This window comes from Streptomyces sp. B15 (assembly GCF_018070605.1).
In the GTDB taxonomy this organism is placed as follows: domain Bacteria; phylum Actinomycetota; class Actinomycetes; order Streptomycetales; family Streptomycetaceae; genus Streptomyces; species Streptomyces smyrnaeus.
Map to the genome: position 1 here is coordinate 1 of NZ_JAGPXJ010000038.1, position 57671 is coordinate 57671.

Annotated in this window: 52 protein-coding genes and 2 pseudogenes (1 of these 54 running past the window's edge); 23 read left to right on the top strand and 31 right to left on the bottom strand. The window is 71.1% G+C overall.

Annotated features, from left to right (window positions below; genetic code table 11):
• The 3 genes from KBY19_RS18405 to KBY19_RS18415 form a co-directional block, all read left to right on the top strand.
• Window positions 1-1404: tetratricopeptide repeat protein (locus tag KBY19_RS18405; RefSeq protein WP_247691127.1), on the top strand; the 1404-nt coding region annotated here is incomplete at its 5' end.
• A 130-nt stretch (window positions 1405-1534) separates the two neighbouring features.
• Window positions 1535-3061 carry an MFS transporter gene (locus KBY19_RS18410; RefSeq protein ID WP_210966199.1) on the top strand — a complete coding sequence of 509 codons (1527 nt, stop codon included), beginning with the start codon at window positions 1535-1537 and terminating at the stop codon, window positions 3059-3061.
• Window positions 3062-3213: 152 nt separating this feature from the next.
• Complete coding sequence (locus KBY19_RS18415) at window positions 3214-3834, top strand: PepSY domain-containing protein (RefSeq protein ID WP_210955526.1); 621 nt, start codon at window positions 3214-3216, stop codon at window positions 3832-3834.
• Between the two features lie 27 nt (window positions 3835-3861).
• Here KBY19_RS18415 and KBY19_RS18420 read toward each other — a convergent pair whose 3' ends face one another.
• Window positions 3862-5067 carry a low temperature requirement protein A gene (locus KBY19_RS18420; protein ID WP_247691128.1) on the bottom strand — a complete coding sequence of 402 codons (1206 nt, stop codon included), beginning with the start codon at window positions 5065-5067 and terminating at the stop codon, window positions 3862-3864.
• 463 nt (window positions 5068-5530) lie between these two features.
• Between KBY19_RS18420 and KBY19_RS18425 the strand changes: the two genes are divergently transcribed.
• Window positions 5531-7066: a sodium:alanine symporter family protein gene (locus KBY19_RS18425; protein WP_099885805.1), complete on the top strand. Its 1536-nt coding sequence runs from the start codon at window positions 5531-5533 to the stop codon at window positions 7064-7066.
• A 214-nt stretch (window positions 7067-7280) separates the two neighbouring features.
• Window positions 7281-7727 (top strand): STAS domain-containing protein, encoded by a 447-nt coding sequence (locus KBY19_RS18430; RefSeq protein ID WP_185019015.1) that lies wholly within the window; start codon window positions 7281-7283, stop codon window positions 7725-7727.
• 73 nt (window positions 7728-7800) lie between these two features.
• On the opposite strand, the gene bla is transcribed toward KBY19_RS18430, so the two are convergent.
• Genes bla through KBY19_RS18445 form a run of 3 tightly spaced genes read right to left on the bottom strand, consistent with a single transcriptional unit; the run spans window position 7801 to window position 11961 of the window.
• Complete coding sequence (bla, locus tag KBY19_RS18435) at window positions 7801-8775, bottom strand: class A beta-lactamase (protein WP_210966200.1); 975 nt, start codon at window positions 8773-8775, stop codon at window positions 7801-7803.
• 4 nt (window positions 8776-8779) lie between these two features.
• The gene (locus tag KBY19_RS18440; protein ID WP_307843549.1) at window positions 8780-10480 is read right to left on the bottom strand and encodes a serine hydrolase; all 1701 of its coding nucleotides are present in this window, start codon (window positions 10478-10480) and stop codon (window positions 8780-8782) included.
• A complete protein-coding gene (locus tag KBY19_RS18445; RefSeq protein ID WP_210966201.1) occupies window positions 10477-11961 on the bottom strand; it encodes a penicillin-binding protein 2 in 1485 nt (494 codons plus the stop codon). The genes KBY19_RS18440 and KBY19_RS18445 overlap by 4 nt, the downstream gene beginning before the upstream one ends.
• Window positions 11962-12081: 120 nt before the next feature.
• Between KBY19_RS18445 and KBY19_RS18450 the strand changes: the two genes are divergently transcribed.
• On the top strand, window positions 12082-13038 hold the full coding sequence (locus tag KBY19_RS18450) for a LysR family transcriptional regulator (protein WP_099885803.1): 957 nt from the start codon (window positions 12082-12084) through the stop codon (window positions 13036-13038).
• Window positions 13035-13934, top strand: a complete 900-nt coding sequence (locus tag KBY19_RS18455) for a serine hydrolase (RefSeq protein WP_099885802.1) — start codon at window positions 13035-13037, stop codon at window positions 13932-13934. Before KBY19_RS18450 ends, KBY19_RS18455 begins: the two co-directional genes overlap by 4 nt.
• Window positions 13935-14083: 149 nt before the next feature.
• Here the strand turns inward: KBY19_RS18455 and KBY19_RS18460 are convergent, their stop codons facing one another.
• Window positions 14084-14506, bottom strand: a complete 423-nt coding sequence (locus KBY19_RS18460) for a hypothetical protein (RefSeq protein ID WP_099885801.1) — start codon at window positions 14504-14506, stop codon at window positions 14084-14086.
• 58 nt (window positions 14507-14564) lie between these two features.
• On the bottom strand, window positions 14565-15050 hold the full coding sequence (locus tag KBY19_RS18465; protein ID WP_099885800.1) for a hypothetical protein: 486 nt from the start codon (window positions 15048-15050) through the stop codon (window positions 14565-14567).
• 678 nt (window positions 15051-15728) lie between these two features.
• On the opposite strand from KBY19_RS18465, the gene KBY19_RS18470 reads away from it, so the two are divergent.
• Window positions 15729-16670 (top strand): phosphatase PAP2 family protein, encoded by a 942-nt coding sequence (locus KBY19_RS18470; protein WP_307843552.1) that lies wholly within the window; start codon window positions 15729-15731, stop codon window positions 16668-16670.
• Between the two features lie 346 nt (window positions 16671-17016).
• On the opposite strand, the gene KBY19_RS18475 is transcribed toward KBY19_RS18470, so the two are convergent.
• The 3 genes from KBY19_RS18475 to KBY19_RS18485 all read right to left on the bottom strand — a co-directional run bounded on the left by KBY19_RS18475 (window position 17017) and on the right by KBY19_RS18485 (window position 21017).
• The gene (locus KBY19_RS18475) at window positions 17017-17706 is read right to left on the bottom strand and encodes a TrkA family potassium uptake protein (protein WP_247691129.1); all 690 of its coding nucleotides are present in this window, start codon (window positions 17704-17706) and stop codon (window positions 17017-17019) included.
• Window positions 17699-19042 (bottom strand): TrkH family potassium uptake protein, encoded by a 1344-nt coding sequence (locus KBY19_RS18480; RefSeq protein ID WP_099885797.1) that lies wholly within the window; start codon window positions 19040-19042, stop codon window positions 17699-17701. The genes KBY19_RS18475 and KBY19_RS18480 overlap by 8 nt, the downstream gene beginning before the upstream one ends.
• A gap of 250 nt (window positions 19043-19292) precedes the next feature.
• Window positions 19293-21017, bottom strand: a complete 1725-nt coding sequence (locus tag KBY19_RS18485) for a BCCT family transporter (RefSeq protein WP_307842340.1) — start codon at window positions 21015-21017, stop codon at window positions 19293-19295.
• A 526-nt stretch (window positions 21018-21543) separates the two neighbouring features.
• Between KBY19_RS18485 and KBY19_RS18490 the strand changes: the two genes are divergently transcribed.
• Window positions 21544-24129, top strand: a complete 2586-nt coding sequence (locus KBY19_RS18490; RefSeq protein WP_247691131.1) for an ATP-dependent Clp protease ATP-binding subunit — start codon at window positions 21544-21546, stop codon at window positions 24127-24129.
• Here the strand turns inward: KBY19_RS18490 and KBY19_RS18495 are convergent.
• Complete coding sequence (locus KBY19_RS18495) at window positions 24119-25330, bottom strand: carboxylesterase family protein (RefSeq protein WP_210966203.1); 1212 nt, start codon at window positions 25328-25330, stop codon at window positions 24119-24121. The two genes, KBY19_RS18490 and KBY19_RS18495, sit on opposite strands and share 11 nt — an antisense overlap.
• Complete coding sequence (locus tag KBY19_RS18500) at window positions 25312-26670, bottom strand: MFS transporter (protein ID WP_210955520.1); 1359 nt, start codon at window positions 26668-26670, stop codon at window positions 25312-25314. The genes KBY19_RS18495 and KBY19_RS18500 overlap by 19 nt, the downstream gene beginning before the upstream one ends.
• A gap of 177 nt (window positions 26671-26847) precedes the next feature.
• On the opposite strand from KBY19_RS18500, the gene KBY19_RS18505 reads away from it, so the two are divergent.
• From KBY19_RS18505 to KBY19_RS18540, 8 genes are read left to right on the top strand one after another with little or no spacing between them, the layout of a single operon-like run.
• On the top strand, window positions 26848-28320 hold the full coding sequence (locus tag KBY19_RS18505; protein WP_185019007.1) for a 2-hydroxymuconic semialdehyde dehydrogenase: 1473 nt from the start codon (window positions 26848-26850) through the stop codon (window positions 28318-28320).
• Window positions 28317-29207 carry a 2-keto-4-pentenoate hydratase gene (locus KBY19_RS18510; RefSeq protein ID WP_180289840.1) on the top strand — a complete coding sequence of 297 codons (891 nt, stop codon included), beginning with the start codon at window positions 28317-28319 and terminating at the stop codon, window positions 29205-29207. The genes KBY19_RS18505 and KBY19_RS18510 overlap by 4 nt, the downstream gene beginning before the upstream one ends.
• A complete protein-coding gene (locus tag KBY19_RS18515) occupies window positions 29204-30163 on the top strand; it encodes an acetaldehyde dehydrogenase (acetylating) (protein ID WP_185019005.1) in 960 nt (319 codons plus the stop codon). Before KBY19_RS18510 ends, KBY19_RS18515 begins: the two co-directional genes overlap by 4 nt.
• Entirely contained in the window at window positions 30160-31200 is a 1041-nt protein-coding gene (gene dmpG, locus KBY19_RS18520; RefSeq protein ID WP_210966219.1) for a 4-hydroxy-2-oxovalerate aldolase, read from the top strand. Before KBY19_RS18515 ends, dmpG begins: the two co-directional genes overlap by 4 nt.
• Window positions 31197-31967, top strand: coding sequence for a 2-keto-4-pentenoate hydratase (locus tag KBY19_RS18525; RefSeq protein WP_210966204.1), 771 nt, complete (start codon window positions 31197-31199; stop codon window positions 31965-31967). Before dmpG ends, KBY19_RS18525 begins: the two co-directional genes overlap by 4 nt.
• Window positions 31964-32422 carry a RidA family protein gene (locus KBY19_RS18530; protein ID WP_210966205.1) on the top strand — a complete coding sequence of 153 codons (459 nt, stop codon included), beginning with the start codon at window positions 31964-31966 and terminating at the stop codon, window positions 32420-32422. The genes KBY19_RS18525 and KBY19_RS18530 overlap by 4 nt, the downstream gene beginning before the upstream one ends.
• Window positions 32419-32940 carry a 3-hydroxyanthranilate 3,4-dioxygenase gene (locus KBY19_RS18535; RefSeq protein WP_185019001.1) on the top strand — a complete coding sequence of 174 codons (522 nt, stop codon included), beginning with the start codon at window positions 32419-32421 and terminating at the stop codon, window positions 32938-32940. The genes KBY19_RS18530 and KBY19_RS18535 overlap by 4 nt, the downstream gene beginning before the upstream one ends.
• A 2-nt stretch (window positions 32941-32942) precedes the next feature.
• On the top strand, window positions 32943-33935 hold the full coding sequence (locus KBY19_RS18540) for an amidohydrolase family protein (protein WP_210966206.1): 993 nt from the start codon (window positions 32943-32945) through the stop codon (window positions 33933-33935).
• A 215-nt stretch (window positions 33936-34150) separates the two neighbouring features.
• On the opposite strand, the gene KBY19_RS18545 is transcribed toward KBY19_RS18540, so the two are convergent.
• On the bottom strand, window positions 34151-35032 hold the full coding sequence (locus KBY19_RS18545) for an alpha/beta fold hydrolase (RefSeq protein ID WP_210966207.1): 882 nt from the start codon (window positions 35030-35032) through the stop codon (window positions 34151-34153).
• 174 nt (window positions 35033-35206) lie between these two features.
• Entirely contained in the window at window positions 35207-35815 is a 609-nt protein-coding gene (locus tag KBY19_RS18550) for a TetR/AcrR family transcriptional regulator (RefSeq protein WP_210955517.1), read from the bottom strand.
• Between the two features lie 177 nt (window positions 35816-35992).
• Here KBY19_RS18550 and KBY19_RS37790 point away from each other — a divergent pair.
• Window positions 35993-36178, top strand: a pseudogene (locus tag KBY19_RS37790) (chitinase); the annotation flags it as partial.
• Window positions 36179-36204: 26 nt separating this feature from the next.
• Here KBY19_RS37790 and KBY19_RS18555 read toward each other — a convergent pair.
• From KBY19_RS18555 to KBY19_RS18565, 3 genes are all read right to left on the bottom strand, one after another.
• On the bottom strand, window positions 36205-36342 hold the full coding sequence (locus KBY19_RS18555; RefSeq protein WP_210966221.1) for a hypothetical protein: 138 nt from the start codon (window positions 36340-36342) through the stop codon (window positions 36205-36207).
• Window positions 36343-36488: 146 nt separating this feature from the next.
• Window positions 36489-37418 (bottom strand): LysR substrate-binding domain-containing protein, encoded by a 930-nt coding sequence (locus KBY19_RS18560; RefSeq protein WP_099885787.1) that lies wholly within the window; start codon window positions 37416-37418, stop codon window positions 36489-36491.
• A gap of 27 nt (window positions 37419-37445) precedes the next feature.
• Complete coding sequence (locus tag KBY19_RS18565) at window positions 37446-39149, bottom strand: CocE/NonD family hydrolase (protein WP_210966208.1); 1704 nt, start codon at window positions 39147-39149, stop codon at window positions 37446-37448.
• Window positions 39150-39247: 98 nt separating this feature from the next.
• Between KBY19_RS18565 and KBY19_RS18570 the strand changes: the two genes are divergently transcribed.
• Window positions 39248-39967 carry a TetR/AcrR family transcriptional regulator C-terminal domain-containing protein gene (locus tag KBY19_RS18570; protein ID WP_307843550.1) on the top strand — a complete coding sequence of 240 codons (720 nt, stop codon included), beginning with the start codon at window positions 39248-39250 and terminating at the stop codon, window positions 39965-39967.
• 24 nt (window positions 39968-39991) lie between these two features.
• Here the strand turns inward: KBY19_RS18570 and KBY19_RS18575 are convergent.
• The 3 genes and pseudogenes from KBY19_RS18575 to KBY19_RS18585 all read right to left on the bottom strand — a co-directional run.
• Window positions 39992-40237 (bottom strand): annotated as a pseudogene (locus KBY19_RS18575) (helix-turn-helix domain-containing protein); the annotation flags it as partial.
• A gap of 118 nt (window positions 40238-40355) precedes the next feature.
• The gene (locus KBY19_RS18580; protein ID WP_210966209.1) at window positions 40356-41237 is read right to left on the bottom strand and encodes an SGNH/GDSL hydrolase family protein; all 882 of its coding nucleotides are present in this window, start codon (window positions 41235-41237) and stop codon (window positions 40356-40358) included.
• Between the two features lie 164 nt (window positions 41238-41401).
• A complete protein-coding gene (locus KBY19_RS18585) occupies window positions 41402-42226 on the bottom strand; it encodes a class I SAM-dependent methyltransferase (RefSeq protein WP_210966210.1) in 825 nt (274 codons plus the stop codon).
• Between the two features lie 142 nt (window positions 42227-42368).
• Here KBY19_RS18585 and KBY19_RS18590 point away from each other — a divergent pair, with 142 nt between their 5' ends.
• The gene (locus KBY19_RS18590; protein WP_210966211.1) at window positions 42369-42968 is read left to right on the top strand and encodes a TetR/AcrR family transcriptional regulator; all 600 of its coding nucleotides are present in this window, start codon (window positions 42369-42371) and stop codon (window positions 42966-42968) included.
• A 113-nt stretch (window positions 42969-43081) separates the two neighbouring features.
• On the top strand, window positions 43082-44089 hold the full coding sequence (locus KBY19_RS36585; RefSeq protein ID WP_247691132.1) for a methyltransferase: 1008 nt from the start codon (window positions 43082-43084) through the stop codon (window positions 44087-44089).
• Here KBY19_RS36585 and KBY19_RS18605 read toward each other — a convergent pair whose 3' ends face one another.
• Window positions 44090-46111: a heavy metal translocating P-type ATPase gene (locus KBY19_RS18605; protein WP_210966220.1), complete on the bottom strand. Its 2022-nt coding sequence runs from the start codon at window positions 46109-46111 to the stop codon at window positions 44090-44092. It lies immediately after the preceding gene.
• 99 nt (window positions 46112-46210) lie between these two features.
• On the opposite strand from KBY19_RS18605, the gene KBY19_RS18610 reads away from it, so the two are divergent.
• On the top strand, window positions 46211-46621 hold the full coding sequence (locus KBY19_RS18610; protein WP_185018986.1) for a helix-turn-helix transcriptional regulator: 411 nt from the start codon (window positions 46211-46213) through the stop codon (window positions 46619-46621).
• Between the two features lie 32 nt (window positions 46622-46653).
• Here the strand turns inward: KBY19_RS18610 and KBY19_RS18615 are convergent, their stop codons facing one another.
• The 9 genes from KBY19_RS18615 to KBY19_RS37540 form a co-directional block, all read right to left on the bottom strand.
• A complete protein-coding gene (locus tag KBY19_RS18615) occupies window positions 46654-47799 on the bottom strand; it encodes a PP2C family protein-serine/threonine phosphatase (protein WP_307842337.1) in 1146 nt (381 codons plus the stop codon).
• Between the two features lie 220 nt (window positions 47800-48019).
• The gene (locus KBY19_RS18620) at window positions 48020-48475 is read right to left on the bottom strand and encodes a DUF6098 family protein (protein WP_099885778.1); all 456 of its coding nucleotides are present in this window, start codon (window positions 48473-48475) and stop codon (window positions 48020-48022) included.
• A gap of 89 nt (window positions 48476-48564) precedes the next feature.
• A complete protein-coding gene (locus KBY19_RS18625; protein WP_099885777.1) occupies window positions 48565-48768 on the bottom strand; it encodes a hypothetical protein in 204 nt (67 codons plus the stop codon).
• 143 nt (window positions 48769-48911) lie between these two features.
• Window positions 48912-49901 (bottom strand): alpha/beta fold hydrolase, encoded by a 990-nt coding sequence (locus KBY19_RS18630; protein ID WP_099886978.1) that lies wholly within the window; start codon window positions 49899-49901, stop codon window positions 48912-48914.
• A 151-nt stretch (window positions 49902-50052) separates the two neighbouring features.
• Window positions 50053-50394 carry a hypothetical protein gene (locus KBY19_RS18635; RefSeq protein WP_210966212.1) on the bottom strand — a complete coding sequence of 114 codons (342 nt, stop codon included), beginning with the start codon at window positions 50392-50394 and terminating at the stop codon, window positions 50053-50055.
• A complete protein-coding gene (locus tag KBY19_RS37245; protein WP_282102884.1) occupies window positions 50340-50777 on the bottom strand; it encodes a GTP-binding protein in 438 nt (145 codons plus the stop codon). Before KBY19_RS37245 ends, KBY19_RS18635 begins: the two co-directional genes overlap by 55 nt.
• Before the next feature lie 220 nt (window positions 50778-50997).
• Window positions 50998-51906: an NAD-dependent epimerase/dehydratase family protein gene (locus KBY19_RS18645; protein WP_099885775.1), complete on the bottom strand. Its 909-nt coding sequence runs from the start codon at window positions 51904-51906 to the stop codon at window positions 50998-51000.
• Window positions 51907-52009: 103 nt separating this feature from the next.
• Window positions 52010-53203, bottom strand: a complete 1194-nt coding sequence (locus KBY19_RS18650; RefSeq protein ID WP_210966213.1) for an NAD(P)/FAD-dependent oxidoreductase — start codon at window positions 53201-53203, stop codon at window positions 52010-52012.
• 149 nt (window positions 53204-53352) lie between these two features.
• Window positions 53353-54390, bottom strand: a complete 1038-nt coding sequence (locus tag KBY19_RS37540) for a cyclopropane-fatty-acyl-phospholipid synthase family protein (RefSeq protein WP_185018977.1) — start codon at window positions 54388-54390, stop codon at window positions 53353-53355.
• Between the two features lie 172 nt (window positions 54391-54562).
• Between KBY19_RS37540 and KBY19_RS18660 the strand changes: the two genes are divergently transcribed.
• Window positions 54563-56374: an FAD-dependent oxidoreductase gene (locus KBY19_RS18660; RefSeq protein WP_307843551.1), complete on the top strand. Its 1812-nt coding sequence runs from the start codon at window positions 54563-54565 to the stop codon at window positions 56372-56374.
• Window positions 56375-56441: 67 nt separating this feature from the next.
• Here KBY19_RS18660 and leuE read toward each other — a convergent pair whose 3' ends face one another.
• Complete coding sequence (leuE, locus tag KBY19_RS18665) at window positions 56442-57089, bottom strand: leucine efflux protein LeuE (RefSeq protein WP_099886977.1); 648 nt, start codon at window positions 57087-57089, stop codon at window positions 56442-56444.
• Window positions 57090-57227: 138 nt separating this feature from the next.
• Window positions 57228-57671, bottom strand: partial view of a cytochrome P450 gene (locus KBY19_RS18670; RefSeq protein WP_185018975.1) — the 3' portion only. Its footprint extends 942 nt past the window's final position; 444 of the gene's 1386 nt are visible here — the last part of the coding sequence; its start codon lies off the right edge, out of view; the stop codon is at window positions 57228-57230.

The window sequence follows — 57671 nt, forward strand, 5'->3', positions numbered from 1 at the left end:
CCCATGGCCCGTCGCAGACCCAATCAGCAACTCGCCGCACTGCTCGCGGAGTCGGGGTGGAGCGCGGGCGAACTGGCCCGCGCGGTCAACGCCCTGGGGACCAGGTACGGTCTCCGGCTGCGCTACGACCGGACTGCTGTCGCCCACTGGCTGGAGGGGTCCCGGCCGCGCTCACCGGTCCCCGGGCTGGTGGCCCAGGTGTTCGGGCGCCGCCTGGGCCGCGCCGTGCACACCGACGAGACCGGGCTGGACAGCGCGGCACCCACCAGGACCCCCACCGACGTGGTGTCGCCAACCGTCGACCCGGTGGCACGTCTGACGACGCTGTGCAGGGCCGACGCGGACCCGGCCCGCAGGCTCGCCCTCAACCGGGAGATGTTCACCTCCGGCGACGTCAGGCTGCCTGCCTGGCCGCCGCCGACCGGACCGCGCTCCGAGCGGCCGGACCGTACGGCGCGGACCACAGCGCCGCACACCGACGCGCGCCTCGCGGACATGGTCACCGTCTTCGCCGAGCTGTCGGAGAAGTACGGCGGCGCGCACGCCCGTTCCGCGCTCGGTGCCTACGTGGCCGACGACGTCGCCCCGCGGCTGACGGCGTCTCCCGACGGCGGGAGGCTCGACCCCACGGTGCTGACCGGCAGCGCCCGGCTGATGCATCTGCTGGGCACGATGGCCGCCGACGCCGGACTGCCGAACCTCGGATACCACTGCTACCGGTCGGCTCTCGAGCTGGCATACCGGGCCGACGACCGGAACGTCTACGCGATCACCCTGCGCACCATGGGCGTACTGGCCCTGCGCCTGGACGACCCGACAGGCGCCCGGCAGTGGTCGCGGACAGCCCTGGAAGTGGCGGCCGCCACCGCGACCTCCCACGTGCTGACCTATCTCTACGCGGGGCGCGCACTGGTGCGGGCCACCGACGGTGAGCGAAAGGCGGCGCTGGCGGATCTGCTGGCCGCCGAGCGCTCCCACGCCGCCCGGCCCGGCGCCGAGGCGGACACCGGCCTCCTCGAACCCTTCACGCGGTACCCACCCGCGGCGTTCCACTACCAGCGCGGCGAGGTCCTGCTGGCCCTGGGTGACCGCAAGCAGGCCGTCGCCGCCTTCCACAACTCGCTGGCCGAGCGCCCAGCGGGCCACCACATCCCGCTCGTCCTCACCCACGCGCGGCTGGCCGAGACCTTGCTGCAGCTGGGCGACCTCGAGGCCGCGCTCGACCAGTGCCGGCACAGCTGCCTGCACCACCCGCACACCGCCTCCCGCCGTACGACCGCCGCCCTGACCGCCCTTCGCCGTTCGCTGGCCCCCTACCGCCGGCATCCGCAGGCACGGGAGGTCCGCGACCGCATCGTCCAGCTGACGCGGTCGGCCGCCCCCGGTTCCGGAGGTATGGCGTAGACCGAGCACATGGGCGCTCGCCCGCCGGCACTCCTCGTCGACGGAGTCCGTGCCCGGCGAGCCCTAGGGCGAAGGTGTGGAGGCGGCTGGGACCTTCTCCCGATGCCTGTGCGGGCTGCGGGCGCGCAGGATGGCGGCCATGTCATCCAGAACGTCACCGTTCCCCAGCACCTCTTCGAAGGAGGCCCCGGCGACCGGACACGCCGCCCGAGCGTGGGCTGTCGTACTGGCCTCCAGCATCGGCCAGTTCCTCGTCGTCCTGGACGTGTCCGTCGTCAACGTGGCGCTGCCCAGCATCCGCGACGGGCTGTCGCTGAGCAGCGGCACCCTGCAATGGGTGGTGAACGCCTACGCGTTGACCTTCGCGGGCTTTCTGCTGCTGGGCGGGCGCGCCGCCGACCTCTTCGGCCGGAAGCCGGTCTACCTGGTGGGGCTGGGCCTGTTCACCGCCGCGAGCCTCGCGGGCGGACTCGCGCGCGACCCGGAGATGCTCATCGTCGCGCGCGCCGTCCAGGGGGTCGGCGCGGCGGTCCTCGCGCCCGTCACCCTCTCGCTGCTGACCTCCACCTTCCCCGAGGGGCCCGCCCGGACCCGGGCGATAGCGACCTGGGCCGCTGTGGGCACGGCCGGCGGTGCGGCCGGCGGGCTGGTCGGCGGGCTGCTGACGGACCTGCTGTCCTGGCGGTGGGTGCTGCTGATCAATGTGCCCGTGGGGGTGCTCGTCGTCGCCGTGGTCGTGCTCGGGCTCGCGGAGCGGCACGAGAGGACCGCCCGGCGGGGCCTGGATCTGCCGGGAGCGGCTCTGGTGACCCTGGGCGTCGCGGCCCTCGCGTACGGCATCGGCCGCACCGAGTCGCAGTCCTGGGGCACTGCCGAGGTGCTGGTCCCGCTGGTGGGCGGGTTGCTGGCGCTGGCGGCCTTCGTCGCGGTGGAGGCACGTACGGCCGAACCGCTCGTGCCGCTCCGGTTGTTCAGGTTGCGTGCTGTCGCCGCCGGGAATGTCGTGACGTTCGTCGCCATGACCGGTGCCTTCGCGATGTGGTACTTCCTGTCGCTCTACATGCAGAACGTGCTCGACTACTCCGCCGTCCGCGCGGGCCTCTCCTTCCTGCCGCACACGGCGGGCGTCATCGTGGGGTCCAAGGTGGCGCCCCGGCTGATGTGGCGGTTCGGCACCCGCACGATGGTGGCGGCGGGCGGTGTGGTGACCACCGCCGGGTTCGGCTGGCAGGGGGTCGTGCTGGCGGCCGACGGCACCTTCCTCGGCACGATCCTGGGCCCCGGCGTCCTGATGGCCACCGGGATCGGGCTGTTGATGACCCCGCTGACCGACGCGGCGACCACGGGTGCCGCCGCCCGGGAGGCGGGAGTGGTGGCCGGACTGGTCAACACCTCGCGACAGATCGGCGGCGCGCTCGGCCTCGCCGTTCTGGGCGCCGTCGCCGTCGCGGCGACCGCCGCGGACGGCGCCGAGCCCGGTCCGGGGCAGCTCGCCGACGGCTACGCCGCCGCTTACCTGGCCGCGGCCGCGCTCACAGCCGCGTCGGTGGTGCTCGTCGGTCTGCTGCCGCGCACCGAGGATCCGCCGAAGCAGCGGCCCACATCGTCCTCCCGGCCCGCCGATGCCACCGGAAGCACCGAGGAGGCCATCGCCTAGACCGGCGCTCCCGGCGGAGCGTACCCGCCGGGGGCGCGGACGGGCCGGAACGGAGGGCCACCACGCGCCGCGCGGTTCGCGCGCTGCGACACGTTCCGAAGCGGCCGCACGGTGGTACAGAGGGCGGCATGCCGAACTTCCGATCCCGAGCCGTGTCCCGTTCAGGTGCCGCCGCCCCCGCCCTTCTCGGCGCGGCGGCCGTGCTGCTGGGCATCGGCGGCCTGACCGCCTGCAGCACCTCCGACTCCAGCCTGTACGCCGGTGCGGGCGAGGCGTCGTCGACGGCCTCCCCCACCTTCTCCCCGGAGGAGAGCGCCTCCCCCGCAAAGGTGTCGCTGTCCGTACGTCACGGGCTGACGGCCCTGGGCACGGCGGAGAACGCCGTGTCGCGGGGCACCGCCTACCACCTCCTGCGCGACGACGAGGGCACGCCGGAATGGGAGATCAAGGTCGCGGCGGAGAGCGGTGCCGAATGGGCGGTGACCGTCTCGGACGACGGCACGGAGGTCACGGACAAGCACGAGGACAAGACACCGGACGACGGTGCCGGCAAGTTCGACACCTTCCGGGTACCGATCGCGAAGGCCGTGCAGCGCGCGGCCGACCGGCACCCCGACCAGGAGCTGCACGCGGTCGCGAGCAGCAAGAACGCGAAGGGCGAGGACATGTGGGAGGTGACCCTCACCGGCGGCACCCTCGCCGAGGCGCCCCGGACCCACGCCCTGGTCGACGCCAGGACCGGGAAGGTCAGCAGGGTGAAGGAGAGGAAGTGAGCCCCGCTCGGCGGCTCCAAGCCCGCCTCAGCTCTCCTTGGGGGCGTCGTGCCGGAGGGCGACGATGGTGGCCGCCAGTGTCGCGGCGACGGCCAGCCCCATGCCGAGGACGGCGCCGCCCAGGCCGAACAGCGGAGGGCTGAACCCCAGGCCGAGCACCGCGAGCGCCCCGGCCACCACCAGCAGCCCGTGCCCCACCGTTCCGGTGCCGGTGATCCGGTGGAGCGCGCCCAGGACCAGCAGCACGACCACCACGGGGACGGCCACGGAAAGGCCGGCGGACTGCTCGGTCAGATGTGCGTGGTGCTCGACGGCGTCCAGGGCCACCTCCAGCCCGGCACCGAGGGCGGCCAGCGCGGCGAAGACGACGTAGTGGCTGTAGCCCCACACCAGCGCGGTACGCAAGGAGGTCAGCTCGGCCTCGTTGCCGGCGAAGTAGATCCACCACAGGGCGAAGACGAGCAGCAGCCCGCCGAGGACGATCAGCACCACGGTGGCGGACAGCCCGTGGTCCGTCAGCGCGGACTGGACGGCGGCGAGGCTGGCGAGAATGACCTCGCCCAGCACGATGATGGTGAACAGCCCGTACCGCTCGGCGATATGGCCGGGGTGCCAGGTGGTGCGACGCCCCAGGGACTCCGCCCATGCGGGTACGGCCAGCTCCGCCACCACCAGCACCACGAAGGTGACCGGCGCCCACACACCGGGCGCCCACAGCCGGGCGATCCACCCGACCTGCACCACGGCGATCCCCGCGGCGTACCGCAGCGCCGCGGCACGGCCCCCGGGGTGTTCGGCCGCCGCCCGCAGCCACTGGGCGATCATCGCGAGGCGCATCAGGACATAGCCGACCACGACCACCGAGAAGTCGCCGTCCTGGAAGGCGTCCGGCACCCCCGCGGCCAGGACCAGAACCCCGGCCATCTGCAGCAGGGTCAGCAGCCGGTAGGGCACGTCGTCGGTGTCGTAGGCCGAGGCGAACCAGGTGAAGTTCATCCAGGCCCACCAGATCGCGAAGAAGACGGCGACATAGCCGACGAGCCCGTCCCCGACGTGTCCTTCGGCCAGCGCGTGGTGGAGCTGGGCGGCAGCCTGCGAGACCGCCACCACGAACGTCAGGTCGAACAGCAGCTCCAGGGGCGTGGCCGCCCGGTGCTCCTCCCCCGGGTCCCGGCCGCGCATGGCCCGGCGCAGGGGCCCGGTCCGCTTTGTGAGGTTGTCGGCTGCGCTCATCCCGCGTCTCCCACCGTGCGTGCTCCTTGCCGTGGTTCCACCACCCTGGATAGCCCCTGACAGCAGCCGGCCGGCCGAACGACACCACAGGAGACAACCAGAACGGCAGCACAGGCCACGGGTGCGCGGCCACACAGCCGCCTCACCCCGATAACGGGATGAGGCTGTCCGCATAACGGTCACGTCACGCTCGCTGGCAATTTCGACAGCTACTCGCCGTTATGTGATTTACATCACCCATGAAATCGCAATGACATGCTAAAACAACGCAACTCCGCAACCGGCACCACCCCTCGCCGGCCCTGCGGAGGACCGGTACCGACATCACTACCAGGGCGATCGTGGTTCGAGTCCGCGGACCGATTCCCTCACCTCGCCGATCGGACGACGGCGTTCTGCTCCATGTCCGCTCACCGCGGCGCAGTCTCCCATGCGCCGGCCCGCCCCACAGGTGGTAACCACATTGTCACTCGACTCCATAACAAACTCCGTTGACAAGGCCGTCAGCGACTTCGTCGAACCCATCGCCACCAAGATGGGAGAAGTCGTCTTCTACGCCGTTCCGATCGGCGGGACGGAAATGCCCCTCATCGTCACCTGGCTCGTCGTGGCCGGCCTCGTGTTCTCCGCCTGGTTCGGGCTGATACAGATACGCAAGTTCCGCCTGGCGGTGGATGTCGTAAGGGGCAAATACGACGAGAAGGGGTCAGCCGGTGAGGTCAACCACTTCCAGGCCCTGACCGCCGCGGTCTCCGGCACCGTCGGTCTGGGCAACATCGCGGGCGTCGCCGTCGCCGTCTCCATCGGTGGCGCGGGTGCGACCTTCTGGATGGTCCTCTGCGGCTTGCTGGGCATGGCCACCAAGTTCGTCGAGGTCACCCTCGGCGTGAAGTACCGCGAGGTGCACCCGGACGGCACCGTCTCCGGCGGCCCGATGCACTATCTCCCCAAGGGGCTCACCGAGCGTTTCGGGCGGAACGGCAAGATCCTCGGCCGGGTTCTCGCGATCCTCGCCTCGGCCATGGTGCTCTTCTTCGGCCTCTTCGGCGGCAACCTCTTCCAGGTCAACCAGAGCTACGCCCAGCTGGTCTCCGTCGCGGGCGGCGAGGACGGCGCCCTGGGCTCCTCGTCGGGCGCCCTGTTCTTCGGCATCCTGATCGCCGCTGTCGTCGGCATCGTGCTGCTCGGCGGCATCCGCTCCATCGCCACCGTCACCAGCCGGCTGGTCCCCGCGATGGCCGCCATCTACATCGCCGCCTGTCTGGTCGTCATCGTGGCGAACATCGGGGCCGTCCCGGACGCGATCGTCGAGATCTTCGAGGGCGCCTTCAACCCGCGGGGCGTGGCCGGCGGTGTCCTCGGCGCGCTGATCATCGGCTTCAAGCGGGCGGCCTTCTCCAACGAGGCCGGACTGGGCTCGGCCCCGATCGCCCACTCCGCGGTCAAGACGAAGCACCCCGCCAGCGAGGGCCTGGTCGCCCTGCTGGAGCCGTTCATCGACACCGTGGTCGTCTGCACCATGACGGCTCTCACCATCGTGATCGCCCGGCCCGATAGCTGGACCAAGGCACGCACGGACGAGTCCATCGGCGGTGTCACCATCACCTCCGACGCGTTCGAGACCGTACTGCCCTGGTTCCCGTACGTCCTCACCGTCGCGGTGATGCTGTTCGCCGTCTCGACCGTGCTGACGTGGGGCTACTACTCGCAGAAGGCGTGGCACTACCTCCTCGGCCGCAGCAAGGTCAGTGACCTCACCTTCAAGGCCGTCTACACGCTGTTCGCCGTCGCGGGTGCCCTGCTGACCCTGCAGACGCTGATCGACCTGGCCGACGCGGTGCTCTTCTCACTGGCCGTCATCAACATCATCGGCCTCTACCTGCTCGCCCCGGTGGTCAAGCGGGAGCTGAACTCCTTCCTGGAGTTCGTCCGCGCCCGCAAGGCCGGTGAGCCGGACGGCTCCGACGAGGACGCGAAGTCGGTGGAGACCACCGTCTGACCGACCGGCGGCCCACTCCCGAGGGGTTCGCGTACGCCAGTGCCTGGGCGGACGCGAACCCCTCTTCCGTGCGCAGCACAACTGCACGCGGCGCAGCGGAACCGAACCGTCCTGCGCGCCCCGCAGCGACCCGCCGACCACCGGCCGAAACGAACATACGCACGGGGCCGACCGGCCCTACCGTGCGACCGGCCGAACCGGCTTTTCTCGGTCCATGTCCGAGAACACCCGCGCATTCGTGCCCTTCCATGCAGAACGCCTCGACAGCGGCGTGACTGTCGTGGAGCTGGGCGGCGAGATCGACCTGAGAACAGCGCCTCCGCTGGCGGCCCTGCTCGATACGCTGACCACCGGTCGGCGCCCCGATCTGGTGGTGGACCTGCGGCCCGTGTCCTTCCTGGACTGCAGCGGCCTGCGTCTCCTGTGCCGGGCCCGGAACCGCACACTGGCGCGGCACGGCAGACTGCGGCTCGTCTCCGACAGCGGCCACTTCCTGCGCATCCTCACGCACGCCCGCCTCAGCGGGGTCTTCGAGGTGCACACCCACCTGCCCCCGCTCCCCGCCCACACCGTCGGTCCCGCCCACACCCCAGGCGTCACCCCCACCGGCCCGACCGGCCGGTGCAGCGGCCGGGGTTTCACCGCACTCCCCACCCGATGACCCGTACTCGCGTCGGCCGCCGCGCGGGTCGGCCGACGCCTCCGTAGGGCCCGCGGGGCACGCACCGGAGCCCTCAGGTGAGGACGGAGACGATCTGCTCGGTCGCTTTTGCGATCAGGGAGTTCTTGGGCCTGGCGCGGTAGCCGGGCCGGTCGGACAGGACGGCCATCACGAGCGGGGCCTTGTGCGGCGGCCATACGACGGCGATGTCGTTGGCCCGGCCCCAGTTGCCGGTTCCCGTCTTGTCGGCCACCTTCCAGCCGCGGGGGACCCCGGCCCGGATACGCTTCTTGCCGACACCGGTGGTGTTGCGCAGGAGCCAGCCCTTGAGCAGGGCGCGTTCGTCGCCGCTCAGCGCGTCCCCCAGAACGAGCTTGCGGTAGTCGGCGGCAACCGCCTCGGGGGTGGTGGTGTCACGCGGGTCACCCGGCCGGACCTGGTTCAGCTCGGGCTCGTAGTTGTCCATCCGACTGACCTTGTCGCCGAGACCGCGCAGGTATGCCGTCAACTGCTCAGGGCCGCCGATGTCGCGCATCAGCAGATTCCCGGCGGTGCCGTCGCTGTAACGCACGGCCGCGTCGCACAGCTGTCTGATGGTCATGCCGGTCGCGACGTGGTCCTCGGTGACCGGTGAGATGGAGTCCACGTCGGCCTCGGTGTAGGTGACCCGCTTGTCCAGATGGCTGCGCGGGTTGCGGTGCACAACAGCCGCCGCCGCGAACGCCTTGAACGTGGAGCAGAACGCGAAGCGTTCGTCCGCACGGTAGGACACCGTGGCGCCGCTACCGGTGTCCAGGGCGTAGACGCCGAGCCTGGCGCCGTATTTTCGTTCGAGCGCCGTGAACCGCGCCCGGTACACGGACGGGGACACGGACGAGCGGCGGCGCCCCGTCGAGGACGGGGACGGGGACGATCCGGAGGGCGTCTGCTCGCCCGTGCCGCATCCCGCCAGGGGCAGCACAGCGGCAGCCACCAGCAACGCGCGACGGGAGGGGTCGGCTTGGGCGTAGTACAGGGACGGGGAGGACGGGGACGGACGGTAGGGCATCTGTCTAACTCCAGCGGGTCAGCTTCGCCATGAAGGACGGTGAAGAGAGTTCGTTGCGCAGGGTGACCGGGACCTTCACGGCGTCCGGGCCACTGCCCGCTGTCAGGAAACCGACCTCGGTGCCGGCTTTCGCGGAGCGCGGGAGCGGCGCACCGCGAGCGGTGACGCGCAACTCCACCCGCTGTCCGGGGACCCCGACGACGGTGAAGTCCTCCTCGGTGACCAGCGGGGTGCGACCACCGAGACCGTCGTCCAGATAGCCGACCACCCGGCCCTTGCGGACGGCCGTTGCCGAGGTGAGCGAAGCCCGGATCGCCCGCACGATCTTCTTACTGTTGTCCTTGACCAGGGTGAGGCTGTCGGCCCCGTTGGGATCGGCACCGTCGAAGTGCTGGTCCAGCATGGTGCCGAGGATCAGCGGCGTCCTGTCGCCCACGGTCTTGTACGCGGCCCACACCAGCGTGCCGCCGGCCGGCGTGTTGGACCCGGTCTTGATGCCCCTGATGCTCAGTTCGGACATCAGCAGTTTGTCCATGTTGTTGATCAGCGGTTCGTCGAGACCGTCCACCGTGGCGCTCGGCAGTGCGACGACCGCGCGGAAGGCGTCGAACCGCATCACCGCCTCCGCCAGCTTCAGTTGGTCGACGGCCGTACTGACGGTCGCGGCGTCCAGACCGCTGGGATCGGTGTAGGTGGTGTCCTTCATCCCCAGCTTCCGCGCGGCGGCGTTCATCTTCCGTACGAAGGTGGCCTCCGTGCGGCTGTCGGTCACCCAGCGGGCCAGCAGGCGGGCGATATTGTTTCCCGAGGGAATCATCAGCATCTTCAACATGTCGCGCTGGCTGAATTTCTGACCTGCCGTCAGCCCTTCGATCCGCGACTCGTGCTTGGACCTGCCTTCCTCCACCGCCTTGGCGTCGACCTCGATCATGGGCCCCTCCTCGCCCTTGCGGAGCGGCCGCTCGGTGAGCAGAACGTAGGCGGTCATCACCTTGGCGACGCTCGCGGTCGGCACGGGCCGCTGCCTGCCGTGGGTGCCGACAACTCCCGTCCCCGGAAGCGTGACAGCGGCCTGGCCCTCCCCCGGCCACGGCATCGCGAAGTGCCCGGGGACCGTGTAGGAGGCGTGCGCCGCGTCCGGGGCGGGCAGCGGTCGGACCGTCTGCACTGCCGCCAGGACGAGGCCCAGTACGAGCGCGACCGCGACCCAGACCCGGGGGCTTCGGATGTCCAGGCGGCGCCCCGCCGTCACCTCGGGTGGAGTCGTCCCGGGCGCCGGGGCAGGGTCCAGGGCAGACGCGGAGCTCGGCTCCCTCGGCGCGGTGCTCGTCGCTTGCGGGGCTTCGTGGGGCTCTTCCAGGGTCCGGTCCTCGGTCCACTCCTTGTCGTCGACGCCGGGGACGTCGTCGCCAGGGACGTCCGTGTCCGGATCGTCCGTGTCCGTATCGTCGGCGTCCGGACCGTCGGCGTCCGGCCCCTCAGTGTCGGCGTCGCGGATGTGCTCCGACAGCGCCCTCTCTTCGGCGCCGGTCCCGGTGCCGGTCTCGGTGCCGATCTCGGTGCCGATCTCGGTCTCGGTATCAGTGCCGATCTCGGTCTCGGTATCAGTGCCGATGTCGGTATCGGTGTCGACGTCCGGCCGCACCGGCCCCGTGGAGGCTTCCGCGGTGCCGGGCTCGTCCTCGGGCTGGGTTATGCGTGTCACTGTTCGTCCTCTCGGTCCAGGACGGCCTGGATGACGGATCTGGCGACGGGGGCGCCCAGGCGGCCTCCGGCGATCTCGGAGCGGGAGATGTCCATGTCCTCGGGGTCGACGAAGACCGCGACGGCGACCGGGGAGGTGCCGTCGGCCTGCTTGGCGTAGGCGACGGACCAGGCGTAGGGGCGTTTGTCGCGGACATCGGCGCCGCGCTGGGCGGTACCGGGCTTGCCGCCGACCGTCACCGAGGGGATACGCACCTTGTCAGCGGTGCCGTGCATGACGGTGTGCTCCATCATGTCCTGCACCTGCCGTGCGGTGGCCTCGGAGACTGCCTGGTCGAGGACCTCCGGGGTGCTCCTCTCGATCGTCTTCGGGCCGGGGCCGCGCAGTTCGTCGACCAGGTGGGGCTTCATGACCTTGCCGTCGTTGGCGATGCCCGCAGTGACCATGGCCATCTGCAGCGGGGTGCTGGTCAAGCTGCCCTGGCCCATTCCGGTCAGCGCGGTCTGGGGTGCGTCGAGCCGTTTCGGGTAGCTGCTGGCGGCGGTGCGGACGGGCGTGAACTGCTCGGCGTTGAAGCCGAACTTCTCCGCCGTCTCGCGCATCTTGCCCTTGCCGGTCTTCCACGCGGTGTCGAGGAAGACGTTGTTGCAGGACCACCGCAGGGCGGTCCGCATCGAGACACCGTCGCACTGCGAGTCGGGCACGACGTTGCCGATCGTCGTGCTGCTCTGCGGCAGCCGGTAGGGAGCGGGAATGTCGAGGGGGCGGTCGATGTCGGTGACCGTGCCGTGTTCGAGGGCGGCCGCCGCGGTGAGGATCTTGAACGTGGAGCCGGGCGGGTAGGCCTCCCGAATGGCCCGGTTGCTCAGCGGCTTGTCCTTGTCCCGCTCCAGCTCGGTGAACTTCTCGCTCTCCCGCGCGGAGAGGCCGGCGAAGTCGGAGGGGTCGTAGGACGGCGTGCTCGCCAGGGCGAGGATCTCGCCGGTCCGCGGGTCGAGCGCGACCACGGCGCCCTTGGCGTCCAGGTCCGTCAGCCCCTGGTAGGCGGCTTTCTGAGCCGCCGGATCGATAGTGGTGACGACATCGCCGCCGTGCGGTTTCCTGCCGATCACGGCGTCGAGCGGGTTCTTCGCCGGCCTGACGTCCTCGCCGGCGAGCAGGTCGCTGTGCACGCCTTCGAGGAACGTGGCCCCTTGGGCCTGGGAGAGGTAGCCGGTGACCGGGGCGTACATCGGGCCGTCCCGGTACACACGCCGATAGGCGAGGTCCGAGCCGGGGGTCTTGCGGGAGTCCGTGATCGCGGTGCCGCCGACGATGATGTCGCCCCGCGGCTGGGCGAAGGCCGCGATCCGCACCCGGCGGTTGCTGGGGTCGTCCGCCAGGCTGTCCGCCTGGACGAACTGCAGCCAGGTCGCCCGCGCCAGCAGGGTCAACAGCAGCAGGCCGCAGAAGACAGCCGTGTGCCGCAGGAGTCTGTTCATCGCTCGTGGTCTTTCGGACGCTCGGGCTCTTCCATGCCCTGAGGAAAGCCGCAGCCGCAGCATGACGTCCAAGACCGATATTGCTCTCGCATCGATCAATTCACGATATGGTTCCTCGTCGTGGACCTGATACGGCACCTGCAGTGTTTTGTGGCTGTTGCAGAAGAGTCACATTTCGGCCGTGCCGCCCAGCGTCTCGGCATGGCACAGCCGCCCCTGTCGCAACGCATCCAGCGGCTGGAGCGGGAGCTGGGCGTGCGCCTCTTCGAGCGCTCCAGCCGCCGGGTGACGATCACCAAGGGCGGCACGCTCCTGCTGGACGAGGCCCGTCAGCTGCTGGCCCGCTCCGAGGCGCTGATGGCCACTGCTCGCCGTATCCAGGACGGGCACAGCGGACTGCTGCGCGCCGCGCTCTCCCCCGACATCACCGGCGAGATGGTGGCGGCGACCCTGGCCGGCTTCCAGGAGCGGCAAGGTGGTGTGGAGCTGGAGCTGCACGAACTGCCGACGGCCGAGCAGCTTGCCCGGCTCGCCTCGCACGATCTGGATGTGGGGCTCATACACCATCCCTGCGATGTGTCCGGACTGGAACTGGGCCCCGTCCTCCGCCACGAACTGGGCGTCCTGCTGCCGCACGCCGCCCCGGCCGCCCGTCTGGACACCGTTCCGCTGAGCGCGCTGAGCGGTTACGAACTGATCCTCTTTCCCCGCGCGCACGCCCCCGCCGTGCACGACGATCTACTGACCACCTGCGCCCGGCACGGCTACACCCCCGCCGCCGTCCGGCACGGTCACGGCAGCAGCTTCACCCGGGGTCTGCTGCTGTCCTGCAGGGCCGTGGCCTTCGGTCCGCGCGACGCGTACGACACCCGGGACCCCGATCTCACCTGGCGCCCGCTGAGCGGCGCCCCACTGGCCTGGCGCCACTCGGCGGCCTGGCTCAAAGGGCGGGGGGACGCCGCCGTCCGCGCCTTCGCCGACACCGTCACCGATTCCCTGGGCCGTACCGCCGCTGTCGGCCCCGACCTGCCCTCGGGCCCGACGCATCTGCGCCCGGCGGCGGAGTACTGGATATGACAGAGCCCCGCACCCACGCCCGCGCCCATGCCCGAGCCCGGGACCGCATCCGCGCCGCCTTCGCGGAAGCCGGCGTCACCGGCTGGCTGCACGCCGTGGACATCGACTCCGGTGCCCAGGTCGACGCCGGCGCCGACCACCCGGTCGTCACCGCCAGCGTCCACAAGGTCTGCGTGCTCGTCGCCCTCCACCAGCAGGCCGAGAAGGGGCGCCTGGAGCTGACGGAACAGACCGAGTGCCCGCCGGACGGCCGTACCCCCGGGCCCACCGGGCTGTCCGCCATGCTCGATCCGGCCCGGGTCTCGCTCCGTGACGCCGCCTATCTGATGATGGCCGTCAGCGACAACACCGCCGCCGATCTCCTCCTGCACCGTGTCGGCCTCGAGGCGGTGAACGCCACCACACGGCGACTGGGTCTCACCCGCACCCATGCAGTCCAGACCTTCGGCGAGTTCGTCGCCACTCTCAAGGAGGACACCGGGCACGTCGGTCCGCAGGCCCTGGCCGACCCGCGGGTCCTCGCCCGCCTCCGCGCGCTGGACCCCGCAAGCACCAACCGCAGCACCCCGCGCGACATGACACGGCTGCTCGGCGCTGTCTGGCGCGACGAGGCCTGCGCCCCGCAGCACAGCGCCGCCATCCGCCGTCTCCTGAGCCTGCAGGTGTGGCCGCACCGGCTGGCCTCCGGCTTCCCCTTCGACGATGTCCATGTGGCGGGGAAGACCGGCAGCGCGCCGACCCTCCGCAACGAGGTCGGCGTCGTCGAGTACCCCGACCGCGGCCGCTACGCCGTCGCCGTCTTCACCCGCGCCGCCAGCCCGGCCGCCATCCTGCCCGCGGCGGACGCCGTCATCGGCACCGCGGCGCACCTCGCCGTCGACGCCCTGCGCTCCTGACAGGCTCCACCGACCTGCTCGGCTGCAGCCGTACTCGGACCGCGTCCTCCACCGGGACCGGGAGTTGTACGACACCCGCCACGTCGTCTTCCGCACCCGCGGTGTGCCCGCCCGTCATCTGGAGGAGGGCCGACTACGGGCGAGCCCGGTCAGAACGTGAACGGCCCGTAACCGCCGTTCCGGAAGGTGAGGACGGTCAGCTCGGTGTCGTACTCCTCCCGGAAGTATCCGCCGAAGCCCGGCTCCTCCACATGGGGTGCGAGCAGGTCCAGGATGGTGACGAGCTCGCCCAGGTCGTCGTCGAGCCAGTAGTTGCGGCTGAGGAGCCCCCAGGCACGGAGTTCACCACCGGCCGCGAAGCCGCGGGACTGGAGCCGCAGGGAGGCGATGTCGCCCCCGGGCAGGCGGCTGTCCGGGTCGGGGGCGAGCAGGGGAAAGGTGTGTATCTCGGGATCCAGGTCCGCCGGGCGTTCACGGTCGAGCTCAAGGTGCCAGCGCAGGGCCGTCAGGACCGGCTCGGGGGTGTGCCGGCGCAGGAAGCAGTTGAAGACGACTTCGTAGTGGAGACTCACAGCGTGCATTCTGCCGGGGGCCGCTGACACAGCGGCGCTGCGTCGGCGGCGGCCCGGGTCAGGTACGCCCTTCCCGTTCCTGTGCCGCTTCCAGGACCGCGGGGGCCGGCATCCAGTCGGCGTGGAGCACCAGGAAGCCCTCGCTCTCGTAGGCGGCGTTGACCTGCTCGTCGTCGTCGACCACCAGCGCCACGGCGCGCTCCCGGGCCAGCTGCCGCAGCAGCGCCGGTTTGGCGACGCGGGCGGGACGCCGGTCGCCCTCGGCCCGCATCAGGAGCCTGCCGGTGGGCAGGCCGTGGGTCCTGAGCCATTCCACGGTGTCGGCCCGGCAGCGTTCGGGACGGCCGGTGACGTACGCCAGTTCGCACCGCTCGGCCGTCTCCAGCGCCAGAGCCACGCCCTTCGCCAGCGGCGGGTCGTCCACCGCCGCGGCGAAGAACGCGTCCCAGTCGCGAGGGCGTTGCTGCAGAAAGGTGAGCCGGTGCCGGACGTCGGCCAGCGTCCCGTCCAGATCGAAGACCGCCAAGGGCGCCCGCAGAGCCATCTCACCGCCTCGCTTTCCGCCCGGACATTCTCCGGCACCGGACCTTCGGCCGTCGGACCCGACGAGTGAACCGGAACCGCCGGCAGCGCGGTCGGGGCCGGACGGGCTAGATGTTCTTGCCCGGCCTCGTGGGTGCCGCGCCGGGCTGTCCGGCTACTCCTTGCCCTGACGCGCCTTCTTGATCAGCTGTCGCCGCTGTCGCGGAGTCGGCTCCTTCCGGTCGGTCTGCCGCAGATACGCTTCCTTGCGCTGGTCGCTCGTTATGACCCGTATCCCTCCGGAGCACCTCGGTCGCGGTGGCTGGGCGCGCTGTGACGTGCCTCAGTATGGCCGCACCTCCGCCTGGCCGCACACCTGGAAGCAGCTCGGCACCCGGTACGGCGGCCCCCGGCGCGGTCGGGACCGGGTGTTGCGGGCCGACGGGGAGACAGGCTCACTCTGTCCGCTTTTCGGGTGCCTTGTTCGCAATCGGCGCAACGCTGGGGTACCGACCAATCATCCGAGTTGTCCATGGATGCCGCCACCATGAGGGGCGGTGGACACCCGTTCCTGTGGTGTGCAGCGGCCGGGCCGGCGAGGGCCGCCGGCGGCGTACAGGTGTGGGTGGCTGCGCACGAGCCTGCCGCCCCACGTGCGCCGCCGACGCTGCGGGCCGGGAAGGAGTGGGAGCCGTTGACGGTGGGAGCAGCCGCGGCCTGGCTTCTGTCCGCGGGAGTGCCACTGGTCCTCCTGGCGCTGAGCCTGCCGTTGTGGCACTGGCGCTGGCCCCGGGCTCCGCTGCTGCTGCGGGAGATCGGGATCATCTCCGCGGTCTTCCTCGTCTGGCAGGTCCCGGCACGGATGTCGGCCGGGGATCTGGACGCCGCCGTGGAGCGAGCACGGTGGATCTACCGTTGGGAGCAGCGCCTTCGGCTGCCGGACGAGGTGGACTGGCAGCAGGTCGTGCTGCCGCATCCATGGGTGGTGCAGGCCGCCAACTACTACTACGCGGTGATGCACTTCGGGGCGATGGCCGCGTTGCTGGTATGGCTGTACTGGCGGCACCGCTCCACGTACCCGTGGGTGCGCACCTACGTCGTGCTGGTCACGGTCGTGTCGCTGGTGGTGCAACTGGTCCCCGTGGCGCCGCCCCGCCTGGTGCCGGAGCTCGGTTTCGCCGACACGGCCGAACGCTACGGGCAGTCGGTCTACACCGGCGGCCCCGGGAGCGTGGTGGCCGACGAGCTGTCCGCCATCCCCTCCGTGCATGTGGCCTGGGCGGTCGTGGTCGCCGTCGCGGTCATCCGGGTGGGTCGCAGCCGGGTGCGCCGGCTGGTGCTGGCGCACCCGTTGCTGACGCTCGCGGTCATCGTCGTGACGGCCAACCATTTCTGGCTCGACGCCGTCGTGTCCCTGGCCGTACTGGCGCTGTCCGCCGGCCTGCAGTGGGCAGGCCGGGTCTGCGTCCGCCCGGTCGTCCGGGCCTGCCGCCGCACTCCCGTGTCCGCCGACGGCCCGGCGCCTTCCGACGGCCAGACAGCCGAGACCGGGGACCCACCCGGCCGGGCGAGCGGGTCCGGGGGGACGGGCACCTCGATGGGGCGGTCTGCCACGTCCCGTCGTCCTGGGCCGAGGGGATGACCCGCATGTCACACCTGTGGGCGCCTGATGGCGCTCGCCCGGTGTGCCCTTCTCGGGTCCGGGGGCGCCACCGCTAGGCTGCCCGGGCCGACAGTCCCGGTGCTGCCCAGCCTGCCGGGACTGTCGGTCCACGGTCGCCGACGCCTTCGTACGACGCCGGTGGGCTGCCCCCGCTGAGGCGGGCAGCCCACCGGCACATCGGCGTACGGAGACGTGGGGCGTTCCAAATCCTCCTCATTTGCGTCGATTACGACGTGTCTGGTGCGGCGGGTATCCGAGGTCGCGGACCGGAACAAGAAGGATTCGAAGCTCCGAGAAATTACGCGCGAGCGGCAGTCTGCCGAGGTCAGCCCAGTTCGCTGAAGCGTTCGGTCGCCCTGGTACGGCCGGCCACGATGATCGTGTCGTCGGCCTTCACCACCGTCTCCGGGGTGGCGTAGGTGAAGCCTTCGCCGGGACGCTTGATGGCGACGACGGTGATGCCGTACCGCGTGCGGACCGCGCTGTGGGACAGGGGGACGTCGAGGACGTCCGCGGGCGGATCGGTCTTGACCATCGCGAAGTCGTCCTCGAACTCGATGTAGTCCAGCATGCGGCCGCGTACGAGGTGGGCCACGCGCTGGCCCATGTCGTGCTCGGGATAGACGACGTGCTGCACCCCGAGCTGGGTGAGGATGCGGCCGTGGGCCTCGCTGGTGGCCTTGGCCCACACGTTCTCGATGCCGAAGGAGATCAGCAGCGAGGCGGTGAGGATGCTGGCTTCCAGGTCGGTGCCGATGGCCACGACGGCACGGTCGAACTCGTGGACCGCGAGCTGCCGCAGGGCGTCTTCCTTGGTGGAGTCGGCCCGCACCGTGTGGGTGAGCGAGCCGGACAGCAACTGGACGACCTCGGGATCCTCGTCGATGCCGAGGACCTCGGTGTCCTCGTCCACGAGTTCCAGCGCGAGGGAACGGCCGAAGCGGCCGAGCCCGATGACGACCACGGAGTCCTGCCGAGTGCCGCGGCGGCTCTTGGGGGTGCGTTTCCTAGCCAATGACGGGTCGCTCCTCGGGAAGGTCGTACATACGGACACGCAGACGCAGGGCGAGCGCGGAGGCGATGGTGATGGGTCCGAGGCGGCCGATGAACATCAGCGCGGTCAGCAGGGCCTGCTCGCCGCCGGGCAGCCCCGCGGTGATGCCGGTGGACAGACCGACGGTGGCGAAGGCGGAGGTGACCTCGAACAGCGACTGGTCCAGGCTGAAGTCGGTGAAGACCATGAAGGCCAGCGTCGAGGTGGCGACGGCGGCCACCGACAGCAGCACCACGGTCAGGGCCTGCCGCTGGAGGTCGCCGTGCAGGCGCCGATGGAAGATGTTGACCGCGGCCTCGCCGCGGATCTCGGCGTATATCACGAAGAACAGCACCGCGAAGGTGGTGACCTTGATGCCGCCCGCGGTGCCCGCGCTGGCGCCGCCGACGAACATCAGCACATCCGTGCCCAGCCAGGTGGCCGGGTTCATCTGCGCGATGTCCACGCTGTTGAAGCCCGCCGTGCGCGGCATGACGCCCTGGAAGAACCCGGCCAGAATCTTCCCGGGGACGTCCAACGGGCCGAGTGTCGCCGGGTTACCCCATTCGAGTGCGGTGACGAAAAGGCTGCCGCCGACCAGGAAGATGCCGGACGCGCCGAGCACGATCTTGGTGTGCAGGGACCAGGAACGCGGTTTGCGGAACCGGCGGCGCAACTCGAACAGCACCGGGAATCCGAGCCCGCCGGCGATCACGGCGCCCGCTATGGGCAGACAGATCCAGGGATCGGTGACAAACCCCGTCATGCTGTCCGAGTACAGGGCGAAGCCGGCGTTGTTGAACGCCGAGACGGCGTGGAAGACACCGAGCCACAGCGCCCGCGGCCAGGACTCGTCATAGGTGGTGCCGAACCGCACGGTCAGGATCACCGCGGTGACGGCCTCCAGCAGCAGGCTGACCTTGACCACGCGGACGACGACCGTACGGACGTCGCCCAGGCCCAGGGTCTTGGTCTCGGTGGCGGCGGTCAGCCGCGCCTTCAGCCCCATCCGGTGCGAGACCAGCAGCACCAGCCAGGAGGCGAAGGTCATGATCCCGAAGCCGCCCACCTGGATGAGCGCCAGGATCACCACCTGGCCGAATCCGCTCCAGTACTCGGGGGTGTCGACCACGATCAGTCCGGTCACACAGACGGCGGAGGTGGAGGTGAACACGGCCTCCAGCCCGGACGCCGAACCCGACCCGGCCTTGGCGACCGGCAGCATCAGCAGCCCCGTCCCGAGCGCGATCGCCATGGCGAAGCCGGCCACGACCATCTGCGCCGGGTGTCGTACACGTGGCCGCCACCGGGTCACCACAACGTCCTCCGCCCCGCAGACTGATACCACGATTGTTCGCAGATTGTTCGTACCGGAAGACGATAAGCAATTCACCGGCCGTCCTCGGCACCGGCACCCTTCCGTGTCCCTGCTGCAGCCGTCCTGAGCACCGGAAGCACCCGGACGTCGCCACCTTTCCCCTCGGGAAGCGGCCGGACGCAGCCACCGAAACGGGCTGGGGCCGCAGTCTCGAAGACTGCGGCCCCGGCACAGGCGACGGTCGGTGGTGCTAGTCCTTACCGTTGGTCGAGCTCTTCGAGGCGTCGACCGCGTCGGAGAGCGTCCCGCTCTCCAGGCTGTCCTCGATGGCGGCCACGGTCTGGTCGATCAGCTCCTCCTGCTGCTTCTGCTCCTTGGCCCTCAGATACGCCTGCCGCTCCTGATGGAACGACTTCAAGGTGGCGATGCACATACCGATCATCACGATGCTGAACGGCAGCGCGATGACGATGGCCGCGGTCTTCAGTGTGTTCAGCGACGCGGCTCCGCCCTCCAGATCGGAGGCCAGCAGCAGCGCGATGGCGACGGCGCCTTCGGCCAGCGCCCAGAAGACCCGGCTCCAGACCGGCGGGTTCGGGTCGCCGCCGGAGGCGAGCATGTCGACCACGTACGAGCCGGAGTCGGAGGACGTGACGAAGAACAGCACGATCAGCAGGATCGACACGCCCGCGACGAAGGTGCCGCCGGGCAGCGTGTCCAGCATCTCGAACAGCGCGTTGTTGGTGCTGACAGCGCCGTCGTGGATGTAGTTGTGCTTGTCGTTCATCTGCTGGAACAGCGCGGTACCGCCGAAGATGGCGAACCAGACGAAGGTCAGCAGGGTGGGCACCAGCAGGACACCGCACACGAACTCGCGGACCGTGCGGCCGCGGGAGATACGGGCGATGAAGATACCCACGAACGGCGCCCAGGAGATCCACCAGCCCCAGTAGAAGACGGTCCAGCCGTTGACCCAGCTGGTGCCCTCCTCACCGTGGGCGGCACCGGTGTCGAAGCTGAGCTGCAGCACGTTCTGCAGGTATCCGCCGACGTCCTGCGCCAGTCCGTTGAGGATGAACACCGTCGGGCCGGCGACCAGCACGAAGATCATGATGAGGGCGGCCATGCCCATGTTGATGTTGGACAGCCACTTGATGCCCTTGCCGATACCGGTCACCACCGAGACCGTGGCGATGCCGGTGATGCAGGCGATCAGTACGACGAGCAGCAGCTTGCTGTTCGGGTTGTCCACCCAGCCGAGGAAGTTCATTCCGCTGGCGATCTGCATGACGCCGAGGCCCAGCGAGGTGGCCACGCCGAAGAGGGTGCCGATGACGGCGACGGAGTCGATGACGTTGCCCCAGACGCCGTTCACCTTGTTGCCGAAGATCGGCTCCAGTGCCCAGCGGATGGAGACCGGGCGCCCCTTGCGGTGCACCGAGTAGGCGACGGCCAGGCCGACCACCACGTAGATCGCCCACGGGTGGATGCCCCAGTGCAGGAACGTCTGCACCATCGCGAACTCTTCCCGGGCCGGGGCGCCCTCGCCGATGCCCGGCCGCGGTGCGTGGAAGAAGTTCAGCGGCTCGGCGACGCCCCAGAAGACCAGGCCGATGCCCATACCGGCGGCGAACAGCATGGCGAACCAGGAGCCGGTACCGAACTCGGGCTTCTCGTTGTCCTTGCCGAGCTTGATGTCCCCGTAGCGACCGATACCGATCCAGATGACGAAGATCACGAAGAGCGACACCAGAGCCATGTAGAACCAGCTCAGGTTGCCGACGATCTCGTCCTGAACCTTCTGCACCTGTTCCGCGGCCGTGTCCTGGCCGATCACGGCATAGAGCACGAAGAGCAGGATGACGAGGGCCGACGGGTAGAAGACCCATCGCGAGATCGAGCCGCCTCCCGGCGGCGCCGGAGATCTCGACTCCGGCTTCTGGTCAGATGTTCCGGCCGATGTCTGCGCAGCCACGCGTTCATCCTTTGCGGTCAGGTTGTGAAGCCACCAGGCCGGAGAGTCCCGGCCTGTGGCGGCCTCTGCCCCGAATCACCGATGTCATTCATCACGAATACATCACTGTCAACCATCGGACAGGAACGAGGGGTTCCTCACACCGGGCACGCCGTCCGGTCGAACGGGCGTGCGCCATCCGGACGCCGTCCGGACAGACGATTTCCCGCCCTCCCGGGGCCGCCGTTGCCTGCTGAACCGACGGGCGGGCCGGGGATCGCGGCGGACGACGCCGCATCGCCCGAGACCCCTCCCCCAAGGCTCCCCTACGACACGCCACCGCCGGTCACCGGGTGCCGCCGCTCCGTCACCGGATGAAACCGGGTACGTACGGTGACGCACGACCGCATCGACGCGAGGACGCCCCGGGCCGGTGCAGATCCGGCCCACGTGTCATACCCGCACACCTGGGAACCCCCGCACGAGTAGCCACTCGGAATCAGCACAGCGTGGCCCGGCTCGGTCGGGTCAGCGGGACGGATCCACTATGACCAGCGGATACATGGGTCCCGGGGACTTCGGTCGGGACCCGTTCGAAGAGTTCATCGCACGCTTCCTCGGGCAAGCCAGGTCCGGCGGCAGCGGTGGGCGCTACAGCGACCCGCGCTACTACGACTTCCTGCGGCTGATGAGTGAGCCGGCCCGGCAGCTCGTCTCCGACGCGGCGTCGTACGCGGCCGAGCACGGCAGCAACGACCTGGACACCGAGCATCTGCTGCGAGCGGCGCTCACCGCCGAGCCGACGCGCAGCATGGTGGCCAAGGCCGGTGCCGACCCCGACGCGCTCGCCGCCGAGATCGACCGCGAGGTGGGGGAAGGGCAGCCCCGCAACTCCCTCTCCGTCAGCCCCGCGGTCAAGCGGGCGCTCATGGACGCGCACGAGATCGCCCGCTCGCGCGGCGCCTCCTACATCGGTGCCGAGCATGTGCTGGTCGCGCTCGCCGCCAACCGTGACTCGACGGCGGGGCAGATCCTCAACTCGGCGCACTTCGATCCCCGCTCCGCCACCCCGCGTGGCGGGCCGGGCGCCGGACAGGGGAGCGGGCCCGAGGCACCCGCGCGCGGCGGCCCGGAGGCGCGGCCCAGCAACACGCCCAACCTGGACAAGTACGGTCGCGATCTGACCGAGCTGGCCCGCGAGGGCCGTATCGACCCGGTCATCGGCAGGGACGAGCAGATCGAGCAGACCATCGAGGTCCTCGCCCGGCGGGGCAAGAACAACCCCGTGCTGATCGGCGAGGCGGGCGTGGGGAAGACCGCCATCGTGGAGGGCCTGGCCCAGCGCATCACCGACGGTGACGTGCCCGACAACCTGCTGGGTCGGCGTGTCGTCCAGCTCGACTTCGGCAGCGTCGTCGCCGGTACCCGCTACCGGGGGGACTTCGAGGAGCGGCTCACCGGCATCATCGACGAGATCCGCTCCCACACCGAGGAGCTGATCGTCTTCATCGACGAGCTGCACACCGTGGTCGGTGCGGGAGGCGGCGGGGAGAGCGGCTCGATGGACGCGAGCAATATGCTCAAGCCGCCGCTCTCCCGGGGTGAGCTGCACGTCATCGGCGCCACGACGCTGGAGGAGCACCGCCGGTACATCGAGAAGGACGCGGCGCTCGCCCGCCGCTTCCAGCCCGTGCTGGTCCCCGAGCCCACCGTGGCGGACGCCATCGAGATCCTGCGCGGGCTGCGGGACCGCTACGAGGCGCACCACCAGGTGCGCTACACCGACGAGGCGCTGGTCGCGGCGGTGGAGATGTCCGACCGCTATCTGACCGGGCGCTATCTGCCCGACAAGGCCATCGACCTGCTGGACCAGGCGGGTGCCCGGGTGCGGCTGCGCACCGCGACCCGGGGTACGGACGTACGGGCGCTGGAGCGCGAGGCCGAGCAGGTGCGCCGGGACAAGGACCAGGCGGTGGCCGCCGAGGACTACGAGCGGGCCAAGGAGCTGCGCGACCGGCTCAGCGAGCTGGAGGAGTCCATCGAGCGGGACGGGCACCGGGCGGAGACTCGGCACGGGCACCGGATCGTCGAGGTGACCGTCCAGGACATCGCCGACATCATCTCCCACCAGACCGGCATCCCCGTCAGCAACCTCACCCAGGAGGAGAAGGAGCGGCTGCTGGGGCTGGAGGAGCGGCTGCAGCGGCGGGTCATCGGGCAGGACGAGGCGGTCACGGCCGTCTCCGACGCGGTGCTGCGTTCCCGCTCCGGCCTCTCCAGCCCGGACCGGCCCATCGGCAGCTTCCTCTTCCTGGGACCCACCGGGGTCGGCAAGACGGAGCTGGCCCGGGCGCTGTCCGAGGCCCTGTTCGGCACCGACGAGAAGATGGTGCGGCTGGACATGAGCGAGTACCAGGAGCGGCACACCGTCAGCCGGCTGGTGGGCGCGCCGCCCGGATACGTCGGACACGAGGAGGCCGGGCAGCTCACCGAGACGGTGCGGCGCAACCCGTACTCACTGCTCCTGCTGGACGAGGTGGAGAAGGCGCATCCCGACGTCTTCAACATCCTGCTGCAGGTCCTGGACGACGGACGGCTGACCGACTCGCAGGGCCGCACCGTCGACTTCACCAACACGGTCATCGTCATGACCAGCAACCTGGGTTCGGAGGCCATCACCGGGCGCGGCGCGATGCTGGGCTTCGGCGGTGGCGGCGAGGAGGCCGACGAGAACGCCCGGCGGGAGCGCGTCCTGCGGCCGCTGCGTGAACACTTCCGGCCCGAGTTCCTCAACCGTATCGACGAGATCGTGGTCTTCCGGCAGCTCGACGACACCCAGCTGCGGCGGATCACCGACATGCTGCTGGAGGAGACCCGCCGTCGGGTGCACGCCCAGGACCTGGAGATCGAGTTCTCCCCCGCCGCCGTCGACTGGCTGGCCCACCGTGGCTACCAGCCCGAGTACGGTGCCCGCCCGCTGCGCCGCACGATCCAGCGCGAGGTGGACAACCGGCTCTCCCGGATGCTGCTGGGTGGCGACCTCGAACCGCACACCAGGCTGCTGGTCGATGTGGCGGACGGGCAGCTGGAGTTCCGCAGGGAGGGACGTACCGCCGATGCCGTCAGCCGCTGACGAGTCGGAGCGGTTCCGGTACGGGGCCCGGATCGCCGGTGCGGGCGAAGGAGAGCCAGACGGCACGCACCGCCCTGCCGAGAGTCTCGATGTCCTCCCACGGTTGGTCGCCGAGCATGGGCGAGCCCTGCCAGGCGCTTCGACGGCCGAGGAGAAGGGGCAGTTCCACACAGTGGGTGGCACCGAAGGGTGAGCCGAGCGGGCGCCAGTCGAGCCGGTAGCCGTGGACCCGGGCGCCCGCCCGTCGCAGCCGGTCGCCGAGTCGGGCGAGCGGGACCTCGTAGAACGTGCTGGTCAGCTCCGGGATCTCGCCGCTCTCACCGGGGAATGCGGACATGTCGTCGGCGTTCCAGCCGTACATCACCTCCAGACCGCGGACGTTCGCGTCGAAGGTACGGCCGGGGACGGCGAGGGGATCGGCTCCGGTCACGGGGGTGAAGGGTGGCTCCAGGGTGCTGCCGGAGCGGCGCTGGTGGGCAGCGGCGGTGCGGCGCTGGGCGTCCAGCAGGGCGCCGTGGTCGGCCGTGCGCGGATCGGTGCCCAGGAGATCGGCGAAGAGCCGGCCGATCTTCCGCGCCTCGTCCGGGGAACGGGAGCCGATGACCAGCGGCGGGCTGTGCAGCACCGCCCTGCGGAACAGGCCGCGGGCTTCGGGCAGTTCCATCAGCAGCCGGATGGACAGGGCGCCCGCCGACTGGCCGAAGACGGTGACGTTGCCGGGATCACCGCCGTACGCTTCGATCCGGTCGCGGACCCAGCGCAGCGCTTCGAGCTGATCGTAGAGGCCGAGGTTGCCGTCGCTGACACCGTCGAGGAAGAGATAGCCCAGCGCGCCCAGCCGGTAGTTGACGGCGACGACGACCACGTCTCCCTGCGCGGCGAGCGCCCCGCCGTCGTACCAGTCCAGCAGCCCGGCGCCGCTGGAGAAGCCGCCACCGTGGAACCAGACGAGCACGGGCCGGGCCCCGGCGTCCTCGGCGGGTGTGGTGACGGTGAGGTTCAGACAGTCCTCACCCTGCTCGGGGTGGTCGCGGGGCGGGCCCATCACCGCGTCGAGCCGGGAGGGCGGCTGAGGGCAGATCTCGCCGCTCGACGGTCGGGGGTCCTCGGTCGGCACGGAGTACGGCCGAGCGAAGCGCTCCGCCCTGGCGTACCGGATCGGCCCCGTCCTGCGGACGGTGCTCACCGCGGTGCCGTCCATGCCTCACCTCCGGGCTCGGGGAGCGCGACCGGGCTCGGCGCGCCGTCGGGGACCAGGCGGAAGAGCGCTGCCGCACCGAGCAGGCTGACCCCGCAGATCGCCACCAGATACCAGGTGACGCCCGCGGAGCTGCCGCCGGAGTTGAGCAGCGCGGTGGAGATCATCGGTGCCAGTCCCCCACCGAGGATCGCACCCGCCTGCAGGATCAGGGAGGAGCCGGAGTACCGGACGTGGGCGGGGAAGGTGTCGGCGATGATGCCACCTTGGACGCAGTGCGTCACGGGAATGATGAGTCCCATTCCCGCGAGTGCCACGACCGTGAGCGCCGAGTTGCCGGTGTCCAGCAGCGGGAAAAAGAGCGCGCACCACACCAGGATGGCCACGGAGCCGCCGACGAACATGGTGCGCCGCCCGTGCCGGTCGGCGACACGCGTCCACAGGGGGATGGTGGCGAACCACAGGACAGCCGCCCCGGTGACGCCGAGGATCAGGAACTGCTTGTCGTAGCCGAGGTGCTTGGTGCCGTAGGAGAGGGTGAAGACCATGAAGACATAGGCGACGGCCGAGTTCGCGACGACGGCGAGCAGCGTGAGGCCGAGCCGGGGGAAGCCGACCTTCAGGGACTCGGCGAGCGGAAAGCGGACCACGGCGTCCTGCTCCAGTACCCGGTTGAAGGACGGGGACTCGGTGACGCGGAGCCGGATGGCCAGACCGACCGCGACCAGGACGATGCTCAGCAGGAACGGGATGCGCCAGCCCCACGCGGTGAACGCGGCGTCGGGCATCGATGAGTTCGTGCCCAGGAAGATCAGGTTGGCGAGCACCAGCCCGGCCGGAGTGCCCATCTGCGGGAAGCCCGCGTACAGGTTCCGTTTGCCTGCCGGGGCGTGCTCCATGGACATCAGGGTGGCGCCTGCGCCCTCCCCGCCGAGGCCGATGCCCTGGACGATACGCAGCACGACCAGCAGGACCGGTGCCCAGAAGCCGATCGACTCGTAGGTGGGGATGACGCCGATGAGAGTCGAGCCCACGCCCATCAGCAGAAGGGAGACGACCAGGGTGGCCTTACGGCCGATGCGGTCGCCGAAGTGGCCGAAAACCAGCCCCCCGAGCGGGCGGGCGACGAAGCCGACGGCCAGCGTGCCGAATGCGGCGAGGGTGCCTGCGGCGGAGCTCAGGGAGGGGAAGAACTGCTTGTCGAAGACGAGTGCGGCGGCCGTGCCGTAGAGGAAGAAGTCGTACCACTCCAAGGTGGTGCCGGCGAGGGTGGCGACCGCCGTTCTGCCGGGCGCGGCTCTGCGGTGTCTGTCGGATCCACCGGTGCTGTCGATGCTGTCCATGGCCGGATCCTGTTCCCGTGAGCCATGACACACAAATGCCGAATCGGGTGAGCGTTATAGCGATCTGCTTATAGCGGGCCGGGGCCGACCGCTATCCGGCGGCTATTACCGTTCTGCTATAGCTCCGCGCGAAACGATCATTTGTCCGGTATGGCGTCGCCTCCCAGAGTGGTGGCCATGACGGCAGCTACAGGGCGGTGGATCCGCAACTTCGTCGACGGGCGCTTCGTGGAGCCCGACGAGAACCACAGCTTCGAGAAGACCGACCCGGCCACCGGCCTGGTCCACTCCCGCGTCCACGAGGCCGACGCGGTGCTGGTGGACCGCGCGGTGACGGCGGCCCGGAGCGCGCTGGGCACCTGGTCCGACACCGCGGTGCGCGAGCGGACAGCGCTGCTGCGCCGCGCCGCCGACCTGATCGAGGAGCGCTTCGAGGAGTTCGTCGCAGCGGAGATCGCCGACACCGGCAAGCCCGTCACCCAGGCCCGCGAACTCGATGTGGCGCGGGCCGTGGCCAACTTCCGCGCCTTCGCCGATGTGGTCGGCGCAGCGGGTCAGGAGTCGTTCCTCACCGAGCTGCCGGGCGGGCGTCGGGCCCTCAACTACGCCGTCCGCAAGCCGCTCGGCGTCGTCGCGGTCATCGTGCCGTGGAATCTGCCCCTCCTTCTGCTGACCTGGAAGGTCGCGCCGGCTCTGGCCTGCGGCAACGCCGTGGTCGTCAAGCCGAGCGACCAGACGCCCGGCACCGCCACGCTGCTCGCTCAGGTACTGGCCGACGCCGGTCTCCCGGCCGGCGCGTACAACGTCGTGCACGGGTTCGGCGGCGGCTCGGCGGGAGAGCACCTCACGACCCACCCCGGTGTCGACGGAGTCACCTTCACCGGCTCCTCCGCCACCGGCGCCCACGTCATGAAGACAGTCGCCCCTCGGGTGCGTCCCGTCTCCTTCGAACTCGGCGGCAAGAACGCCGCACTCGTCTTCGAGGACGCCGACCTGGAGGAGACCCTCACCGGTCTCACCCGGTCGGTGTTCGCCAACACCGGGCAGGTGTGCCTGTGCACCGAGCGGGTCTATGTGCAGCGGTCGGTGTTCGCCGATGTCGCCGACGGGCTGGTGGAACGCGCCCGCGCCCTGCGCCTGGGCCGACCGCTGGCCCGGACCACGACCACCGGACCGCTGATCTCCCAGGCGCACCGGGAGAAGGTACGCGGCTACTTCGAGCTGGCCGAGCAGGCCGGGGCCAAGGTCCTCACCGGCGGCGGCATCCCCCAGCTCGGCGCGGAGCTGGACGGCGGCTCCTGGATCGAACCGACGCTGTGGACCGGTCTGACCAACGCCGATCGTGCCGTACGCGAGGAGATCTTCGGCCCGGTGGCCGCGCTCATCCCCTTCGACACCGAGGACGAGGCCGTCGCACTGGCCAACGACACCGACTACGGCCTCGCCTCCTGTGTGTGGACCAGCGACCTGCGGCGCGGACACCGCGTGGCGCAGGCGATGAACGTCGGCATGGCCTGGGTCAACACCTGGTTCCTGCGCGATCTGCGCTCCCCGTTCGGCGGCGTCGGGCTCTCCGGCATCGGCCGCGAAGGCGGCGCCTCCTCCCTGCACTTCTACACCGAACCGACGAATGTGTGTGTAAGCCTGTGACCGAACTGCCCCCCGGCTTCCCGGCGGCCGCGCGGATCGACGCCGCCGCCGCACAGCTCACCGAAGCCCTCCGCACCCGCACCCCCTGCCCGCCGGTACGCGAGCACCTGGGCGCCACCGATGTCGACGCCGCCTACGAGGTGCAGCGCCGACTCGCCACGGCCCGGACCGAGGCGGGCGCGCGCAGGGTGGGCGCCAAGATCGGGCTCACCGCGCGTGCCGTACAGCAGCAGTTCGGCGTCCACCAGCCCGACTTCGGCGTGCTGTTCGACGACATGATCCACGGCCACACCGAGCCGCTGCCGCTGGACCGGTTCCTGCAGCCGCGCGCGGAGGGGGAGATCGCCTTCGTCCTCGGCCGGGACCTGGAGCAGCCGGGCGCGAGCGTCGCCGACGTGCTGCGGGCGACCGCGTTCGTGCTGCCGGCCATCGAGATCGTCGACTCCCGCATCGCGGACTGGGACCTGACCTTGACCGACACCGTCGCGGACAACGCCTCCAGCGGTGCCGTCGTCCTGGGCACCACCCCCTGCGGGCTCGACGGCCGCGACCTGGCACGGGTCGGTATGACGCTGCACCGGGACGGAGAGCCCGCCTCGTTCGGCGCGGGCCATGCCTGTCTGGGCTCCCCGGTGGTGGCCGTCGTCTGGCTGGCGCGCGAACTGGCCCGCCGGGGCCGACCGCTGCGGGCGGGCGACGTGGTGATGTCCGGCGCCCTCGGCCCGATGGTGCCCGTGGACGGACCCGGCCGGTTCCGGCTGGAGCTGGACGGAGTGGGCGAGGTCGAGGCTCTCATCGAGGAACCGGCGGAACCGGCGCAACCCGAGGGGCCGGCGGGACCTACGGGACCGGCACGCCCGGCGGCAACAGCGGAGGAGAGGATATGAGCACAGCGGAGAACGGCACGGTCCCCGTCGCCGTCATCGGCTCCGGCAACATCGGCACCGACCTCATGGTCAAAGTGCTGCGGCACTCGCCGACGCTCCGGATGGGCGCGATGGCCGGAATCGACCCGGCGTCCGAGGGGCTGGCCCGCGCGGCGCGGCTCAAGGTCCCGACCACGCACGAGGGCGTGGAAGGGCTGGCGGCGATGCCCGGGTTCGCCGACGTCAAGGTGGTCTTCGACGCGACGTCCGCCAAGGCGCATGTGCGCAACGCCGAAGTGGCACGGCAGCACGGGAAGCTGATGATCGATCTGACTCCGGCCGCGCTCGGCCCGTTCGTGGTCCCGGCGGTCAACCTGGAAGCACACCTGGAGGCCGGGAACGTCAACATGGTGACGTGCGGCGGCCAGGCCACCGTACCCGTCGTCGCCGCCGTCTCCCGCGTCGTGCCGGTCGCCTACGGCGAGATCGTCGCCTCCATCTCCTCCCGCTCGGCGGGCCCGGGCACGCGGGCGAACATCGACGAGTTCACCGAGACCACCGCAGAGGCCATCCGTGCGGTCGGTGGCGCCGAGGCGGGAAAGGCGATCATCGTCCTCAACCCGGCCGACCCTCCCCTGGTGATGCGCGACACCGTCCACTGCCTCGTCGAGGGCCCCGTGGACAAGGCCGTACGGGAGCGGATCTCGGACTCCGTCGAGCAGATGGTGCAGACCGTACGCGCCTATGTGCCGGGCTATCGGCTCAAGCAGGACGTGCAGTTCGACCCGGTGACCGAAGCGCTGGTCCCCGCGCTGGGGCGCCGGGTCGGTGGAGTGCGGGTCTCGGTCTTCCTTGAGGTGCGGGGCGCGGGCCACCACCTGCCCGACTACGCCGGGAACCTCGACATCATGACCGCCGCGGCCGTCCGCACCGCCGAGCGGACCGCCGCGCTACGAGGATGGGTGAAGCCGTCATGAAGCTCTACATCCAGGACGTGACCCTGCGGGACGGCATGCACGCCATGGGACACGCGTACACCCTCGACCAGGTGCGGGCCGTCGCCGCCGCCGCCGACCGGGCCGGAGTCGCCGCCGTGGAGGTCGCGCACGGCGACGGGCTGGGGGGCTCCAGCGCCACCTACGGCTTCGGGGCGCACACCGACGAGGAGTGGATCGAGGCGGCTGCCGACGTCCTGGAGCAGGCGAAGCTGACGACGCTGCTGCTCCCCGGCATCGGCACCGTCGAGCAGCTGCGCCGCGCCCATGATCTGGGGGTACGCAGCGTCCGTGTCGCCACCCACTGCACCGAGGCCGATGTGGCGGCGCAGCACATCGCCTTCGCGCGGGAGCTGGGCATGGACGTGTCGGGCTTCTTGATGATGAGCCACCTCGACTCGCCCTCGGGCCTGGCCCGGCAGGCGGCGCTGATGGAGTCGTTCGGCGCGCACTGCGTGTACGTCACCGACTCCGGCGGCCGGCTCACGATGCGGGACGTCGCCGAGCGGATCGACGCGTACCGACAGGTGCTGGACGAGGCGACCGAGATCGGCATCCACGCCCACGAGAACCTGTCCCTGTCGGTCGCCAACAGCGTGACCGCCGTCGAACACGGCGCCTACCGCGTCGACGTGGCGCTGGCCGGACAGGGCGCCGGGGCGGGCAACTGCCCGGCGGAGGCCTTCGTGGCCGTCGCCGACCTGCTCGGTTGGGAGCACGGGTGCGATCTGTTCGCGCTCCAGGACGCGGCCGACGACATCGTGCGTCCGCTGCGCAGCCGCCCCGTCCAGGTGGACCGGGAAACCCTCACGCTCGGCCATGCCGGCGTCTACTCCAGCTTCGCGCTGCACGCCGAACGCGCCGCCCGGCGCCACGGGCTCGACACCCGGGAGGTGCTGCTCGAAGTGGGCCGTCGGCAACTGGTCGGCGGCCAGGAGGACATGATCGTGGACATCGCACTGGACCTGGCGGCGCGGCGTGCGGCCGGCCGCCGGGCAGTGGAAGGGAGCGCCCAGTGATCACGGCGGACACCGTCGAGGTACTGGCGGAACGGCTCGACGCCGCACAGACCGCGGCGGCCGACACCCCCAGCCTCGCCGACACCCACGAGTTCGGCATCGAGGACGCCTATGCGATCCAGGCCGCGCTGCTCGCCCGGCGCCGGGCCCGCGGTGAACACCTCACCGGCGTCAAGCTCGGTTTCACCAGCAGGGCCAAGATGGCGCAGATGGGGGTCAGCGACGTGATCGTCGGACGGCTCACCGACGCCATGCGGGTCGCGGACGGCGCCGAGGTGGACCTCGCGCGCCTCATCCATCCGAAGGTCGAGCCGGAGGTCGCCTACCGGCTGTGCCGCGACGTGGAGGTGGCCGACCCGACGGTGGACATCGAGTCCTGCGTGGACGCGGTCGCTCCGGCCCTGGAGATCATCGACTCCCGGTACCGGGACTTCCGCTTCACCTACGAGGACGTCGTCGCGGACAACACCTCGGCGGCGGCGTACGCGATCGGCGCCTGGCGCCCGGCGGCCCAGGTGTCCAACCGCGCGGTGCGGCTGCTGAGCGGGACGACGGAAGCGGTCGGCTCGACCGCCGCGATCCTCGGCTCCCCGGTGCGCGCGCTGCACGCGCTGCTCGACATGTGCCGCCGCCGGGGCATCCCGCTGCGCGCCGGGCAGGTGGTGCTCGCGGGCGCTGCCACGGCGGCGGTCCCGCTCGCCCCGGGCGTCACCAGTTGCGAGGTGGCGGGGCTGGGGACCGTCTCGGTGCGGGGGGTGGCGACGTGAACGGCGGCTCCCGCGTCGTATGGGGCAAGGCCGCTCCGCGCGGTCGCTTCCCGCATGTGAAGGTCTCCGGTGATCTGGTCTTCGTCTCGGGGACCAGTTCCCGGCGCCCCGACAACACCTTCGCCGGCGTCCGGACCGACGAGATGGGCACGACGGACCTCGACATCCGGACCCAGACCCGTGCGGTGATCGAGAACATCCGGGACATCCTCGCCGAGGTCGGTGCCGGGCTCGACGACGTCCTGCAGCTCACCACGTATCTGGTGTCCATGAACGACTTCGGCGGCTACAACGAGGTGTACGGCGAGTACTTCGACGAGACCGGTCCCACCCGGACCACGGTGGCGGTGCACCAGTTGCCCCACCCGCATCTGCTCATCGAGATCCAGGCCATGGCCCGGCTGCCGCACACCGCCCCGTCCACCGCATCCGCCACCACACAGGAGCAGCCATGACCGACATCCCCGAAGTCATCGATTTCCAGGGCTGGATCGCTGAGCACGAGCACCTGCTCAAGCCGCCGGTCAACAACCGGACCATGGCGCTGGGCAAGGATTTCATCGTCCAGATCGTCGGCGGTCCCAACCAGCGCACGGACTACCACCTCGACCCGTACGAGGAGTGGTTCTACCAGGTGCGCGGTGATATGCACGTCGACCTGATGACCGACGAGGGGCCGCGCACCGTGCACATCGGCCAGGGACAGGCCTGGCTGCTGCCCGGCAACGTCCCGCACTCCCCCCAGCGTCCCGACCCCGACTCCATCGGCCTGGTGATCGAGCGGGTCCGCGAGGAGGGCACGCTGGAGAAGTTCCTCTGGTACTGCCCTCAGTGCTCGGCGCTCATCCACGAGGTCGAGCTCCAGGTCCGCGACATCGTGGCCGATCTGCCGCCCGTCTTCCAGGCGTTCTACGACGACGAGCGGGCCCGGGTCTGCCCGAAGTGCGGCGCCCTGCACCCCGGGAAGGGCTGACCGTGGACCAGTTGATCGACGTCCACACCCACTACGTCCCCCGGGGCTGGCCGGATCTGACGGCCCAGGCCGGTCCTGAGGCGCCGTGGCTGCGGATCGAGTCCGAGTCCGACGCGATGATCATGATGGGCTCGAAGGAGTTCCGGCGCATCCGGGCCGACTGCTGGGACGCGCAGGTCCGACTGCGGGACATGGACGCGGACGGCGTGCAGACCCAGGTGGTCTCCCCCACCCCGGCGTTCTTCACCTACGGGCGCAGCGGCGCCCAGGCGGCGAAGGTCGCGCGGATCTTCAACGATCTGGCGCTGGAGATCACCGAACCGGCCGCCGACCGACTGCTGCCGTTCTGCCAGGTACCGCTCCAGGATCCGGACGCCGCCTGCCGGGAGTTGGAGCGCAGCATCGCCAACGGGCACCGCGGTGTGGAGATCGGCAACCATGTGGGGGACCTCGATCTGGACAGCGCGGGAGTCGTCACCTTCCTCCAGCACTGCGCCGCGCTGGACGTGCCGGTCTTCGTGCACCCCTGGGACATGGCCAGCTCACCGCGGCTGGACCGCTGGATGGCCCAGTGGCTGACCGCCATGCCCGCGGAGACACATCTGTCGATCCTGGCGCTGATCCTGGGCGGTGTCTTCGACCGCGTCGACGACAGCCTGAAGATCTGCTTCGCGCACGGCGGCGGGTCGTTCGCCTTCTGGCTGGGCCGGATGGAGAACGCCTGGCACGGCCGCAACGACATCATCGGCACCTCCGAGCACCCGCCGTCGCACTATCTGGGCCGCTTCTACGTGGACTCCGTCGTCTTCGACGACCGGGCGCTGCGGCTGCTGGTCGACACGGTCGGCGCGGACCGGGTGATGGTGGGCAGCGACTACCCGTACCCGCTGGGCGAGCGCCCGGTGGGCGAGGTGGTGCGCAAGAGCCCGTTCCTGGACGAGGACGTCCGGCACCGGATCACCCGGGGCAACGCGGAGCGCTACCTGGGGCTTTGACCCGGCCGACTGCCGGCTTCCGTCGAAGAGCCAGGCCAGTGGTTCCGGATCAGCCGGTTGGTCAGCTCGAGATGTCTACCGTCGGCGGCGGGGCGCGGTGGGGAGAGCCCACCGCGCCCTCACCCGCGTCGCACCAGGGCCGCTTCACCCCGCGGAAGCGGTGAGCTGCCCGGGGAGAGTCCCACGGCACCCGGCTGCCTTCCCGGATGGAAGTGTCACAGCCGTTCGGCCAGGAACGGCAGCACAACAGCGGCCATCTCGTCCGGGACTTCCTCGGCGAGGTCGTGTCCCGCCTCGAAGACATGTGCGGTCACGTCGCGTGCCACGTTGCGCATCATCTCCTCGTTCCGGACGCCTATGAAAGCCGAACCGCCGAGCGCCAGCACCGGGATGTCCAGCTTCTTCTGCGCGGCCTCTCGGTTCTGCTCCGCGTCCACGAGCATCGCGCGGTAGATCGCCAGCATCGCCCGGATACCCCCAGGCATGGAGTAGCAGCGCACATACTCCTCGATGGCGTGGGGAGTGGCCGTATCCGGATAGCTGCGCTCGTTCTTGATCATGTAACTGATCAGCTCGCGCTCGTGCCCGGCGATCAGCATCTCGGGGACGTCCGGCTGGAAGTAGAAGCCCAGATGCCACAGGTGCATCCCGCTGGAGACGTTGTCGTCGGTGAGGGCTGCGTGCTCCTCGAAGCCGAACCCGGGAAGCAGCGCCTCGGCGAAGACCAGCACCGATACGTGGTCACGGTGGCGGGCGGCGAGTTGGTAGCCGATCACCGCTCCCCAGTCCTCGCCCAGCACTCCGTAGGTCTCATGTCCGAGACTGGTCATCAGCGCGGCGATGTCGTCGCTCATCGTCGCGGAGTCGTAGCCGTTCGCAGGACGGGCCGAGTCGCCCAGACCGCGCAGATCCGGCGCGACGACCGTGTACCGCGCGGTGAGCTTCGGGATCAGATGCCGCCAGTGGTAGCTGGTCTTGGGCACACCGTGCAGCAGCACCAACGCCGGACCGGAGCCTCCTGTCCTGTAGTGCAGGCTCGTTCCGTTGACGTTGACGCGGCCCGTGCTGAGGGCCTGCCCACTGTGGTCGAAGATCATTTCTTGCCTTTCCTTCCGTGTTGTGCGGTGGACGCGACACGCACTCTTTCAAGACTGGACAGTCTCGAAAGAAGGCATGCCTTCGCCGCGCGAGCCGCAGCAGGCGCGGCGGATCTCGACCGCGAGCCCCGGGGTCCGGCGAAGAGCCTCCGGCTCGGGGCGCGCCGGATGCGGTCAGTCGGCGTCGGTGCGCAACGGGGCGCCGAGCATCGACATCGCCGACGCGATCGCCGTACGGATACGGTCGCCCTGTCCCTCACCGGCCCGCGCGAGCACCTTCAGACCGTGATTGAGCGCGGTCAGCATGGTCGCCGCCGACTTCGGATCGACACCGGACGCCAGCTCCCCCTCGGCACGCGCCCGGAGGAGGGCCCCGTAGAGCGCCACTTCGAGGCGACTGACATTTCCCGTGGTGCGCTGCGAGATCTCGGGGTCGGCGTCACCGTGCTCCACAGTGGCGTTGACCGCGAAACACCCCGCGGGCGTATCCCCCCGCGGAGGCACCACGCTGGTCTCCAGGAGATCGCGGACCGACTCCAGCGCGGATTCGCGGGAGGCCAGGATGTCGGCAGGGGTCGGCCCTGCCGCACCGGAGAGGAAGCGGTCGAGGGCGGCCAGATACAACGCGTGCTTGGACCCGAAGGTTCCGTACAGACTGGCCCGCGCGATGCCCAGCTCATCCGTCAGATCGCTGGTGGATGTCCCCTCGTAGCCCTTGCGCCAGAACAAGCGCATCGCCGCGTCCAGAGCGGCGTCCGGGTCGAATTCCTTGGTTCGCGCCATGCCGGGACCATACGATTTCGAGACTGACCGTCCTGTATTGCCGCGCAGGGCGTGCACTCGGACCGGACCGGGCCGGACCGGACCGGTGTCGAGGCGCCGGGAGTTGGTGGCTTCGGGTGCGGCGGGCCGCGCTCGACTCAGGCCACGACCGCATTTGCAGCACAGCTGGCCAACGCCGTGACCACCTATGGCCTCGACGGCATCGACTTCGACGACGAGTATGTCGACTACGCTGCGAGCGGCCCCAGGAAGCCGAATGCCTGGTCGTTCCCATACCTGGTCAAAGCATTGCGAGAGGCGCTGCCGAGCCGAATCATCTCCCTGTACTTCATCGGGGAGGCCGCAAAATCCCTGTCCTGCGACGGGATCGTCGTAGGGAAGCTTCTCGACTACGCCTGGAACCCGTGGTACGGCAGCTGGGAGGTGCCTGAGGTGCCCGGGATGACGAAGGCGCAGCTGGCACCTGCCGCGATCGACATCCAGGCCACATCGGAGTCGACGGCAACCAGCCTGGCGGAGCGGACCATGACCGACGGGTACGGCGTCTACAACACCTACAACCTGCCCGGCACCGACGTCAGCAAGTACCTCTCCTCGTTCACGGAACCGCTGTACGGCAGCGATGTCCGCCACACCGGCGGCTCGGCCGAGGCCCCGCCGCCCCCACCGCATCCTAGGCCGGGGGTGCCATACCGGAGGCCGTCTCCTCCAGAGCGGCGATCAGCGCCTCGGCGGACGGGCTCAGCGTACGGGTTGCCGACAGGGTCAGCCCGACGCTGTGCCCGATCGGCTCCAGCGGGACCGGCAGCCGGGCGAGCCGGCTGTCGTCCCGGATGATCAGGCTGGGCAGCACCGCCACCACCTCGGTCTCCAGCAGAAGCTGGCGCACCGTGAGGAACGAGGTGGTCTCCACCCGGTTCTCCGGGAGTCCGAAGCCGTGCCTGGTGAACAGCTCCTCGACCTCCCGGCGCAGCGCGGTCTGCGGTCCGGGCAGGATCCACGGGTACTCCATGAGTTCCGCCAGCTCGATGCCAGGCCGGTCGGCGAGCGCGTGGGAGGCACGGACCACCAGTCCGACCGACTCGTCGTAGAGCGTGCGCCGCACCATTCCCTCCCCGGAGGGCGCGGTGAGCCGGCCGACGATCAGGTCGACGCGTCCCGCCTCCAGCTCCAGCAGCAGCGCCTCGGGGGACGCCTCACGCACGATGACGGTCAGATACGGGTGCCGTTGCTTCAGCGCGGCGATGGCCCGGGGCAGCAGCACGTTCGACCCGGCCAGATGGGTGCCGACGACCACCGTCCCCCGGTCCGCCTCCGCCAGCTCCATCACATGGCGCCCCGCCTGGGTGAGCTGTGCGAGTACGGCGCGGGCGTGCTGGGTGAAGGCCTCCCCGAAGACCGTGGCCGTGATCCCGCGCGGCCCCCGCTCGAAGAGCGGCACCCCCAGGATGTCCTCCACCTCGTGCAGGCTGCGGGTGGCGGCGGGCTGTGTCACATGCAGCTCGGCGGCGGCGCCGACCACCGTTCCCTGCCGCGAGAGGGCGTCCACGAGGACCAGGTGCCGGAACTTGAGTCGGCCGTCGAGCAGGCGGGGGATCTCCACACGCCGACACTAGCGGAGCGCCGCAGGTCAGGGAGTGTCGGCAGGAACGTCGGGCCAGGTACCGGGAAGCAGCAGCGCCGAGTCGGTGTGCAGCGTGATCCGGACCGGGGAGAGCTCGGTCGCCTCCAGCGCCGGCTCCCCGGTACCGGGGTTGCGGGCGAAGCGTGGGTGGGCGCCGCCGCTGATCTGCCAGCGTATGCGGTGTCCGGCGGCGAAGCGGTGGGCGGTGGAGCTCATCGGCACGGTGACGGCGGCGGGCGTCCGTCCCGTCGTACGGACCCGGGCCGTCCCGTCGCAGACGTTGGTCGAGCGCCCCTTCGCGTCCACGTCGCACAGTCGGGCGAAGACATCGGCGTGCCCGGTGTCCGTGGCGACGCTCAGTCTGGCGGAGACCGGGCCGAGGATCTCGACGGGTTCGGCCAGTGCCGGGCCGGTGAACGTCACGACGTCCTTCCGCCGCTCCAGGGCCGCGTTGTCGCGGGGCCCGGCGGTACGGGACAGCAGCGGGCCGCCGAGGGAGGGAGTGGGGTCCGCCGGGTCGTGGACGAAGGAGGCCACCGGCGCGGAGCCGGTGGGCGGCTGCCGGGTGAGGTGCCGTTCCGTGGTGGGGAACCAGGAGGTGGTGGCTGCCGGGGAGGACGGCCAGTCGTCGAGGTCCCGCCAGGTGTCCGCACCCCCCATGTGCACGCGTACCGGCGCGGCGCGCAGCCCGGAGGGGTCGTCGCACATCTGCGCCCGCAGCCACCCCAGGCTCTCGGTGAACACCTCGGGCCAGCCTCGTTGGAGCGCGGAGGTGTGGGTCCAGGGCCCCACGAGCAGGGCGGTCCGGCACCCGGCCCGGCGCAGCCGGTCGTACTGTGCGAAGGTCTGGTCGGCAAGGACGTCGTGCCACCCGGTGACCAGGCTGGTGGGCACGGTGAGCCGTTCGGCGGCGTCGGCCGTCGAAGCGCCGCGCCAGTACGGGTCCTCCGCGTCCGGGTGCGTCAGTACGTCGTCCAGCCAGGGCACTTCCTGAGCGAGGGTGGTCAGATGCCCGCTGCGCAGGGGGCGTGCCCCGGTGATGCCGCGCAGTCGGCGTTGGAGGCGCAGTGTCGCCCTGGCGAAGGCCGCTGTTCCCTGGTGCTGGTAGGTCATACCGACACCGACGGCCAGCGCGTTCTCCAAGCGGGGCACTCCGTCGGCGTGGAAGAGGTCGTACGGGTCGTGGAGGCTCATCTGGACGGCCATCGCCTTCAGTTCAGGTGGCGGGTCCAGGGCGAGGGCCCACTGCACATAGCCCAGATAGCTGGGGCCGACCGTTCCCAGTCCGCCGTCGAACCAGGGTTGCTCCCGCAGCCAGGCCACCGTGGCGTGTCCGTCGGCCGCCTCGTTGCGCCACAGGTCGAACCGGCCGCCCGAGCCGCCGGTGCCGCGGCAGCTCTGCAGCACCACGTGGAATCCCTGTTCGGCGAAGAGGACGCCGTACATGGGTGACCACGGCACTCCCCTGCCGTACGGCGAGCGCACGAGGAGGGTGGGGAAGTCACCCGGGCCGCGGGGGAAGTAGTGGTCGGTCAGCAGGGGGCTGCCGTCGGCGGCCGGCACCTCGAGACCCGGCTCCCGGCCGACGGCGTACCGGGCGGCGGGGAGCCCGCGCCAGGTCGCCCGCAGTATCCGTGCGGACAGCGGCGGCTTTCCCGTCGGCGGTGTCCAGGCGGGCCGGGACGCGGCGTCGTGCGCGGCTGACGTCATCGGTTCCTCCACTCATTCTCGTACAACGTACGGGAAGTGTAAATGCTTGGATGGCTTCCGCACGACACACACCGGCGAGGAGAAGGGAGCCCACGACCGTGACGCGTGGTGGCGACTCCGGTGGTGGTACGGGCGTCGACCCGCAGCAGCTCTGGCTGACCCCCGACCGGCCCCGCAAGGGACGCAGACCCGCCTTCAGCCGCGAGGCGATCACAGCGGCGGCCGTCGCGCTGGCGGATGCCGAAGGGCTCGACGCGGTCACCATGCGGCGGGTGGCCGCCGAGGTCGGAGCCGGCGTCATGTCGCTCTACAGCTATGCGCCCGACAAGGAGACACTGCTGGAGCTGATGGCCGACCACGTCAGCGGCGAACTCCCGACGCACACCGCGCCCACCGGGGACTGGCGTGCCGACCTCAAGGCCATCGCCCACGAGCAGCGCGCCCTGATGCTGCGGCACCCGTGGCTCCCGGTCACCTTGGCGACCCACCGCACGCCCGGCCCCAACACCCTCGCCTTCCTGGAACGGGCGCTGGCGGCACTGCGCCCCACCGGGCTGGACGGCGCGGCGAAGTTGGAGGTCTTCGCGCAGCTCACCGCGTTCGTGGCCGGGTACGTGAGCCACGAGCTCACCCGGGCCGGAAGCGCGCACCCGCCGCAGCGGGCCGCCGCCGAGGCCCGCTATCTGCAGGCTGTCGCAGCGGACGGCCGCCACCCGGAACTCGCCGAGGTCCTTGCCGCACCGGGGCGCCCGCTGGAGCCGGAAGCCATGTTCACCCGGTTCCTCAACCGGCTGATCGACGGGCTGGCCACCGACTGATCCGCCGCGGGAGCCCGACAGGGGTCAGCGGCCGGGCGGTGAGGCGAAATTGCGACGGTAGGCGTACGGGCTGACACCGGTGGTGCGCTTGAAGCGGTCGCGGAAGGCGGTGGGCGAGCCGAACCCGACCTGGGCGCCGATGCGTTCGACCGGGTGCCGGGTGCTCTCCAGAAGGTGCTGGGCCTGGCGGATACGGGCGCGATGCAGCCACTGCAGCGGTGTGGTCCCGGTCTGCTCCCGGAATCGGCGGATCAGCGTACGGCGAGCGGACCGGCTCCTGACCGAGCACGCAGCCGCACGGCGGCACCGGCCGGCCCGAGGCCGTGCGGTGCCGCCGTGCGGTGCCCGCCGAAGCGGGAGGTGGTGCCTGCCGGTGCGGGCCTCCGGATCAGCGGGCGGCGGCGAGTACGGCGTCGGCCATGGCCTTCTCCCCGGCGGCGTTGGGGTGGAAGGGCGCCGCCGCGTCGGTGATGAGCGGCTCCGTCCAGCGGGTACCGGCGGGCTTGCACACGTCGTGGCCGATGGACTTGGCGTAGGTGTCGACGTATACGGCTCCGTGCTCCGCCGCCTGCTTGGCGATCATGGTGTTCAGACGCCTGTGGGTGTCGCGCAGCCATGGCGCGTCGCCCTTGGCGATGGGCACGACGAAGGGGCAGTTGCTGCCGTCGTCGGGCAGTATCGCGGGATAGCCGGTGATCAGGATCTCGGCGTGCGGTGCGCGTGCGCGGATGGCGTCGAGTGCGCCGGAGATCTTGGGGGCGGTCTTGTCGATGGTGGCGGCGAGCTGGTCCTGGCCGGTCCAGGTGTAGCTCCTCTTGCACGGCGAGCCGAGCGGGTTGACCAGCCCCAGGGTGACGCAGCGCACGATGATGTCGCCGAAGCCGATGTCGTTGCCGCCGATGGTGAGGGTGACCAGGTCGGTGTCGGCGCTCAGTGCGTCCAACTGCGGGGCGACGGAGGGCGACTGGGCCGAGTACAGGTCTTCGGTGGTGGCGCCCCCGCAGGTGACGTCCTTGTGTGCGCCGGGGGTGAGCGCGGCGTCGACCAGTGAGGGGTAGTTCCGGTCGGACCGGGAGCAGGTGTCGTCGACCGTGTTCGGCACCCCGGACCCCGCCGCGTAGGAGTCGCCCAGAGCGACATAGCGATGGACGGTGGTGTCTTCCGCCAGCGCCGGGCTCGCGCCGAGCCCGGCGCCGGCGGTCACGGCGGCTGTGGCGGTGGCCAGGGCCACGGCGGTTCTGGCACGGCAGCTGGACATGCGTACGCGCATGGCGGTACCTCTCGTGAGTGGGGAAAGGCGGGACCACTGCCGGCAGTTACTGGCCAGTTGCACTGAGAGGTAAATATGTGGTCGGCGTCACGGGGCGTCAAGAGGTGCGGCAGCACCGGCTCCGGACTCCGTGGCGGTGGGCGGCCCACGGCGCTGTCGGTGCGTCAGACGATGTCGCCGCGCCGGGCCGTCACGGCGACCGTGGCGTAGGGCATCGTGAACGCGCCGCCCAGCGAGTCGACCACCGATCCGACGCCCGCGAGCAACTCCGTCAGCTCGGCCGGTGGAAGCCGGGTGAAGCCGCCCATGGTGGGCAGCAGGTCCAGCCACTCGTCCCGGGTGTAGGACCGCTCCCAGTCGAACCGCCACTGTTCCGGCTCGCCGAAGGCCCCCGCCTCCCGCAGCGCGTCGGCCGCCTTGTCGCACAGCGCCGCGTACGGAGCGGCGTCGCTCGGCTGCCGCCGGGAGGGCAACGCGTCGGGCACCACGCGGCGGTAGACCTCGAGAAAGGCTTCGGCCACCTCGGGCGGCGGCTGCTCGACGTTCCAGAAGAGCGCCAGCCGGCCACCGGGACGCAGTGTCTCCGCCGCCTTCGTGGCTCCCGTGACCGGGTCCACCCAGTGCCAGGCCTGTCCGGCCACCACGGCGTCGAAGGTCCGCCCGGCGGGGTCCCAGGCCTCGAAGGTCGCCACCTCGACATCGAGTCCGCGCTGTCGCGCCCACTCGGCCATCCGTACGTCGGGTTCGAGGCCGGTCACCCGGCAGCCGGCGGCTCGGAACTGGCGGGCGGCGATGCCGGTACCGCAGCCGACGTCGAGCACGTCGGGCCCGGGGCGGTCGGCGACGATCCGCTCCACCAGGGCTCGGGGGTAGCGGGGGCGGGCCCGGTCGTAGCGTTCGGCATCCACGCCGAAGGACTCGGCTATGTGACGGGCCAGGTGAGATTCGGACACAGAGGGCTGCGGCCCTTCCGGAGATACAGTGGGCATGTGCCCACTGTAGTGGGCACATGCCCACTCGCCAAGGAGGCATACCCTGCCGGGAAGCAGAGGTGCGGTCCCGTGGCCGGCCTGTGGCGGAACACCGAAGAGAAACCCGAGAGACGGAACCGACGGGAGACAAGGAGCGACAGTGCCGACAGGGGTGGCCATCCGCGACGTCCGCGAGCAGTTGTTCGACGCCGCCGAACGCGTCCTGGTGCGGGACGGGCCCAACGCGCTGACCAGCCGGGCGGTGACCACCGAGGCAGGCTGCGCCAAGGGCGTCCTGCACCGGCACTTCGCCGACTTCGACGCCTTCCTCGCCGAACTCGTGGAGGACCGCATCGCCCGGCTCGACGGCCAGGCGGCGGCCCTGCGCGACCGCGCCGGGACCGGCACCGTCGCCGACAACCTCACCGACGCGCTGTCGGAGCTGTTCGGCTCGGTCGCCGTCGCCCTCGTCGGCCTGCTCGTCTCCCGGGACGGCCTGCGCGCACGACTGCGCCGCAGCAGGCCGACGGGCATCCCGCTGCTGGCGGAGGCCACAGCGATGGTCGCCTCCTACCTCACCGCCGAACGCGAACTGGGCCGCGTCGCGGCGGACGCCGACATCGACGGGCTCGCTCCCACTCTCGTCGGGGCAGGGCACCTGCTGTTCGCCGACCGGAAGAGCGCACCGCCCGGGACCGAAGCCGTCCGCAAGTCCGTGACGGCGGTCCTGGCCGGTGTCGTGCGCAAACCGCGGCCATGAACGGGAGACCCCCGCGGGGTTCCGCGCCGACGCGGGGTGGCAGGAGGTGAGAGGGGCAGGCCCGCGGCTGCCACCACAGGAAGGACACCGCGGCACAGGTGAGGAGCAGCCCGTTGGGACACATCACGTCGTACACCACAGCGCAGGAGTGGGACCGGCACTACGCGGACGGCCGCCGCTTCCGGCCACTCGGTGACGCCGAGCGTACGCTGCTCGCCGAGCACGCTCCCGCCCCGGAAGGCGGCACCGCGCTCGACGTCGGCTGCGGCACCGGGGAGTTGGCCGACCACCTCACCCGACTCGGCTATCGGGTGGACGCCGTCGACTGCGCCGAAAACGCCCTCACCCGCGCACGGGCGCGGTACGCCGACAACGGGGACGTGCGGTGGCTGCGCCTGGATGTCGAGCGGGCGGACCTGGCCGAGTTGGACGACGACGGCTACGACCTCGTCACCCTCCGGCTCGTCTGCCCCTTTCTGCGCGACCGGGCCCGCCTGCTGCACGGGCTCGGTGAACGGCTGCGTCCCGGCGGCAGGTTGGTGGTGATCACGCCCTTGGCCGATCAGGTGCCCGACAGCCGGCGGGGCATCGCCCTGGACGAAACGGAGATCGGCCTGCTGACCGAGGGCTGGGAGCGCGCGGAGCAGTTCGACGCGGAGGGTCTCGCGATGCTGGTGCTGCGCGGTACGCCGCCCGGCTTCGACCCGGAGGAGGACAGCCGCCCGGCGCCGCCCGCCTCGGCCGGTGCCGACGCCGCGGCCGACACCGGTGCGGGGGTCACCGGCGAGGAGGGGCGCGTGCGGCGCGGCGTCTGGCCGACCGTCACCGCACTCGCCCGCACCTTCGACGCACACGGCGACGCGCGCGGCGTGGCACCGGAACAGCAGTGGGCGCTGCAGGTGCTCAAGCTCGCCGAGGAGACAGGCGAGGCGGCGCAGGCCGTCATCGGCGCGCAGGGCACCAATCCCCGAAAGGGGTACAGCCACGGCTGGCAGGACGTGCACGCCGAGGTGGCCGATGTCGTCATCACGGGCCTGGTCGCCCTCGCCCGGATGCGGCCGGAGGACGCGGCGGACTACCTGGAGCGGCAACTGGCCGCGAAGGCGGCCAGGTTCCTCTAGTCACCGCCGGCCGGGCCCGACATGGGCGCGGTGCCAGGCCGCGTCCCGCAGCAGGCGCAGCCCGTTGAGGCCGACGAGCACGGTGGACCCCTCGTGTCCGGCGACGCCGAGCGGCAGCGGAAGGGTGCCGATCAGGTCCCAGCCGGCCAGGACGGCGATGAAGGCACCCGCGATGACCAGGTTCTGCACGACCAGCCGGCGTGCGGTACGGGAGAGGTTGACCACGGTGGGGATGGCGGCGAGTTCGTCGCGGACCACCACGGCGTCGGCGGTCTCCAGCGCGAGATCCGAGCCCGCCCTGCCCATGGCGATGCCGGTGTGCGCGGCGGCCAGTGCGGGCGCGTCGTTGACTCCGTCGCCGACGACCAGCACCTTGCGCCCCGCCGCCTCCAACTCCCGGACGGCGCCGACCTTGTCCTGCGGCAGCAGCGCGGCACGGACATCGGTGATGCCGGTGCGCGCCGCCAGCAGCCCGGCGGCCCGCTCGTTGTCGCCCGTGACCAGGACGGGCCGGGCACCGGTGAGCGAGGTCAACGCGGCGACCGCCTGGGCGGCGTCGGGCCGCAGCCGGTCGGCGATGCCCAGCACACCGACCGGGCGGCCGTCCACCAGGACCGCCACGGCGGTGCGCCCGGCTCCCTCCAACTGCCGCGCCGTCTCCCAGGCGGCGTCGCCGGGCCGGCGTGCGCCCTCGGGCACGGCGGGGGCGGCCGGCGGGCCGGCAGCCGGGTCCAGGAGGCGGCCGGGTGCCCCGACCCGGACGCGACGGCCCTCGACGGTGGCGGTGACGCCGAGGCCGGGGGTGGAGGAGAAGCCGTCGGCGTCCGGAAGCGGGAGGCCGCGGCTCCGGGCGGCGTCCACGACCGCGCGGGCCAGCGGGTGTTCGCTGTCCCGCTCGGCCGCGGCCGCCCAGCTCAGCAGGGTGTCCTCGGTGAGCCCCGAACCGGGCAGCGGGCACACGTCCGCCAGATGGGGAGCGCCTTCGGTGAGGGTGCCGGTCTTGTCCAGGGCCACGGCGTCGGTCTGCCCGAGGCGTTCCATGACGACCGCGGACTTCACCAGCACGCCGTGCCGTCCGGCGTTGGCGATCGCGGACAGCAGCGGCGGCATGGTGGCCAGTACGACCGCGCAGGGCGAGGCGACGATCATGAACGTCATCGCCCGGAGCAGCGTGGGCTGCAGTGCGGCGCCGAAGGCGAGGGGCACGGCGAACAGCGCCAGGGTGGCGGCGACCATCACGAGGGAGTACCGCTGCTCGACCTTCTCGACGAACAGCTGGGTGGGGGCCTTGGTCTCGGAGGCTTCCTCGACCATCGCCACGATCCGGGCGAGTACCGAGTCGGCCGGATCGCGCTCCACCCGCACGCGCAGTGAACCGGTGCCGTTGACGGTGCCGGCGAACACCTCGTCACCGTTCTGCTTAGCGGCCGGCAGCGGTTCGCCGGTGATGGTCGACTGATCCACCTCGCTCTGCCCGTCGAGGACCCGGCCGTCGGCACCGATCCGCTCGCCGGGGCGTACCAGGATGGTGTCGCCCACCGTGAGGCACTGCGCGGCCACGCTCTCCTCGCCGCCGTCGGGCAGGAGCCGGGTCGCGGTCGCGGGAGCGAGGTCGAGCAGACCGCGGACCGAGTCCGCGGTCCGTGCGGTGGCCAGGGCCTCCAGCGCGCCCGAGGTGGCGAAGATGACGATCAGCAGCGCGCCGTCCAGCACCTGCCCGATCGCCGCGGCGCCGAGGGCGGCGACCACCATCAGCAGGTCCACGTCCAGCGTTTTGTCCTTGAGCGCCTTCAGCCCTTCCCAGCCCGGCTCCCAGCCTCCCGTGACGTAGGTGGCGGCGAACAGCGGTGCCCATGTCCAGGCAGGAGCGCCCAGCAGGTCGAGCGGCAGGGCGAGCAGGAAGAGCGCGAGTGCGGCGAGCGCCCAGCGCACCTCGGGCAGTGCCAGGACCCGGGTACGCCGACGCGGGGCGGCCGGGCGGGTCAGCGGCTTCGCGGCGGGTTCGGTGAGCGTGGAGACCATGACGAGACGGGGTCCTTCGCTGAAGGGGGAAGCGACCTCCTCACCGTACAGGAACGATTGAACAGCCATTCATGTATCCGGCTCCGTAGGATGGCACCCATGGGCCATGGAGCGAACACCCCCGAACCCGGCGCGGCGCCGCGCACCCGTCTCACCCCGGAGAACGCGCCGCAGGTCGCCACCACGCTCCAGGCCCTGTCCACCCCGTCCCGGCTACTGATCCTGGCGCGCCTGCGCGAGGGGCCGTGCGCGGCGACCGAACTGGCGGCCTCCGTCGGCATGGAGCAGTCCGCCTGCTCCCACCAGCTGCGGCTGCTGCGCAACCTCGGCCTGGTCACCGGAACCCGGCAGGGCCGCTCGGTGGTCTACACGCTGCACGACAACCACGTCGCGGCCCTCCTCGACCAGGCCCTCTACCACGTGGAACACCTCAGCCTCGGCCTCACGGACGCCCCCGGCGAAGCAGTCGCACAGCCGGACGGACCCCGGCGCGCCCTGGCCGAACCGTGACGGGCGCCCCGGCACGGTCACCTCGGGGACCCTCAGGGTGACGGCGGCGGCGCCGGGACCAGCAGATCCGTGCGGCGGACCGGGCGGGTGAGGGCGAGAAGCGCCTGGTCGTCCTGGGCGGGGCCGGCGCTGTGCCGGTGCACATCGGTGACCAGGAAGTCGAGGACGGTCCGCGGATCCGCCGGGTATCCGGTGTTGCGCCGGTAGGCGTCCAGCATCCGCGAGATCCGGTCGGCAGGGTCGTAGAAGGTGCCGCTGCGATCCCGTGCCTCGGTCACGCCGTCGGTGAAGCACAGCAGCGTACCGCCCGGCGGCAGTTCATAGGTCTCCACCGGAGAGACCCACGAGCCGAGGGTGGTGATCCCCAGCGGCGGCGCCTCCTGACCGGGCTCCAGCAGGCGGGCGTGTCCCGCCGGGTCCAGCAGCAGCGGTGCCGGATGGCCACGGTTGACCAGCCGGATCTCCTCCAGATCCCGGGTGAACTCGACGAGCAGCGCCGTGGTGAAGCCCTCGGTCTCTTCGAGTCCGCCCTGCCGCTGCCCTTCCCGTACGAGCGTCTCCTCCAGCGTCTCCACCACGGTGGGCAGGTCGACGCAGTGGTCGGCGGCGTAGCGGAAGGCACCGATGTCGGCGCTGACGACCGCGATGGCGGACAGTCCCTTGCCACGGACGTCGCCGATCATGGCACGCACCCCGTACGGCGTCTCCTGCACCACGTACAGATCACCGCCGATCAGGGCCGTCTCGTCGGCCGGGACGTAGCGCGCGGCCACCTCCAGGCCACCGGTACGCTCCGGCGGGGTGGGCAGCACCGCCTGCTGAGCCACCTGGGCGGCGTGCCGGGCCTTGTCGGCGGTGGCATGGTGCGAGCGCAGGGTCCGGTTCAGCCCGACCGCCAGCGCCGTGATCGCCACCAGGGTGAGCTGGGTGCCGATACCGCTCTGCGGCCCGAATGTGCCCTCCGAGTAGGCCAGCCCGGCGTGTGCCGCCATGGCCGCGACGCCCACGGCGATGATCGTCAGCGGCTCCAGCACCGGTGCGGCCACCACCGGCGCCACGGCCAGCAGGGGCGCGGTGGAGACCCACTGCCGCGCCAGCAGATCCAGCCCGACAGCGAGCACGAGCACGCCTACGGGCACCCACCGGTAGATCCGTCGCCACACCCACACCTCACGCACCCGAACATCCTGCCCCTCGATCGTGCCGCTGCGCGCTTGCCCGCACCGCCGAGGCCGCAGGTTCTGCCGCACGTCCGCCCGCCTGCCCCGAGCAGGAGCGGCCCCGTCCCGGCCACCCGTGGGGCGGTCGGCTGCCGGAGGCGACCTCGCCCTGTACGCCATCGTATGGAGATCGGCATACCGCCGCTCCCGGGCGACCCGCCCCGGAGGGGCGGCGCGGTCACAGGGCGCTGCCGTCCCGGCGTATGGGGCCCCAGCGGCCTGGCTGGCGCGTGATGACGGCATCCGCCTCGGCGATGACGCGGTGATGGATCCAGCCCAGCGGCCTGACAGCCCGGACCAGCGGCTCGTTGTCGGGGCCGCGGCCCATCTCCTGCCCCCTGAGCACCCAGGGACGGGTGCGCGAGTCCTTGACGCGCGGCAGATGGGAGTAGTCGTACAGGCGGCGGGCCACCCATACGCGCGTGGGGCGGTCTCCCCACCACCCCTCCACATCGAGCGGGCTGGCCGACAGCCCCGGCATCCGGACGCCCGTCAGGTCGTCCATGCTCGAAGCCCGCTGCAGATCGACCGAAGGACCGCGCGACCAGCGCACATACAAGCTGCGGCGCCCGGCCACCAGGTCGGTGACCGCGTCCAGAGTGGTGAAGACGGGCATGGCAGCCGTGGGGTCCATGATCGACTCCTGTCACAGGGCGGTACCGCACGCGAGTAGCCGCCACCCCCGTTCCCGCCTCCGGCCGGTCGGGCAGTGACGTCGACATCTCAGGTGGTCGGCTGAGCCTCCCCCCGGTCCCCTGTCGGCGGGTCGGGCAGATCGCCGCCGTTCGGGCCGCCGCGCTCGGCGCCTCCCGTCATGATGTCCCGTACCTCGGCCACCTGGTCACTCCCTTCCTCGACGCTCCCCGGCACCCGTCCGCACCCGACGCCGGCGCCCTGGCGGTCGAGGCCCGGGTTCCCCTCCTCCACCAGGGGTAACGGACACCGGCACACGGCCGGGCGGCCCTGCCGACAACGCCCCCGCAGGAAGCGTGCGCTCCTGCGGGGGCGGTCGGGTTCAGGCGGTCGGCCTCAGGCGGCCGGGTTCAGGCGGCCGCGTCCGGACGGGCGGTTCAGGCGGGCGGGGCGGGCAGCGTCGCGAGCCAGTCGGTCAGCAGCCCGTTGATCTCTTCGGGGCGCTCCTGCTGGATCCAGTGGCCGCAGCCTTCCAGGATGTGGGAGGAGTGCAGGCCCGGGAGCGTGGTGGGATAGGCGTCGATGGCGTCGCGCAGCCACATGGTGGAGGCGTCCAGCCCGCCGCCGGCGAACAGCGACGGCTGGGTGAGGGGGGCGCCGTCGAAGTCGGCGAGGTCCTCCCAGTCCCGGTCCATGTTGCGGTACCGGTTGAGCGCCCCGCTCCAGCCGGTGCGCTCGAACTCACCTGCGTAGAAGTCGAGGTCGCCCTCGCCCAGCCAGGCGGGCAGCTTGTCGGTCGGGAAGCGGTCACGCATCAGCCCACCGGGGGCGACGAAATGCGGGTCGGGCTCTTCGCCGGTCGGCATGGTGTCGGCGGACAGCGCCGCGTAGACACCGGCGAGCCAGCCGCGCACATCGGGTTCGATCTCGGCCTCGGCGCGGCCGGGCTGCTGGAAGTAGGAGACGTAGAACTCGTCGTCGCCGCCCACCTGGTCGAAGACCTCGGTGGGCCGGGGGCCGCCGCGCGGGCTGTAGGGAACGCTCAGCATCCCCACCGCGCGGAAGACATCCGGCCTGAGCAGGGCGGAGTTCGCGGCGATGGGCGAGCCCCAGTCGTGTCCGACGATCACCGCGGAGCGCTCACCGAGGGCGTGCACCACGGCGACGTTGTCCTCCACCAGATCGAGCATCCGGTACGCGGCGGTCTCGGCAGGCTTGGAGGAGCGGCCGTAGCCGCGTACGTCGATCGCCACGGCGCGATATCCGGCGGCGGCCAGCACCGGCAGTTGGTGGCGCCAGGAGTACCAGGATTCGGGGAAGCCGTGCACCAGCAGCACCAGCGGGCCGGTGCCCTGCTCGACCAGATGGGTCCGGCCTGCCGGTGAGGACACCAGCCGGTGTGTCACGTCCATCGTCTGCTGAGACATCTGCCCTCCGAAGGTGCTGAACTGCGGGCCTTGCGCGCAACCGGGCCTCTGGCCGACCGGCTCGTTGACGATCATGTGGCCCAGCAGCCTCGTACGCCAGGACTTTTGCCAGTCCGGCAAAGGACCGCTGACCTGGCCGTGTGCACGGTGGTCAGGACAGTGGCTGTTCGCCCGCCGCACGTGACCACCAGGCCGCCTCGCCGCGGGTGAGGCCCGGGAGGGTCCGCTCCGCGCGCGAGACATGGCGGGCCGGGATCGTCCCCCTCAGGGCGCAGACGGCACGGCCCGGCACCGTCTCGGTGAACGTCGCGCCCAGCGGGGCCAGCGCCGCCGTCACACCGGGAAGGGTGTCGTCCGGCACCTCCAGTTCGAAGGAGTGGTACGGCTCGTACACACGGGTACCGGCGCGTTCCAGTGCGCGGGCCGGCACCAACCGGGTCAGACCGCGGAAGTCGGCCGCCGTGCTGACCGGCCCGGCGAAACCGGAGCGCACGAGCGTGACGACGCAGTCGGTGACGGCCCAGCCGTGCGGGCCGGCACTCCGAGGGCACGCTCGACCTCGGCGATGAAGTCGGAGTGGCCCGGGGTGTCGATGAGATTGACACGGGCGCCGCCGACGCCGAAGGAGGCGACCGCCGAACGCACGGTGATGCCCCGCTGCCGTTCGATCGCTCCGGTGTCGGTGCGGGTGCTGCCGGCATCCACGCTGCCGAGCGTGCTGATGGCGCCGGTGTCGTAGAGCAGTCGCTCGGTGAGGCTCGTCCTGCCCGCGTCGACATGCGCGAGGATGCCGATGTTGCGGATGGTGGCGGGGGTGTGGGCGCTGGTGTGCGGAACGCGGGCACCGACGGGGTGCCCCGCGCGGGGTGCTGACATGGGTGCGGGAGTCCTCGAAGTCCGTCGGCCGGCAGGGGCACTGGGTGGTTCCGAGGAATCGCCGGATCTCACTCTCCCGCGGACAGCTGCTGGGGTCGCCGGACATCCTGGCCACCCGGGCTGCCGGGCGCAACGCGTTTTTGGGCGCGGCCCGGTCGTCGTTCCAAGGCGCACCGGGTGCCGGCTGCTGCCCCTGCCCCGACCGGCAGCAGGGGGCTGCCTAGCGGACCAGGTAGCTGCGCAGTCCGTCGAGGAACGGTGTCAGTCGCAGGTCGTAGTGCTTGGTCAGCGGCTCCAGGTCGGCGACGAAATCCTCCAGCATGAAGTCGAGCGCGTCGGGGGTGATCAGCGGGCCGGGGAGGCGGGCCATCAGCCGCGCACCGGGGCGGGTCACCCGGTCGGCGACGTCCACGATCGGCCGGCCGCGGCCGACCAGCCGCAACGCGGTGCTGAGCATGGCCCGCATCGTCATACGCTCGGGCCCGCCGATCTCTAACGTGCCCTCGGGTGCGTCGGCCGCCGCGGCCTGGGCGACCAGTCGGCCGACGTCGTCGACGTGCACCGGCTGGTGGTTCTGGCGGCCGCCTTGCGGCAGCGGCAGGACGGGCAGGTACCGGCAGGCGCGGATGATGCGGTTGATGCCGTTGTCGCGGGGCCCGTAGACGAACGCCGGGCGCACGACCACATGCTCCATACCGGAGTCTGCGACGGCCAGTTCCCCGCGCCGGATGGCGCGGAAGTACGGTTTCGTCGGATTCTCGGTGACGCCGACGCCCGCCACATACACATAGCGGCGCACTCCGGCGGCGCGGGCCGCCCGTACCAGCCGCTCGGTACCCAGACCGTCGTACTCCAGATAGCTGTGCCGGTGCTGCGGCTTCTCGAAGGGGTAGTTGGGGAAGTTGGCGCTCTGCACCACGACATCGGCACCCTCGACAGCCGGCCCCAGGGTCGTGGGATCGAGCATGTCGCCCCAGCGGTAGCCGTCGTGCCGGGCCGCCAGCCGGGCGTTGTGCGTCACCACGACGACGTCCCAGCCCGCGTCGCGCAGCGCCTCGACACAGGCGCCGCCGATGAACCCTCTGCCGCCGACGACGGCGGCCGTGCCTCGCTTGTCACGTGCGGTCATATGTGATCCCGTCTCGACGGAGTTCGGGGGTGGGCCGGGGCCGCCGGTCGCGCACCGGGGCCGGAGGCCGAGGTCCGGGCCGGAGAAGACCCGGGCGCCGCGGCTACAGCATCATCATCCGCATCCGGGTGCCGAGGGACGGCACGGACGGGGAGGCCAGTTCGCGGTAGAAGGTCTCGGCCAGCTCCATGTTGCGGGCCATCCGCCGCATGGCCAGATCGCGTGCCGTGCGTGCGCCGGGGGCGCTGCCGCACAGGACGCGGGCCCACTGGTCGGAGATGCGCTGGGCGTATGCGGTGCGGGGCTGCCGGCGCTGCTGGAAGGCGGACAGCCGCGCGGCGCAGAAGTCACCGCTGCGGACGGCTTCCTCGGCCACCTCGCGCAGCAGCGGCACGTCCTCCAGGGTCAGGGAGCCGCCCAGTCCCAGGTGCGGCAGCATGCCGTGTGCCGCGTCGCCCATCAGTACGGCGCCGTCGGTGGCCCAGCGCGGCACGGTGATGGTCCACGGGCGGACCACCACAGCGCGCTGCAGCTGGTCGTAGGCGGGGGCGTTGGCCGGATCGACCGCGGCGTACTGCCGCAGGGCGTGGTCCGGGTCGCCGGCTTCGGACTCCTGGGCGACGGTGTAGAGCCAGCTGTCCTTGTCACCGAGGCTGACGCAGCCCCCCGAGCCGGACGCGGAGAGGGCCTGCCGGGACTCCCGGGCCGGCAGCGGACCGCCGACGCCGGTGACGATGACCTGGCCGCGCGGCTGCCGCCGGGAGGAGCTGAGTCCCAGTTCGCCGCGGAGGCGGGAGCCGGAGCCGTCGGCGCCGATCAGCAGCGGGGTGCGCAGGGTCAGCGGGCCCTCGGGGCGCCGCAGCCGCATCGTCCAGGTGGCACGCTCGCGGCTGAGGGTCCACTCGTCGACCGAGTCCAGTATCCGCACCCCGGCACGCAAAGCCGTGTCCCGCAGTACGGATTCCAGCCGGGAGGGCAGAATTCCGAGGAATGTGCCCGCGCCCAGCTCCGACAGATCCACCCGCAACCGGGTGCGTTCCCGGCCGACCACGAACCAGGTGAGGGATTCCAGTTCGGCGCCCTGCCGCAGCGCTTCGGGCAGCGCGCCCAACCACCTCAGGCTCCGAGTTCCCGGCGGCCAGAGCAGAAATCCGAAGATGTCCGCCTTGGCTTTCCTTCTCGATTCGACGATGGCCGTGTCGATTCCGGATTCGGCCAGTGCAATGCCCGTGGACAAGCCCGCGAGACCACCGCCGACGATGGTGATATCGGGTTTCTCCACAGCGGGACGTGCCACGTCGCTCACCACGCCCCCACATTCGCATCAGCGTGTGCGGTGCGCAAGACACGCGCGGGACTTCGCAGCGCTTCCGAGGCTTCCCACCGCTCGGGGGACAGCGGTTGCCGAGCGTCGCCAACTGCCGGGGCCAGGACCGTTGTTGGGCATCAGCCCGCCTGGATGGCGTAGAGGCTCTGGCCCGAGACCAACTGGTCGGTGCGGATGCGCTGGAAGCCCGCCTCCCGCAGCTCGGGCTCCAGCCGGGCCGGGGTGGTCAGCGCGTAGCACCCCTGGGTGCAGGCCAGGATCAGATCCAGATTGAGGGCGGTCGGGTTGCTGTCGTGGAACATCGAGACGAGCACCAGCCGGCCGCCCTCGCGCAGGGCTCCGCGCAGGGTGCGGAAGAGGTCGGGGCGTTCCTCGGGTGCGAAGTAGTAGATGTTGTTGAGCAGCAGAATCACATCGTAGGGGCCGTCCAGCTCGGCTTCGCGAACGTCGCCCTGGCGGACGCCGAAGCGGTCCTCCAGGGACCAGCGGCGCAGGTTGCGCTGGGCCAACTCGACGGCGGCGGGCTGCAGGTCGAGCCCGCTGCCGGTGCTCCCCGGCCTGGCTGACGCCGCGCGCAGATAGACGCCGGAACCGCAGCCGACATCGAGCACATGGCCGCCCTCGGCCTCGCTCATGGCCTCGCGCACATACCCGGAGATCACCCCTTCGGCGATACGGGAGGACTCGGCGATCACTCCGGCGTACCGCGGCAGATGGTCGCCGAGTTCGCCGCCGCGCAGCGCTTCGGGCAGCTCGTGGTAGACGGTGGCGTGGTAGGCGGTCTGCTCCTCCAGGAGGGCCCGCAGGACGCCGCCGTTGCGGCCGACGAGCGCGCGGGCCCGCCTGCCCTTGAGCGCGTACGTCCCGGGGGCGGCGGCGGTCCCGGAGACCCGTGAGGAGACGGACAGCTCCCCGACCGAGACCCCGAGTTCGAGGAAAATGCGGAATTGCTCGGTCCGGGTGATGCCGAGCCGCTCGGCCAGTTCGGCGACCGGGGCCGGGGTCTTCAGGGCCTCCAGCAGTCCGAGGTGGACGGCGGCCGCGAGGAAATGCGTCCGCGTCACCTGCTGGGAATCCCGCAGCAGAAGCGCGTGGGCGGCCGGATCGGGCTGACTGGCCGCCGCGCGAAGAGTCCTGCTCCATTTGCTGGAAGGCACGCCGATTCTCCTCCTGTTCGCCCCGGGGCGAGGAATTGACAGATGACCGCTCAGCGTAGAACTCCCCCTTGACGCCTACCAGATGACCGGTAGCGTCTGTTTCCCGCCATATCCGAGAGCACGGCGTGCGACGACGACCGGAACACCGGACTGTGGAGCGAGGAGAAAACGGGTGGAGAAAGCGGTGGAAGGCAGACCCTCGTCCGCCGGCCCGGGACAGCGCCGCGGCACCGATCGCCGTACGTTCGTCGCCGGCTCGCTGGGCGCCGGGGCGACGGTGCTCGGCTTCGGCGGACTGTCCACACCGGCCGCGGCGGCCGGGCAGCGCCGGGTGGCCGTGTTCGGTGGCGGGGTCGCGGGCCTCACCGCGGCACAGGAGCTGGTCGAGCGGGGCTTCGAGGTCACCGTCTGGGAGCGCAAGGAACTGGGCGGCAAGTCGCGTTCGATCCCGGTGAAGGGCACCGGTACCGACGGGCGGCGCGATCTGCCGGGTGAGCACGGGTTCCGCTACGTGCCCGGCTTCTACCACCACCTGCCCGAGACGATGGCCCGCATCCCGGCGGCGGGCAGCGACGACGAGAGCGTCCACGACCATCTGGTGGCCCAGGCGGGAGTGCTCTACTCGCGCTCGGGCGGCCGCGAGGACCTGCAGCTCGAATCCAACCCGGACGACCTGCCGTCGCTGGAGGAGATCCAGCGGCTGGTCGTCGCGCTGGTCCAGCAGTTGGGTGCCATACCGCCGGACGAGACGGCGTTCTTCGCGCGGCAGATCGCCATCTTCGCCACCAGCGGTGAGAAGCGGCGGTTCGGGCAGTGGGAGAAGACGCCGTGGCGGGACTTCCTGCGTACGCAGGAGATGAGCGAGGAGTTCCGCAAGCTGTTCGCCGACGGGCTCACCACGCATCTGGTCGCCTCCCGCCCCGACATCGCCTCGACCCGGGCCACCGGCATCCTCACCGAGCTGTACTTCTACGCGCTCGCCGGGCGCGGCAGCACCGGCACGCTGGGCAGGGTGCTGGACGCGCCGACCAGCGAGTCGTGGATCCAGCCCTGGGTGACGTATCTGCGCCGCCGCGGTGTCCGCTTCAAGGTCGGCTGGACGGTGGAGGAGCTCACCCTCGGGTCCGACGGGCGGCTCTCCGGCGCACAGGTGCGCGGGCCGGGTGACGAGCGGCAGCGGGTGGAGGCCGACTGGTACGTGTGCGCGGTTCCGGCCGAGCGCGCCCGGAAGTTGTGGAGCCCCGCGCTCCGCAAGGCCGATCCGGCGCTGGCCCGGATGGACAACCTCCGCACCGAGTGGATGAACGGCATCCAGTTCTATCTGGACCGGCCCACCCCCGTCCTCAACGGCTTCGTCGACTACCTCGACTCGCCCTGGGCGCTGGTCTCCCTCAGCCAGGCCCAGTACTGGGACCGCGACCTGCCGGCCGAGTACGGCGACGGCGGCGTCGCCGAGTCGTTCTCCGTGAACATCGCGCAGTGGGACGCACCGGGCATCGTGTACAAGAAGCCGGCGCGCGAATGCACCCCGGCGCAGATCGCCGAGGAGACCCTGGCCCAGATGCGGGCCGCGCTGGAGGACACCGGACGCACGGTGCTGCCCGACAGGTCCGTCAAGAGCTGGCACCTCGACCCGGCGATCAGCTACCCGGACGGGGGCTCGACGGCTGCCAACGACGAACCGCTCATCGTCTCCGAGACCGGTTCCTGGGACAACCGCCCCAGCCACCGCACCGCCGTCCCCAACCTGTTCCTGGCCTCCGACTACGTCCGCGACAATCTGAGCTGCGCGACGATGGAGGGCGCCAACGAGACGGCCAAGTCGGCGGTCAACGCCCTCCTGGAGGCCGCCGGTTCGGACGCGGACCCCTGTACGGTGCACGAGCTGTACGTCCCCCCGGAGCTGCGGCTGCTGCGCAAGGCGGATGACGTGCGCTACCGGCTGGGCCTCCCCCACGTCCTGGACCGGCCCTGGCCGCTGTAGGAGCGCCGCGCCGGGCGGGACGACCGGCGCGGTAGTGCGCGACTGCCCGACCCCCGGCCGTGGCGGGTCAGCCTCCGGCCGTGGCGAGCTTCGCCGCGAAGCCGAGGAACAGGGCGCTCGCACCGGTGGTCAGTCCCGCCGACAGCCGCTTGCGGCGGCTGAACTGCGCGGACAGGTAGCTTGCTCCGAGGATCAGCACCGTGATGTAGCAGATGCTGAGCGACTGGTAGACCGCCGCCAGCAGGGCGAAGGACAGCGCCGGGTACGGATAGGCAGGGTCCACGAACTGCACGAAGAAGGAGATGAAGAAGAGGATCGCCTTCGGGTTCAGCAGCGTGATCAGCACGGAGCGGCGGAACGGGCGCTCGATCGCGGCCGACTCGGACTGCGCGGCGTCGGCGGACTCCTTGCGGGTGCGCCACGTCTGCCATGCCCCGCGCAGCATTCCGACGGCGATCCAGCCCAGATAGCCGGCTCCGGCGTACTTCACCACGGCGAAGGCCACCGGATTGGCCTGCAGCAGCGAGGCAACACCCGCCGCGGCCAGCAGCATCAGGGCCATCTCCCCGACGAAGACACCGGCCCCGGCGCGGTAGCCCACCCGTACGCCACGCCGCGCCGCCACCGACAGCGTGTACAGGGAGCTGGGCCCCGGGAGCAGAATGATCAGCAGAGTCCCCAGCGCGTAGGTGGGCAGGTTCGCCACTCCCAGCATCGGTACCACTCCGCTCTCCGGCTGTCGGTTCGGCCGCCGGGCACCGCTGTTCGGGCAACACTACGGTCTCCGACGCGTCGGTGAACGCGAATAATCCGGTGCACGCGAACAGGCGGCGCCGGCCCGGGAACCGGGTGTTCAGCGGTGCCGCAACACCATCCGCAGGCCGCCCCGTGGGCGGAGGGTGACCGTCGGCTGCAGTCGCGGCACGCCGCCGGGGGCCAGGTCCAGCCGAAAGCGCTGGGTGAGCATGGTGACGGCGGCCACCGTCTCCAGCAGCGCGAAGACGTTGCCGACGCAGCCCCGTCGCCCGCTTCCGAAGGGGATGAAGGCGTGCCGGGGCCGCCCGGTGCCCGCGCCGGGCAGGAAGCGGGAGGGGTCGAAGCCCTCCGGGTTTTCCCAGGCCGCCGGGTGCCGGTGCACGAGGTACGGCGGCACCGCGACGGTGCTGCCCGCCGGGACGGGTACGCCGTCGATCTCGTCGTCGTCCAAGGCGTCCCGCTCCAGCGTCCAGAAGGGCGGGTAGAGCCGCATCGCCTCGCTGAGGACGGCTTTCGTCCACACCAGGCGGTCCAGGTCGGC

Excerpts from the sequence above, each read along its gene's own strand:
- KBY19_RS18410 (WP_210966199.1), top strand. The coding sequence starts at position 1,535 with ATGGCGGCCATGTCATCCAGAACGTCACCGTTCCCCAGCACCTCTTCG.
- KBY19_RS18420 (WP_247691128.1), bottom strand. The coding sequence starts at position 5,067 with ATGAGCGCAGCCGACAACCTCACAAAGCGGACCGGGCCCCTGCGCCGG.
- KBY19_RS18430 (WP_185019015.1), top strand. The coding sequence starts at position 7,281 with ATGTCCGAGAACACCCGCGCATTCGTGCCCTTCCATGCAGAACGCCTC.
- bla (WP_210966200.1), bottom strand. The coding sequence starts at position 8,775 with ATGCCCTACCGTCCGTCCCCGTCCTCCCCGTCCCTGTACTACGCCCAA.
- KBY19_RS18445 (WP_210966201.1), bottom strand. The coding sequence starts at position 11,961 with ATGAACAGACTCCTGCGGCACACGGCTGTCTTCTGCGGCCTGCTGCTG.
- KBY19_RS18455 (WP_099885802.1), top strand. The coding sequence starts at position 13,035 with ATGACAGAGCCCCGCACCCACGCCCGCGCCCATGCCCGAGCCCGGGAC.
- KBY19_RS18465 (WP_099885800.1), bottom strand. The coding sequence starts at position 15,050 with ATGGCTCTGCGGGCGCCCTTGGCGGTCTTCGATCTGGACGGGACGCTG.
- KBY19_RS18490 (WP_247691131.1), top strand. The coding sequence starts at position 21,544 with ATGACCAGCGGATACATGGGTCCCGGGGACTTCGGTCGGGACCCGTTC.
- KBY19_RS18495 (WP_210966203.1), bottom strand. The coding sequence starts at position 25,330 with ATGGACGGCACCGCGGTGAGCACCGTCCGCAGGACGGGGCCGATCCGG.
- KBY19_RS18500 (WP_210955520.1), bottom strand. The coding sequence starts at position 26,670 with ATGGACAGCATCGACAGCACCGGTGGATCCGACAGACACCGCAGAGCC.
- KBY19_RS18505 (WP_185019007.1), top strand. The coding sequence starts at position 26,848 with ATGACGGCAGCTACAGGGCGGTGGATCCGCAACTTCGTCGACGGGCGC.
- KBY19_RS18515 (WP_185019005.1), top strand. The coding sequence starts at position 29,204 with ATGAGCACAGCGGAGAACGGCACGGTCCCCGTCGCCGTCATCGGCTCC.
- dmpG (WP_210966219.1), top strand. The coding sequence starts at position 30,160 with ATGAAGCTCTACATCCAGGACGTGACCCTGCGGGACGGCATGCACGCC.
- KBY19_RS18535 (WP_185019001.1), top strand. The coding sequence starts at position 32,419 with ATGACCGACATCCCCGAAGTCATCGATTTCCAGGGCTGGATCGCTGAG.
- KBY19_RS18545 (WP_210966207.1), bottom strand. The coding sequence starts at position 35,032 with ATGATCTTCGACCACAGTGGGCAGGCCCTCAGCACGGGCCGCGTCAAC.
- KBY19_RS18550 (WP_210955517.1), bottom strand. The coding sequence starts at position 35,815 with ATGGCGCGAACCAAGGAATTCGACCCGGACGCCGCTCTGGACGCGGCG.
- KBY19_RS18555 (WP_210966221.1), bottom strand. The coding sequence starts at position 36,342 with ATGGTCCGCTCCGCCAGGCTGGTTGCCGTCGACTCCGATGTGGCCTGG.
- KBY19_RS18565 (WP_210966208.1), bottom strand. The coding sequence starts at position 39,149 with ATGACGTCAGCCGCGCACGACGCCGCGTCCCGGCCCGCCTGGACACCG.
- KBY19_RS18580 (WP_210966209.1), bottom strand. The coding sequence starts at position 41,237 with ATGCGCGTACGCATGTCCAGCTGCCGTGCCAGAACCGCCGTGGCCCTG.
- KBY19_RS18585 (WP_210966210.1), bottom strand. The coding sequence starts at position 42,226 with ATGCCCACTGTATCTCCGGAAGGGCCGCAGCCCTCTGTGTCCGAATCT.
- KBY19_RS18605 (WP_210966220.1), bottom strand. The coding sequence starts at position 46,111 with ATGGTCTCCACGCTCACCGAACCCGCCGCGAAGCCGCTGACCCGCCCG.
- KBY19_RS18610 (WP_185018986.1), top strand. The coding sequence starts at position 46,211 with ATGGGCCATGGAGCGAACACCCCCGAACCCGGCGCGGCGCCGCGCACC.
- KBY19_RS18620 (WP_099885778.1), bottom strand. The coding sequence starts at position 48,475 with ATGGACCCCACGGCTGCCATGCCCGTCTTCACCACTCTGGACGCGGTC.
- KBY19_RS18630 (WP_099886978.1), bottom strand. The coding sequence starts at position 49,901 with ATGTCTCAGCAGACGATGGACGTGACACACCGGCTGGTGTCCTCACCG.
- KBY19_RS37245 (WP_282102884.1), bottom strand. The coding sequence starts at position 50,777 with ATGTCAGCACCCCGCGCGGGGCACCCCGTCGGTGCCCGCGTTCCGCAC.
- KBY19_RS18645 (WP_099885775.1), bottom strand. The coding sequence starts at position 51,906 with ATGACCGCACGTGACAAGCGAGGCACGGCCGCCGTCGTCGGCGGCAGA.
- leuE (WP_099886977.1), bottom strand. The coding sequence starts at position 57,089 with ATGCTGGGAGTGGCGAACCTGCCCACCTACGCGCTGGGGACTCTGCTG.